Here is a 56,350-nt window from a genome sequence, read left to right as displayed (position 1 = left end):
TGCGCATCATCAAGGGCAACCTCTTCTGGGCCTTTGCCTACAACGTACTGCTCATCCCAGTAGCCGCCTTGGGCCTACTCAACCCGCTTTTCGCCGGCATCGCTATGGCCTTTAGCTCCGTGTTCGTTGTCAGCAACTCACTGCGTCTGCGCAACTTCCAAACTTCCTAGCATTTTCCCAGCACACAGAGCTATACCCGGCTATAGTGCCCTTGTATGCGGACAATCAACCAAGGCCACATTTCACGCGCGGAGCGTCTCGACCGCCTGCCTGTTACTAAGAAACACAAGAAGCTGTTAGCCGGCTCAGGGATCGGCTGGGCACTCGATGCCATGGATGTCGGACTCATCTCTTTCGTCATGGCAGCTTTGGCAACCCACTGGGGCATTAGCCCTACCGAATCCTCCTGGCTGGCTTCAATCGGCTTCGTGGGCATGGCACTCGGCGCGACCTTTGGAGGGTTGCTTGCCGATAAGATTGGGCGCCGCCAAGTATTCGCGCTAACCCTGCTGGTCTACGGTTTGGCCACCGGCGCATCAGCCCTCTCGACCGGATTGACGATGCTCCTTGTCCTGCGCTTTATCGTCGGCCTCGGTTTAGGCGCAGAACTGCCGGTGGCATCAACGCTCATTTCCGAGTTCTCCCCGCTTAAAGTGCGTGGACGCATGGTGGTCATACTTGAGGCTTTCTGGGCAGTGGGCTGGGTGCTCGCAGCGCTCATTGGCACCTTTGTAGTCGGGGCGTCGCCTAGCGGCTGGCGCTGGGCCTTGGCGCTGGGAATGGCACCTGCCATCTACGCCCTGTTCGTGCGCCTCCGTCTGCCCGAATCGGTGCGTTTCTTGGAATCCAAAGGCCGGCACGCGGAGGCAGAAGAGGCGGTGGCCTCCTTCGAAGCAGCGGCCAGATCCGAGGGCAAACCTCAATCTTCTGCCGTTACCCCACCGACCTACGGGGAGGAAGACATCACCTCGACTAGCATTTGGTCGGCATCACTGCGCCGGCGGACCGCCGCGTTCTGGTGCATCTGGTTTTGTGTGAACTTGAGCTACTACGGCGCGTTCATCTGGATTCCTTCACTCCTCGTAGCCGATGGGTTCAGCCTGGTTAAATCCTTCAGCTTCACGTTAATCATCACGCTTGCCCAGCTGCCCGGCTACGCCGCTGCAGCCTGGCTTATTGAATCCTGGGGCCGACGCCCAACGCTCGCCGCGTTCCTAATCGGTTCCGCCTGTGCAGCAGGAATGTATGGTTTTGCATCCACCACGACCTTGATTCTCGTGGCAGGTTGCCTGTTGTCCTTCTTCAACTTGGGAGCCTGGGGTGCGCTTTACGCCATCGGCCCAGAGCTCTATCCCACCCACCTCCGCGGCGCGGGAACGGGTGCCGCCGCGGGCTTCGGCCGGCTTGCTTCCATTCTCGCTCCATTGATGGTGCCAGTGGTAGTCTCGCACGGCGGTAAGCCCTGGCTTTTTGCCATCTTCGCCGCCGCATTCGCCGTGGCAACAATTGCCGCATTCTTACTTCCGGAACAACGGGGAAAGGCACTGGTATAGAGATGAAAGCACGCTTGCGCGCTGCCGTTGCTCTGGGTGGATATTGCACGGTCATTTTGTCACTGACCACCCTGAAAGCCTTCTTCCAGATCGGCTATCTCTGGAATCCGGACAATCAACGCGCCAGGGAGCTGCGTCTGATGCCGCTGGATGATCTGTTCTCCGGCAGCTGGTTCAAGCCCGCGTTTGAATACGGCGGTAACTTCGCATTCTTCGTCCCACTTGGAATACTGCTCTACGTGCAGGTGGGCTCGAAACTCAAGGCAACGATCTGGGGTCTTGTCTTCTCTGCCCTAGTCGAGACCATCCAATACGTCTTTTCGCTAGGGCGCACCGACATCGATGATCTCTTCTTCAACACCCTGGGTGCATTCTTCGGCGCCTGGTTCGCGCAACAGCTCGGAAAAAGATTGCACGCCTTCTGGCAATGGTTGGCCATCGCCACGACCGCAGTATTTATCGTGCTCGTAGTACTCGGCCCGCGCCTAGGTGATCCTGCAAAGGTCAAGGATTTGTCTCTGTATGGATCTGCTGAAGAATCGCTTTCCGCGCAGCTTTCCACTGCGGCCCTTCCGGCTTAGACCACGAATAATGCTCCGCGTCATCGAGGAGCACCGTCTCAATGCTGAGTCCATGCGCACGTGCTCGAGCCATGAAGTATTTGACCTCGTCGGCGTTGACGGTCTTGTCATTTTTACCGTGGAGCACCACGATGCGGGCTTTGTCGTTGACATTGTCCGCAGGTGAAGCTTCGAAATAACGCTGCGGCACCTGGCGCGGCGTACCACCTAGAAGCGTGCGCACAAACTTATCGTGCTGTCTAAAGGCCAGGTGCATGTCATAAACACCGGCAATACCCACGCATTTATCTACGCGGAACTTTGGTGCGGCACCAGGTGCCTTTGCCGGCAGCGCCGGACGCGAACAAGCCCACGTCGAAAGGTTGCCGCCCGCTGAATAACCAGCAACAACGACATTGCTGATGTCGAGGGGGATGCGTGATTCATGCGCGAGCTGCGGAATGAAGTCAATAGCCGCCGCAACGTCGTTGTACGTCATTGGCCACCCACCAGGCGCATCCTTCGCGTTCAAAGTCACGCCACGGTATTCCACGTTCCACACTGCAACTCCGTGTTGGGCTAGGTCGTTGACCACGGGTGCCGCAGAGCGCGCAGTAGACTTTTCTTGCCATCCACCACCATGGAAGAAAACCACTAAAGGGATCTTTTTCGCAGGTGAAAGCTTCTTGGGCGTCACCAAGTATCCATGTTGTCGCGGGTGTTGATGGCCATAAACAAACTTCTGGGCATTTACCTGCGGAGAGGGTTTAGTGGGCATCACGGGCGCCGACGTGGGCTGCCCCGTGCCTCCTTCAGGCGCTGGGGTGCCGGAACAACCAACGCCACTGAGGCTCAATGCCATAACGGCCGCGGCAAAGGCGCCGGAAATCGCTAAGCCGCGGATATGCGACACCGGTTGCCTATTCTGAGGGTGCGGCAGGCTATTAGCCATGTGCCATGTTGACGAACTTGGAGTAGTGCAGCTGGTGCGCAACCTGGATTGTATCGATAGGACCACCACGGTGCTTAGCCAGAATGATGTCAGCCTCGCCGGCTCGTGGGTCATCCCGGTCCTGGGAGTCTGGGCGGTAAAGCAGCATAACCATATCGGCGTCCTGCTCCAGCGAGCCCGACTCACGAAGGTCAGCAAGCTGCGGCTTCTTGTCAGTGCGGGACTCCGGGCCACGGTTCAGCTGGGAAATAGCAATCAGCGGCACCTCGAGCTCCTTGGCCAAAAGCTTAAGCTGTCGGGAGAATTCCGAGACCTCTTGCTGACGGGATTCAACCTTCTTGCCGGAAGACATCAGCTGCATATAGTCAAGCACGATGAGGTCCAAACCATGTTGTTGCTTGAGGCGGCGGGCCTTGGAGCGAATCTCCATCATGGTGAGGTTCGGAGAATCATCGATGAACAGTGCCGCGTCTTGGATGCGGTTGAGCGTCTGGTCGATCTTGGCCCAGTCTTCAGTGGAAACGCGGCCACCGCGCATATCGGATAGCTTTACCTCCGCCTCAGCCGAGAGCAAACGCATCACGATCTCAGAGGCAGACATCTCGAGGGAGAAGATTACGGAAGTCTTGCCATGCTGCAACGAAGCCGAACGCATGAAGTCCATGGCCAGCGTCGACTTACCAACACCAGGACGCGCCGCGACAATGATCATCTGCCCTGCACGCAGACCATTGGTGAGCTTGTCCAAGTCAATGAAGCCAGTTGGTACGCCGGCCTCCAAGCCACCGTTTTGCTGCAGCATCGCGAGCTCGTCAATGGTTGGATCGATAAGCTTTCCCAGAACTTGATAATCCTCGGTTGTCTTCTTCTGCGCCACCGCAAACACTTCTTGCTGGGCACGATCCAAGACAGACTCGATTTCTGCATCTTCGGCGCCTTCAAAACCCAGCTGAACAACGCGCGTACCTGCGTCAACAAGCTTGCGCAGAACTGCCTTTTCCGCAACGATTTCCGCATAGTAGCGAGCATTCGCTGCAGTAGGAACGGTGGCCAAAAGGGTGTGCAAGTAGGGCGCACCACCCACGCGCTCCAGATTGTTATAGCGGTCTAGACGGGAGGCCACGATGACCGCATCAATGTCAGTGCCGGCGGCATAAAGATCGACCATAGCCTGGTAAATCAACGCATGCGCTGGGTAATAAAAGTCATCTGGTTCGAGCTCCTCAATGACTTCCATAACCGTATTCGGGCTAAGGAGCATAGCGCCCAAGACGCCTTGCTCCGCTTCCCTATCTGAAGGCGGCTGGCGGAACTCGCCATAGCGCTTAACGTCATCCCTGCGCTTGCCGCGGTAGGGGCGATCTTCTACTTCCGGCACATCGGGTGCCTCTGGTGGTACGAAGTCAGAGTCATCAAAGCTTGCATTAGTCATAGACAATCCATCCCACGATATTTTTGCGGCCGCTAGGCGGCATATCTCCCCTCGGCTACTCTTTCGAGCTTTAAGTCTAATGCAGCGGATAGACATACAATTTTCGCCCCGATACACGCTTCGCTTGGGTATAAAACGAAAGTTTTCCACAGGCACTTGTGCAATTCCCAGGTGAGTGCGTACTTTTGCCCTAAGACTGCTGTTAGGACCTGTGGATAACTCCTTCAAGCCACTGACCTGCGATTACTATAAGCGCAGGTCAGGTGATGTTTTTGCCAATGTGAAAATGTACACAAAACCAGTGGACAACCGCATCTACCTGCGCATTAACGCTTTTACCCGCGGGTTAACGAGCGGTAAAAACAGCCTCCACTTGACAAAAGTTATCCACAGATTTGGAAAGTTATCCACAGTTGTCCACAGGCGGGTGAAATCGTGCCTAAAACGCGCAAAAGGCCCCTGGGGTTTGCCACCTCACATGGCAGGCCCCAAGGACCAACTGCGTTGCTGTTGTCATTGTGGTTTCCATGCTTCGGGCATGGAAACCGTCGTGCGCCTTAAATCAGTTTTAGGCAGCGACGACCGAGAAGTTCACCTTGCCGAGAACATCAGCGTGCAGCTTGAGCTCGACCTGGTAGTTGCCGGTCTTCTTGACCAGGCCCTTTGGCAGAACGACGATGCGCTTGTCCAGCTTCGGGCCGCCAGCGGCCTCAATAGCGGAAACGATGTCATCTGCAGAAACGGAGCCGAAAAGCTTGCCGTTCTCAGAAGTCTTCATTGCAACCTGAACGCCGGAGAGCTGTTCGAGCTGGTTGCGGACCTCGCGTGCGTGATCCAGGTCGCGGATTGCGCGAGCTTCCTGGGCGCGCTTGATGCCCTCGATCTGCTTCTCAGCACCGCGGGTGGCAACGATTGCCAGGCCGCGAGGAAGCAGGTAGTTACGTCCGTAGCCGTTCTTAACCTCAACAATTTCGCCTGGGGCGCCGAGGTTCTCAACGGCAGCGGTGAGGATCAGCTTCATGATCCCTGCCTTTCAATTGAGTTAGTTAATAATTGCGTTTGACAGTGTTTAGAACGGGGGTTCAGCGTCTGCACCGCCGAAGCTGCCGGCTTGTGGTGCAGAATTCCACGGATCATTAGAAGGAGCTGACTGCTGCGGAGCGCTCTGGTTTCCACCAAAGCCGCCCTGGTTGCCGCCGCCAAAGTTGTTGCCACCCTGGTTCTGCTGCTGGCCGCCGTAGTTGCCACCACCATTGCCACCATTGGCGGACTTGCGGGTGACCTGAGCGGAAGCGTAGCGCAGGGATGGGCCAACTTCATCGACCTCAACCTCAAAGACAGTGCGGTTTTCGCCCTCGCGGTTCTGGTAAGAACGCTGGCGGAGGCGGCCATTAACAATGACACGCATGCCCTTGGTCAAAGTCTCTGCAACGTTTTCTGCGGCTTGGCGCCACACGTTGCAAGTCAGGAACATGGCTTCGCCATCCTCCCACTGATTCGTCTGCGAATTGAAGCGACGAGGGGTGGAAGCAACGCGGAAGTTTGCTACAGCTGCACCCGCTGGGGTGAAGCGAAGCTCCGGGTCAGCAACTACGTTGCCAACAACGGTGATTGGGGTTTCTCCCTGTGCCATGGTCTGTTCTCCTTATCGGTTACGTGGATTCTTAAAACTCTGAAACCAGTATCCGCTATTTGCTGTCGGTGCGCAGAACCTTGGTACGCAGGATGGTGTCGTTCAGGTTCAGGCGGCGGTCAAGCTCGAGTACCGATGCGGACTCGCACTCAAGGGTAACGACGGCGTAGATGCCCTCTTCCTTCTTGTTGATGGCGTAAGCAAGACGACGCTTGCCCCATACATCAACGTTTTCAACCTTGCCGCCGTCCTTACGGACAACTTCCAGGAACTTGTCTAGGGACGGGGATACGGTGCGCTCATCCTGGTTAGGATCCAGAATAATCATGACTTCGTAGTGACGCACGGACCTCATCACCTCCTATGGTCTAGTAATTGTTTTCGGCCATATCACCTTTGCGGATATGGCAGGAGGGTACGTTGCGTCAAGCAACCCCATCACAATAGCGCATTGACCGGCCAAAAAGAAATCCCCAACGGGATATTTCCGCTGAGGACTTACAGTCTGTAACCAAGCACACGAACGACCGTGCGCGTGGCTCGCACCTAGCTCCGCATGGTGGTGGCGAAGAAGATCGCACTGCCGGCTGGAATCACCGTCAGAAACAAAAGCGCCAGTAGGCCAAGCAAGATGGGCCAACGGCGATCTTCGCTGCGCTGATAGAGATAGTAAGCAGCCATGACGCAGAAGAACCCGAGGACGATCGAAACGATTCCCACGATTGTGATTCCCATTTAGGCAAACTCCCCTACTAGCGGATCGCGGCCTGCGTGTGCCGCGCGGACTTTATCAACGCTCTTGCCCAGCATCTGGCGCACGACGAGCACACCAATGACGATGATGAAGCCGTCGCGGGCGATGACCATGATGTCGAGCAGCTCATGCCCGATGCCCTTGTTCTCCTCCCCCAGCATGTGCCACATGAGAACCGGCCACACCAGGGCGTCGACAAGCATCCAGCTCATCAGCAAACGCCAACGCGGCAGGGCCAACAGAGCCGGAACCACCAACCACAGCGAATACTGCGGGGACCAAACCTTGTTCACCAACAAGAAAGCCATCAAAATTAGGTAGATTAGCTCGGCCACGCGCGGCGTACGTGCCACCCGCAGTCCGAAGACTCCAATGACCGCGCATGCGATGAGGAAGGCGGGCAGGGTGAAGGCGTTGAGGAATTCCGGGCTGAACTCGATTCCCGTCACGCGGTTAAGCACAGCATAGATGGTGGTCCACTCCGCGCCACGTTCCTCGTTCAAGCGGAAAAACTCGTGCCAAGCCTCCGGGTACTTTTCTGCCACAGGGACGTTGACCACGAGCCAGGAAATCACCGTGCCGCCGAGCATTGCGCCTAACGGTGCCCACTTCTTGTTTCGCACTGCCAGCACCAAGAACGCGCCCAGGATGAATAGCGGCCACAGCTTGAACGCAGTACCGCAACCAATCAGGATTCCGGCGAGCCAATTCTTGCCACGGGTTACGGCGAGAAGTGCGCCCACCATGAAAGCGATGGAGGGGATGTCCCAGTTGGTAAATCCATGGATGACTACCAGTGGGCTGGCCGCCATCAGTACGGTGTCCCACGCCCGGTTTCCGGTCAGGCGGAAGACCATGTAGACGGTAACGACCCAGATGCACGACATCACCAGTGCGGTGAGCCCGAAGTACCAACCGGATTCGGCGATGCCAAACCAGTGGCCCACCGGGTAGGTAGTGCGCGAGAGCCAACCCATGATTCCCTGAAACATACCGGCCAAGACTGGGTATTCCATGTAGCGGGTGAGATCACCCTCCTGCCACGAAAAGGCATAAGGGAAGCCGCCCTGGTCGAGGCCACGGCCACCGTAGAGCGGGATGATGTCGTTGTAGCAGAACGAGGTGTACTGACGGTTGCCATCCCAGTTCAGCGAAATGAGCCCTTCTGCAGAAGTGCGGCTGCCCGCGCAAGTGGCCTTGCTGAGAAAGCCGAATACCAGAAACATCCAAGCCACCGCGATGAGGGCGCGCAGGGGGCTAAACCATTGCTTCTTGCCCGAATATGCGAAACGACCCTTCGGCCCTCCGAAGAACTCGACGACATCGTGCGCAAAAGGCTCCGACGAAAGCGGAACGAGTCCAGTATTTTCCGCCGCTGCCTTATCGGTGGCGGCGGGTGATACGGGGGCAACGGGTGAAGTGGGGCGAGCTTGCGCCCCCGACTTCACCTTACGAAGGGCCCTATCAGTCACGCTGATCTCCTATTGATTAAGCAGATCGGCCAAATCGCCTTGGCCGTTGATGATGTCCTCAATTGACGGGACATCCTGCGCCGGCTGATTAGGCTGTGCCGGTCGACCCGGTTGCCCCTGGCCAGGTCCCTGGCCCGGCTGGCCTTGCTGCTGTTCCGGCGAAGGCGCCGGCTGCTGGGCCTGTTCCTCTGGTGCCGGAGTAGGTGCCTGAGCGTCCTGTTCCGGAGCGGTGTTGCTGTCGCCGCCAGCGGTACCGGAGTTATAGGAAGAGTCGTAGGAGCCGGTGTAACCCGAACCCCAGCTACCGCTACCGTAACGGACGGGGTAAGCCTGCGGGAAGGACTTGTACTCAGCGTTAGCCAGCGAGGTATCCAGAATCTGCTTCCAAATCTGAGTCGGGGAGTTCGAGCCGTACATGATTCCGCCATAGGAGTTGAAGATGGCAGAGGTGTTGTCAGCGGTACCAACCCACACGGCGGTTGCTAGCTGCGGGGTGGAGCCAACCATCCAAGCGTCCTTGTTGTTGCCGGTATCGCCCAGCTGCGTGGTACCGGTCTTGGAAGCGGACTCACGGCCGCCGGCCAGAGCACCGTTGGACCAACCTGCGACCGGGAGCATTGCCTTCAAGACATTGTTGGCAACGTTCGCGGAAACACGGCGCTCGCCACCCTTGTCATCGAACTCGTAGAGAACCTCGCCGCCGGTGGTCTCCACCTTCTGAACGAAGTGAGGCTGGTGCCAAACGCCACCGTTGGTCAAAGTGGCCATAGCGCTAGCCATATCCAGCGGACGGGACTGGTACTGGCCCAGCACAACACCCTCGAACGGAGTCCCGCCCTTCTCGCTCAGGGTCTTATCGATGCCCGGCAGCGACTTTGCAATACCCAGAGCATGCGCCATGTCTGCGGTGTCCTGCGTACGGTTTTCCAGATCGTCCTGCAGGCGGAGGAAGGAGGTATTGTAGGATTTCTTCAACGCCTCAGCGATGGAGCAGCTGCCGCAGCCACCATCGACGTTGGTAACCACCTGGGAACCAGGCAGCTGATAAGGAGCCGAGGAGTAATAGGTATCCAAGCCAATGCCCTGCTGCAGTGCTGCCGCAAGAGTGAAGATCTTGAAGGTGGAGCCGGTCTGCAGACCCGCATTTGCGTAGTCCCAACCAGTTGCCTCGTTGCCGCCGAAGTAGCCGCGGATACCGCCGGTTGCCGGGTCAATGGTGACGGCAGCAGCACGTGCGTCTTCCTGCAGGGAAGCCAGCTGACCATCCACCGCATCGGTGGAGGCGTTCTGCACGTTCATATCGATGGTGGTGGTGATCTTCAGACCACCGGTTGCCACCTGATCCTCAGTGATGCCGACGCGCTCGAGTTCGGCGATGACCTGATTCTTGATGTGGCCAAAAGCGCCCGGCGCCTCGGTGTATGCGGAGTACTCGGAAGGATCACGAGTCTGCGGGAACTGCATTCCCTTACGCTCGGTGGCGTTGAGATCGCCCATCTCTACCAAACCATCGAGAACATAGTTCCAACGTGCCTTGGAGCTTTCCTCATCAACGCGCGGATCAAGAACGGAAGGAGACTGGATAAGGCCGGCCAACATGGCGCCCTCTTCCACGGTGAGATCCTTTGCGTCCTTGTTGAAGTAGGCGTTCGAAGCAGCCTGGATGCCATAAGCATTACGTCCGAAGTAGACCGTATTCAGGTAGGCCTGCAGGATGTCTTCCTTAGACCATTCGTTGGTCATCTTGATGGAGTAGATGAGCTCACGAATCTTACGGACATAGGAGTACTCGTCACCCACCAGAGTGTTTTTCACATACTGCTGGGTAATGGTGGAGCCACCACCCGCGGTGGAGTCACCGGTGAGCTTTCCCAAGACTGCGCGGCCTAAGCCGGTAAAGGAAAAGCCCGAGTTGGTCCAGAACTCGCGGTCCTCGGCCGAAAGCACGGAATCTTCTACGTAATCAGGGACTTCTTCCAGCTTGACCTGCGTGCGGTTGCCTTCCGGCGGCACCAACTTAGCCAGCTGGGTGTTTCCGTCACCAGCAACGATGGTCGAAACCTGGCTGGCTTGAAGGTCCTTTGGTTCCGGGACCGTGTACTGAGAGTAGGCGTAGCCGAAGAGAGCTGCGGGCACAGCCACGAGCACCAAGGCGACGATCAAAACAATCCAGGGCCAGCGACGACGTTTGCGCTGGTTCGTAGATTTTTTACTATGACGCCCAGCTCTCTTTTGGGCGGATTCCTTTTCGGTCACTGCTTCGTGTCCTCGTCAATCATGGGCAGGTTTTCTTAAATAAGTGCAGCTTACCGGCCACAACGGCCGAGCCAAAAACTAACCTTCATCATAAGCCGTCGCCGCCGCCAATAGGTGATTCCACCGGCACGCCGTACAAACTTCGACTTTATGAACCGTAAATTCGAGGCCTTCGGCGACGAATTCTGCGATTTCTTCATCGCTGCGCGCGCTGCCGGCACGCCGCCCTAGCGCCTCGCCATAAACCCATTTGGTAAGGCGCATCGCCTCCCCGCAGAGAGGACATTTGCGCTCCATGTCGGTGCCATGATGCTTGGCTGCAGCGCGGAGGAGAAAGTCGGCGTCGCAAAGCGCATCCTTTTCTATAAGGCCCGCTCGATATTTGCGCAGGTGCTGCGCACGCTCCCACTCGTGGGAGATCACGTGTTTGAAAGAAACCGCCACAGTAGCCCTATCCTCCTTCCCTAGATCCGGGCCTGAAGTTGACCAGACACCTAATTAAACAACAGCTTAACCACGCCACCTGTTCCCGCGTGCGAATGAGCGGAGAGTATTTTTTAACTCAAAAGCTAAATTTTTCGTGGCCTAACTACCGTTGTGAGTGTACGGGCGCTACTATTACTTTCCATGAGTGAACAAGCTGCTGAGTCCCCCTCCGCCTACGAAGACGCCCTTGACGTAGCCCGCAGCATCCAGCCCGCGCTAAACAAGCTGATGCTCATCTTCCAGCGCACCACCGAAGGTTCCTCCCTGACCACCTCCCAGGTCTCTATCATGAACCAGCTGCGCCTGCGCGGCCCATCCCGCGTGAGCACCATCGCACAGGCAGAACTCATCCGCATGCCCACCGCGTCCAATGCCCTATACCAATTGGAGCGCCACGGCTTTGTGGAGCGCCACCGAGATGACAAAGACCGCCGCGGCGTCCTCGTGGCACTGACCCAACTAGGTGAATCTGAACTGAACATCGTCTCCCGTCAGCGTGCCGCCGCCCTGGCGGAGATCCTGCAGTGGATGGAACCTAAAGACTTGCAAGCGGCTCGTCAGATGAGTTCCCTGATTGCCAAGTTGGCAGACGTCTATCGCCCGACAATGAACTAAAACCCACTTAGCAAAGAAACTGGGCATGAAACCGCATGTAGACCAAAGCAACCAGGGGTAATGCGGAGCAGGCCCGGATTTCTTTTTCGCCCCTCCCGTGACTAATAATGGGCTAAGAATTACGCCCCCGGACAGTTCACGGGATGTATTGCTGAATGGATAAAAATCATCAACACAAGTCTTTTGCTTCTCTCGCTAAAGACCCTGTGCGAATCCTAATTTCGTGGAGTCCTTCCTCCACTGGCACTGAAGCGATCGATTTTGCAGCGTGGCTCGCCCGCTCCACCAACGTTCGCATCAGGGTCGTTTCCACGATCTCCGTCCCGCTGGCCACCACCGCGCTGAACAAGCACGGCAATAAATTTAAAAAGTGGTTCACCAAGGAACAGGCCAAGTGCAAAGAACGAGTTCTGGAAGCACTCGAGGCGGCGGGTATCTCCGATTCCCAGCTGGACGAAGAGCCTTCCGTTCTTTTGGCCGGCCCCTCCCGCCCGCAGCTGCTGACCGAGATGGCAGAAGAATTCGGCGCGGATGCAATCCTGCTTGGCGCTAACCAATCCGCGCCAAAGGGCCGTTTCTTCGCAGGCTCGACTGCCGACGCCCTGCTCCACTTCTCCCCTATTCCGTTGGGCCTTTCCCCGCGCGATATCAAGCTTTCCAAGCATGGCGTGACCCGCATCAACTTCGCTTTCACCGAGCGCGGCGACTCCGAGGACCCCGCCTTGCTGTGCGCCGCCCGCCTGGCGAATACATGGAACGTTCCGCTGCGTATCGTGGCCTTTTCCGCCGACGGGCTTCTCGACGCCCAGGTCAGCGGCAACGTCGACGTCGCCTCCAAGCTAGCCAAAGGCTGGCACGAGCATTCTTTGTCCATGCTGGACCGCGCACACGATGTGGTGGCAGAGCGCTTCCCAGAGCTACCGATTACTACCGAAATCGGCACCGGCCATGGCTGGTCTGGCGCGGTGGACTCGCTGAAGTGGAAGAAAGGCGACTTGATGTGCCTAGGTTCTTCCCCGATGGGCCCCTTCGAACGCGTATTCATTGGCTCCACGGCCACCGAGCTGCTTCCGCATGTGCGCGTCCCGGTTCTGGTGCGCCCTTCGGACTCTGCGCCTTCAGTCGAAACTGCGGACTAATCCACGGCGACTAGACTTTGGCCTATGAATCTCCAGCCTGAGCATCCGGAAAACGATCTGACAACTGATGCCGACTACGCCAACCTGCGGCGCCCGGAGCCAAGCTCTTTCGATGAGCTCGCGGATGAGCCAGATCCCCTAGCGGTAGCTGCAGCCAACCGCCGCTCTTCCCGGCAGGCTATCTGGTTCATGGTCGCTGTGCTGCTGCTTTCCGGCCTCTACGCATTTGTGGTGGCACTAATTACCCGCTCCCAGGGCGGGGCGCTTTGCGACGCCCAGCTTGCCACCTGGCTGTGCACCGAAGGCCAGCGCCGCTTCTTTGCACTGACCACCGTCATCATCCCGTTCCTGGGAATGGTGGGCACCGCCGTCATCATGGTGCGCAAGCTCAAACGCTATCTGCGCTGGCGCTCCTGGATGGCAATTTTCTGGGTAATGGCCTGCAACTTCATGCTGTGGTGCATCACCGACATTCAAATCTTGTTGGTTCCGCTGGGCTAACCGTTCCCCGAGGGAAAGGAGAGGCTGGAACCTTGCAGGTTCCAGCTGGTTACTGAGCTGCGCCTTGCGCCGCGGCTACGGCTACTTCCGCGCAATCTGGACGCCCACAGTGCTGGGTTTCTACCTTCTGGATGCAGTCATCACAGATAAGCACCTGCTTGCGGCAGGTGTCCTCGTTGATACAGTTATGGAAGGTGTTGGTGGCATTGCCGCAATGCACGCAGTGACCAAGCTGGATAAAACCTGGATCTTGCAGGCCCTGCCCAAATTCGTGATGCATGCGCTTGTCAAAGACGTAGAGGGAGCCTTCCCAGAGACCGTCGTTGCCGAATTTCTCGCCATAGCGGACGATGCCGCCGTCTATCTGATAGACCTCTTTGAAACCACGATTCTTCATCAGGGAAGAAAGAATCTCGCAACGAATGCCGCCAGTGCAATAGGAAACGACTGGCTTATCCTTCATCCAGTCATACTTGCCGGACTCGATTTCCTCGATGAAATCATGGGTGGTCTTAACATCTGGGACGACAGCGTTTTTGAACTTGCCGATCTCAGCTTCCATGGCGTTGCGGCCATCGAAGAAGACGACTTCGTCGCCGCGCTCCTTAACCAGCTCGTTGACCTGCTCTGGCTTCAGGTGCACGCCGCCACCGACGACGCCGTTCTCATCCACCTTCAGCTCACCGGGCGCGCCGAATGCCACGATTTCGTCGCGAACCTTCACGGACAGGCGTGGGAAATCATCGGCACTACCCTCGGACCACTTGAATTCCATCTTTTTAAAGCCCGGGTACTCGCGGGTCTCACGGACATAGCGCTTACAAGCATCCATGTCACCACCGACGGTGCCGTTAATTCCGTGCTCGGAGATGAGGATGCGGCCCTTCAGCCCGAGCTTTTCGCACAGGTTACGCTGCCACAACATGATGGCAGTGGGATCGCTGATTGGGGTAAAGCAGTAATAAAGGAGAATCTTGCTGAGGCTCACGCCATCGATTGTAGGCGTGAGCTGTTGCTCTTCCTAAATTTCCCGAAAATCTTTGGGTTTAGCGCTTCTGGTAAAGCGCCTGCTTACGTGCAAAGACCGGATCGGAGGTCACGAGCACGCCCAAATTGCGGAAGATTCCCTCATCCACCGAGCCCAAGATGGTGGTGGTGTGAACGTCACAACCTGCCAGCTGCTTTAGTTCCGCCATTGCGCGGCGAGCGTTCTCGTCCTTCGCAGCGGAGGCGGAAAGAGCGATGAGCACCTCGTCGGTGTGCAGGCGCGGGTTACGCGAACCCAGATACTCGGTCTTGAGCTTCTGGATCGGTTCGATGGCCTCTGGACTCAGCAGGTGGATCTCATCATCGATGCCGGCTAGATGCTTAAGTGCATTGAGCAGCATCGCAGCGGAGCAGCCCAGCAGCTCAGAAGTGCGGCCGGTGATGATGGTGCCGTCGGCAAGCTGCAGCGCAGAGGCCGGCTCGTCAGTTTCCGCGGCACGCTTGCGCGCCGGCACTACTACCGGGCGGTCATCAGACTTAATGCCTGCCTTCGCCATGACGACGGCCGCGCGCTCGGACTGCGTGGAATCCAAGCCGAGGCGCGCCTCTTCCACCAAAGCCTTGAAGTAGCGACGAATAATCTCCTGTTTGGAGGCCTCACGGCAGACTTCGTCATCGGTGATGCAGAAGCCAGCCATGTTGACGCCCATATCCGTTGGGGACTGGTACGGGGTGTTGCCGGTCAGCTTCTCCAGGAGGGTCTTAAGCAGCGGGAAGGCCTCGACATCGCGGTTGTAGTTCACCGTGGACTCGCCGTAGGCGCTTAAGTGGAAGTGGTCGATGACGTTTGCGTCGTTGAGGTCAACGGTTGCGGCCTCGTAAGCCAGGTTCACTGGGTGATCGAGCGGCAGGTTCCAGATAGGGAAGGTCTCAAACTTGGCGTATCCAGCCTGCACACCGCGCTGGTGCTCGTGGTAGACCTGCGATAGGGCGGTCGCCAGCTTGCCTGAGCCTGGACCCGGCGCAGTGACGACAACCAGGTCACGCGTGGTTTCCGCGTACTCGTTCCGGCCAAGGCCTTCCTCAGAAACGATGAGATCTGTATTCGAAGGGTATCCCGGGATAACGCGGTGACGTGCAACGCTCAGGCCAAGGCGCTCCAGGCGGTCAATGAAGGCCTCAGCTTGGCTGTTGCCATCTTCCAGCTGGGTCATAACGATGTTGTTTACTAGGAAGCCACGTCCACGGAAGACGTCGACCAAGCGCAAGACGTCATCTTCGTAGAGGATTCCGAGGTCAGCGCGCATCTTCTGGCGCTCAATGTCCTTGGCGTTGATGCAGATGAGAATCTCGACATCGTCTTTGATGCGCTCAAGCATGGCGATCTTGTTGTCTGGAGTAAAGCCCGGCAGCACGCGGGAGGCGTGCATGTCATCAAAGAGCTTGCCGCCCATCTCCAAGTAGAGTTTGCCACCGATTTCTCCGCGCCGTGCATGAATGTGCTCCGACTGCATCTCGATGTACTTCTCACGGTCAAAACCAAGCAAACGCGTCATTTAAAGGCCTTCCGCCATAGACAATCCCCGCAACCGGGCTGGATCTTTTGGATTGGATTTTACTCGAAAGAACTGTGTTTACTCATACGCCCTGCCACGGCATCACACCGCAAGAAACCGCACTGACGACGCCGGCTAAAACATACGAGTAACGCCTGGGCCCTGGAAAGGATGGGCCCAGGCGTTACCTGTCTCTCTAAGGGTGTGGAACAAGCCCTCACCCTCTATAGCCAGGCAGTCCCACCCACCTGACTATAGCCGCCGCGCACCCCTACATGCGCAGCGGTTGGATCTATCACTCACCAGTAGATACATCCATGCGAAGCATATCAACGGCGGTTTCAAAGTCAACGTTTTCAAAGCCAATCGGACAAAAACCCGATATAGAAATTCATTAACTAATCCTAACTTTATAAAAATTTAGCGCCATGCGCTGGCACTTTCTAGTCCAATCAACCCGGAAGAAAAATAAATGTGAAACGGATCACTATACATTCGGGTCAATCTTTATCAAATATGGTCACGATATAGTCTAAGCAACAAATTAGATAAATGTTTATTATGTTAACTTTCGTCTATTTAACCTAGACCTTTAAAGCAGAAAATGAACGTTTAAGTCTCGTCTTCGCACTTCAATCCCACATTCCAAACGGGAAAGATGTCCAATTTATCCTCACGTTGTCCCCGCGACACATGCAATAAACTTGTCCGCATGCCCGAAGGCCACATCATTCATCACCTTGCACAGCGCCTCAACCTTGATTTCCGGGGTGGGCCGCTGCGCGTCACGAGTCCGCAGGGCCGCTTTGCGGCGGAAGCAGCCATGCTCGATGGGACGCAGCTCGATTTCGCCGAAGCGCGCGGCAAGCACCTCTTTATGCACTTTTCCGCCGATGCGCCAGAGCACATCATCTATATTCACCTCGGGTTGATCGGCAGCTTGCGCTTTGAGCCTTTGGACGATGTCTGGGGCCAGATTCGCCTGCGCGTCGAAAGCGATGACCTAGCTGCCAACCTCCGCGGGCCGCAGTGGTGCCGGCTCATTACGGATGCTGAGTATGACGTCGCGCTCGCCAAGATTGGCCAGGACCCCATCCGCGAGGACGCATCACCGGCCGACCTTTGGCCGCGGGTGCACAGGTCGAGCCGCAGCATCGGCTCCTTGCTGATGGATCAGCATCTCTTTGCCGGAGTCGGCAACATCTATCGCGCCGAGGTTTTATTCCGCCAGAACATCTCGCCTTTTATTGCCGGCAATGAACTGGACCGCCACGAATTCGATGTCATCTGGGAAGACTTAGTAGAACTCATGCGCGCCGGCGTGCCCACCGCCCGTATCGACACAGTCCGCCCGGAGCACACGCCTGAGGCCATGGGTCGCACGCCACGCAAGGATGACCATGGCGGCGAGGTTTATGTCTATCGCCGCGCCGGCATGCCTTGTTATATCTGCGGCGAGCCCATCGCAGAAAAGAAGCTCGAAGGCAGGAACCTGTTCTGGTGCCCTACCTGCCAGAACGCTCCAGCCTAAGCAGGCGGGTATTTTGGGCGGCATGCGATATGCCTTTCACGTCGACGCCGTCCGCGCTGCCGAGGAGCGCCTACTTGCCCAGCAGAGCTATCCAGACCAGCTCATGCAATTGGCCGCCCACGCGGTGGCCGATGCCGCCGCGGTGATGCTCGCCGCGCACCCAGGCCGCATGATGATTCTGGCAGGCAGCGGTGGCAACGGCGGCGACGGCCTTTTCGCCGGTGCACTCCTCGCCCAGCAGGGACACGCCGTCACAGCCCTCGTACCCGAGACCTGCCACACAACCGCTCTTGCTGCGTTCGAGGAAGCCGGCGGCGAGGTTCTAAAAAGTGGGTCCACTCCTAATTCCACCGCTTCCCTGCCCGATGACACGGGCTTGCTTATCGACGCCGTGGCTGGTCTCGGTTCCGGACGCGGGCTCAGCGGCCAAGCGCTGGAGGCCTACGAGCAGGCAGCAGGCATTCCGGTTCTAGCAGTCGATATGCCCACTGGCATTAATGCGGACACTGGCGTAGCCGCCCGCAAAGGCGCCGTGCATGCTGACGTCACCGTAACTTTCGGTTGGACACGCATGGGTCATGTGCTTGCAGCCGAGTGCGGCCAAGTAGTGCTGGCGGACTTAACGCTGCCCGGCGTGACATCGTTTAGCGCGATGCTCGAATCGCTCGCGCAACCGGCCGGGCACATCGCCAACGAGCCCACCCTGGAATCCACATATGCGTGGCGCCCCGGCAACATCGAGACCGCCCACGGCATCGCCACGCACCCGCGCCCGGTTGGCTGTACCGGACCAATCGTTGATCCCACCCCAGGAATTTCCTCCGATAAATATTCCGGTGGCGTGGTCACTATTGCCGCCGGAAGCGACACCTATCCCGGAGCTGGCATCTTGGCAGCCACCGCGGCAGTGCGCACCAGCCCGGCCATGGTGCGCTTTATCGGAGACCGCTCCATCACCTCGCTCCTGCCGGAACTCGTGGTTCACCCAAATCTTGACTCAGCAGGTCACGCCCAGGCCATCGTCGTGGGCCCAGGACGCGGCACTGACGCTGCGGCCCAAGCGGAGCTCGCGGAGGTACTCGATGGGTTCATCTCGGCCGTCATCGATGCCGATGCGCTGCGACTCCTTGCCCGTCACCCCGAGTTGCGCGCCCGCCTGGGAAGCCTGCCCGTCACGGTTCTCACCCCTCACCTGGGCGAGTTCACCGAGCTTTACGAGGCGACCTTCAACAAGGACCTCGACCTGTCATCAGGCAAAGCAGCGCCACTGCAGGAGCTCGCCACGGCACTGGGCTGCATCGTGCTGCTCAAGGGAAGAAATACCCTGGTTACCGCACCCGGCCAACCCATTTATGCCTACAATGCAGGCCATTCCTATGCCGCGACCCCTGGTTCAGGCGACGTGCTCGCGGGCATCCTCGGCACCGTGCTGGCGCAGCTACATCTTGAGGACAGAGCACAGGTAGGCCGCACGACGCTCACCGAGATAATCACAGAAGTCCTCCACGCCGGCGCCATTCAGGCCCACGCTGCGGCAGTAGCTGCCGAAACCCCCGACGGCTATGCCATCTGCTCGGCTTCGCAGATTGCCGGGGCGATCCCGCAGGCCATCGCCAAGCTTTTGCGTATGGCTCGCTAAAGCCTATTTGCCACGGCGCGCACGGAGCGGCGCAGCAGCCCCTTGGCACCGGCAGCCACCGTGTCGCGGCGCAGCCTACGGGTCTCCCACGGCCACGTCATCGCAGCCCAGGCACCTGCCACGGCGCCGATCTCAGCGAGGATGTACCACGGCCATGGACCCAGCAGGTTGATGATGGAGGGGCTGCCCGGCGCGTGGTTTAAGAAACCATAGTTGCCATCTGTGCGGGCGTTGACCGCCATGACGCTGGCCATCCACACCGGGGTTACTCCCACCGCAAAGCGGTAACCCTTCCACGTCGGGCGGTAGCCCAAGCCGAAGGTCAACGCCAGCGGAATGGCCAGTGCGGTGATGTGGAAGAACCAATAGGTGGCAAAGCGCAGCCAGCGCGGATCGAAGTAATAAATAACATCTGGGGTGATAATCGCCTGCGGGTTCAAGATGATGCCCCAGTAATAGGTCAGCGTCAGCGCATGCTCGTTGCCCGTAATCAGACCGAGCGCCAATACTGGGCGCAAAATATCGCACAGGTGCAGCGGCAGAGATTCACGGATGTCGAATTGCGAAGGATCCAGGGAGACGATGGTCCATGCCGTACCGAGCACCAGCATCACCCAGCCAGTCATCTGCCGGTAGAAAGTCTCCTTGGTAGTGCCCCGGATGCGCCGTGCAGCCACGATGAATACACCGCATGCGGCAATGGTCACAGAAAGCATCGTGTAATGCACCCCGGTCCATTGCGCCATGCGGGGATAGGTGGTGGGCGTGACGCGCACTCGCGGATTCTTTTTCGGCATAACGGGAAAACAGAGTACTCCGTTTCCGCCCGCTTGCAGGACTTTAGGTACCGGCCGCCAACTTTCCGTCCTTAACGGTGACCACACTGTCCGCAAAATCCAGCAGGCTGCGGTCATGGGTTACAAACATCGTTGCGGTCTGTTGTTCATCGGTGATGTCACGCAGCAGCTTGGCGACGTCGCGCGAGAGCGCAGAATCCAGCGCCGCCGTCGGCTCATCCGCGAGCAGCACCTCGGGATCATCCATCAAGGCACGCGCGATATTGATGCGCTGGCGCTGACCGCCAGAAAGCTGGGTGATGCGGCGAGCCTCCATCCCGGGCAGGCCTACATACTCAAGCAACTCCCGCGCCTTTTCACGGCGAGGTTTTCGGCCTGCCATATGGTCCACAATGAGAAGTTGATCCAGGGCATTGAGCGAGCTGACCAAGTTGGATTGTTGGAAGATGATGCCGCGCTCACCGCTTACCCGCACGCGACCACTATCGGGCTCGATTAGCCCTGCGGCCACGGAGAGCAAGGTGGACTTGCCGGAGCCGGATTCGCCGACGACGGCCATGAGCTGGCCCGGCTTGATGGCCAGGCTGACGTCATCCAGCGCCACCACGCGCTCGCGGCCATCGGGGAAGGTGACCGTCACGTTTTCAATCTCTAGCATTAGCCTTGTCCTCCCAACGCATCCAAAGGGTTGATTTTGCTGATTCGGCGGGTAGCTAGCACCGCGCCCAGCATGCCGAGTACCCACATGCCGGCGGCTGGGGCAGCAATCGTGCGCGCCGAGAGCACAAAAGGCACCGACGATTGCGCGAGCGCGCCCAGGCCCCAGCCCACTGCGGCACCCACACCAACTCCGAGGGCGAGGATGAGCGCGGATTGTGCCAGGGCGTCGCCAAGCAGGTAGCGCGTCCGCGCCCCCAGCGCACGCAGAATCGAAAGATCGCGGGTGCGCTGCATGGTCCAGATGCTCAAGAAAGCCACCATCACGAGCGCCGAAATTGCATACAGGAAGCCCTGCATGGTCAAAAGCGAGCCGCGCTCCGAGTTGTAGGAGGGCAGGCCGCTTAAGGCCTCGCGCATGCTGACGGACGTGGGAAGCCCGGTGGCAACGCTGTTCGCGTGCAGCAGGGCGGTGCCCACGACGTCGGAAGGCGCGTGGCTCAACTGCGCCCAGGTCTGCGTGGAAACCCACAGCACCGGCGAGTGGGAATAGTACAGATCCGGCACGGTGGCGCGAACGGCATAGGTCTCATCCCCAATCACCACGGAATTTCCCTGTGTAATCGCTTGCGAGGCCACCACTCCCGTGGCCGGCACCTGCTGCTTGGTACCCGGAATAGGCTCGCCCGCCGGCAGGCCCAGTACAGCCACGCCGCCGAAGCCCTCCACCTTGGTCTGCGAGGTACCCAAAGGCGCGCTGCCAGGCACCACGTCGTCCGCGTAAATCTCTGACTCCGTAAAAGTTGGCTTCTGCGTGCTAAAGCTCGCCTGCTCATACTCATGCCCCAAGGCCTCCAAAGCCGAGGTGTTTTGTTTGCTAAGGCCCTCCGTGAGCCCAGAGAGCATGACCAAAAGCAAGGTAATGAGCGCGACCACGGTCCCAATTAGCGCAAAGCGCCCGCGGGCTGCGCGCAATTCTCTAAGTGCAAGAAACATAGTTTCAAGCATCGCCCCCACTCGCAGATTAGTAATCGGGCCGCTAGTTGAACTTCGAGTCAACCAACTGGTTGATTCCCCGTGTCCCACCTGCGGGTTAGGGTAAAAGGCTGTGAATGACGTGAAACAGCGCTCCCTGCAGACCTTCCATAAGCGCCTTAGCCCCTGGCGCGCCGGGCTACACGTGATGTTCGCGTTTTTGTTGCTATTCGGCCTGCTGCGCGCCGGGCTCGACGGGCGCCTCGATGCCCGCGCCCTTGGTCTGGCAGTCGCATTGGCCGTGGTCTACGCACTGCGGCGCGCACTCCCCCGCGCCCTGTGGCTGGTGGGCTTGTGCGTGCTGTGGTGCGGGCTCATGGTGCATGCCCAGGACTTCATGTGGCTGGAATTCCCGCTGGTCTTTGCTTTTCTAAGCTCGCTTCCCCGCTGGCCGGGCATCGCCTGCAGCGGATTGTTATGGGCGCTGGCCGCCTTCCTGCCCGCCTGGCAGCATCCGGCGGAATGGACCATCGCGGCGGCCATCGGCCCCTTCATCGGCACGGCCTTTGCCATCGGCACCTTCCATGCCGGGCGCATGGTGCAGGCTGAGGCGGCGCACCATGCAGAGGTTGCCCGGCAGCTGCGCGCCACCCAGGCCGAACTTGCCGCGAGCGAGCACCAAGCAGGCCGCCTGGAAGAGCGCGAACGGCTCTCCCGGGAAATCCACGACACCGTGGCCCAGGGCCTTTCCTCCATCGTTCTGCTCTCGCGCGCGGCTCAAAAAGATCCTTCCCCAGAGACACTGGCGCTGATTGAAAAAGTGGCTAGCGAGAACTTAAGCGAGGCACGCCGCTTCGTCAGCGAGCTAGCATCTCCCGCCGCATCCTTGGAGGAGGCCCTCCAGCAGGTGGTGGATTCAGCTACCGCGCAAGCCGCTGCGCTGGGGAAGGACACCGACATCGAGCTAGTTGTTTCCGGCGAAAGCACCGTTCCCGAGGCCCACCGCCAGGACCTGTTGCGTGCTGCGCAAGAGGGGCTCAACAACATGCTCAAGCATTCTGGCGCCCGGCGCGCGGTGGTGACTTTAGGCTGTTTTGAAGGCGAGACCACGCTCGACATCGTCGACGACGGAGAAGGCATGGATCCTACTTCACCTTCGCAGGGTGGCTTCGGGCTGCGGGGCCTGCGCCAGCGCGTGGAAAGCCACGGCGGTACGCTCACGGTGGAATCTTCCCCAGGCGAGGGAACCGCCCTTGCTATCCGTATGCCGCAAAAAGTGGAGGACCAGGATGCTTAACGTCATGCTCATCGATGATCATCCCGTGGTGCGCGCAGGCCTGCGAGCCATTTTGAACGCTTTCCCTGACATCGATGTGGTCCTAGAAGGTGCGGATGGGGCGGACGTCGCCAAGCTGGAGGCTCCCGATGCTCCGCATGTTGACGTGGTCATTTGCGATATCCAGATGCCCGGCACCGATGGCATTGCGGCAACTTCCCAGCTCGCCCAGGCTGGCGGCCCGCCGGTGCTCATCCTCACCACCTATGACACCCAATCCGACATTGTTTCCGCCGTGGAGGCAGGCGCCCTGGGCTATCTCCTAAAGGATGCGCCGGAGCAAGCGCTTCACGACGCCGTCCTGGCCACGGCCGCCGGCAAACGCACCCTGGCGCCCGAGGTGGCAGCGCTTTTGGCCGAGCGCATCACCCGCCCCGAGGTGGCGCTTTCCGGCCGCGAGCTGGAAATCCTAGAAGCCCTGGCCACGGGCAAATCAAATAAGGAGCTTGCCCAGCGACTGTTCATCTCGGAAGCTACAGTGAAGACGCACTTGATTCACATCTATCAGAAGCTGGGCGTGGATACCCGCACAGCGGCTGTCACTGTGGCCCGGGAAAGGAAGCTCATTTAAGTGTCCGCGCAGGTTTATGATTGCCTCGTTTTAGGCGGCGGCCAAGCAGGGCTGGCCACGGGCTATTACCTGCGCAGAAAGGGCTTGAACTTCGCCATCTTGGATGCGGAATCGCGTCCCGGTGGTGCATGGCTGCACGCCTGGCCCTCGCTGACTTTATTTAGCACCACGAGCGCCTCCAACCTACCGGGCTGGCCCATGCCCTATTACGAAGGTTTCCCGCCGGCGAGCCACGTGGTGGATTATCTAACTCGCTACGAAGAGCGCTACGAGCTGCCGGTGCGACGCCCCTTCATGGTTGAGTCCGTGGAGCACGATGGGGAGTTCTTCCACGTCTATTCGGGCACGGAACGCTTGATGGCCCGCACCGTGGTGGCGGCCACGGGTACCTGGCGTGCGCCCTTCATTCCGTACTACCCCGGTAAGTTCGCGGGGACACAATGGCATTCGGCCATTTATCCCGGCGTCGCGAAGTTCAGCGGCTCTCGCGTGGCAGTGGTGGGCGCGGCCAATTCCGGCGCACAGATTGCAGCGGATCTGTTGCTTGAAGGCATTTCCACGACCTGGCTAACGAGGGGCGAGCCGCGCTGGATGCCTGACGACGTCGACGGACGTGTGCTCTTCCGGCGCAACCGCGAGCGCCTCAACGCCATCAATCGTGGCGAGCCTGACCCCGGCGCGGATACGAACCTGGGCGATATCGTCATGGTCCCGCCGGTGCTCAAGGCGCGTGATGAAGGGCTCCTGCGCGCCACCCCGATGCCGGATTCCCTCGACGACATCGACGCGGATCACCTGATTTGGGCCACCGGCTTCCGGCCCGCACTTCGCCCCATCTCCCGCCTACTGGTAGACCGCCAGCCCACCGTGCCGGGGCTCTTCCTCGTGGGATACGGCACGTGGACTGGCCCGGGCTCAGCCACCATCACGGGTGTTAGCCCCTTTGCCAAGCAGGCGGCTACCGATGTCGCGGAGTTCGTGAAAAACCTCAAGCCTTAGCCTTGGTTAGATAGGAGCGTCTCGATAGCGGGATACATGTCCTCCACTATGTCGTCGATGCTCTTCTCCGTCATCAGCGGAACCTCCACGACGTAGCGAGCAATCGCCGTTCCAATGAGAATAGGACCCAAATACGCGATCTTGCCCAGGAGATTACCTTCACTAATCGTACTTTGGGCGAACTCTGTTTCTAAAAGGGCCGTTACGAAGCTGTCCATGATCGATTCACGGAGGATAGCTGATGCATGTGAAGAGCCAATGCCGCCGCGAACCACAGCACGCAAACGCGGACCCATGTCCTCGCTTTCCCACAGGCGCAGATAGTTCGCGATGAATCCTCGAAGGTCAGTAGACGCCCCCAACTGAGCCGGAAGCATTTTTAGGTCCGCGATTACCGCATCGAACAAGCCGTCCTTGTTCTTGAAGTAATGCATGACGAGAGCGGGATCGACGTCGGCTTCTTTGGCGACCGCGCGGATGGTGGTGGCTTCGAAGCCCACCTCGCTAAACCTCATGCAGGCGGCTTCCAGAATTTTCTCGCGCGCTTCTGGGGCGCCTGGACGACGTCCAGCTTTCTTGCGCTCTGCCTTTTTATGCTCAGCCCCTGGCTGAGCACCGTCACCGGATTCTTCGACCTTGCCTTTAGCTGCCATGGCTTCAACCTTACTTCCTCGAACCCTCGAAGAATTCATCACGTGTTGACTTTCAACAACTGTTGAAATATCTTATTCAACAAGCGTTGAAAATCAAGCAAAGGAACGACATGAAAGACTGGACCAAGGCAATCGCCGTTGGATTCTTGGCACCTCTCGCAGTGTGCCTCTTCGTACCTGCCTTCTTGTGGCCCATGGCCACGATGACCCCCAAAGACCTCCCACTCGCAGTAGTTGGAACCCAAGAACAAGTGAGCAAGGTTTCTGAAGCCTTTGAGCAGAAGCAACCCAGACTCTTCGAGATAACACCTGTAGAAGACCGCGCAGCCGCGGTATCCCTCATCGAAGAACACGAGGCTTACGGCGCCATCGTGCTGGGCCAAGAACCAGAGGTCCTCACCGCAAGCGCTGCCGGCGCCGCACAAGGCAACATCGTGAAGAACCTCGCGCAACCAGTAGAGGCAATGGCAAACCAGCAAGCTCAGGCGATGGCTGCCGCGAAGGGCATCCCGGCTGACGCACTCCCTAACGTCACCGTCAAGACCACCGACGTTGTGCCCACCAGCAGCGAAGACCCGCAGGGCCTCGCCATGAATATGGCTATTATCCCCGTTGCCATCGGCGGCATGCTCGGTGCAGCGATTCCTTCCTTCCTCCTGAAGCGAAACTCGCAGCGTCTCCTCGCCCTAGCAATCTTTGCCCCCATTGCCGGACTGCTCACCACCGCAGTAATCGGCGGAGTATTCGGATTACTGCCAGATAGTTTCTGGGCATCGACCGGCGTATTCACACTAGGCATCGCCGCAGTCTCCAGCTTCATCCTAGGCCTAAGGGCGCTGCTTGGCGCCCCCGGCTTTGGTCTCGGCGCACTGACCATCATGCTGGTGGGCAACCCACTGGCCGGTACCATGGCCCCCAAGGAATTCGTGTCCGGCAGCTGGGGATACTTCGGCCAGTTCCTGCCTAACGGCGCCACAGCTACGCTGCTGCGCCTGGTTAACTACTTCCCTGCAGCAAGTATCGCCACCCAGGTATGGACTCTGCTCGCATGGGTAGCCTTCGGACTAGTCCTTCTCGGCAGTGGAATTGTGCGAGAGTCGCGCTCCGCAAAGAAGGCCGCGTAGAAAACTCAGAGCAGAAGATTAAGCAACAAACCCCGTGACTAGCGCGCAGCCCAAAACGGTTAGCGCGGTCGCTGCAATGAATCCCATACGGTGTAGGACTTTGGACTGCAGCTCTTTGCTTATCCGGGCCAAAAAGAATGCGCCCACGGCGGTGCCCAAGGTGTTGAACACAAGGTCATCAACGTCGCTGAAGCCGAGGGCGAAGAGGTACTGGAGGGTTTCGATGCTCAAGCTCAGCGCCAAGCCGGCCAGGATGGTTCCGCCGAGGCCAAAGCGCACGCGGCGCAGATTCTGGCCCATCACGATAAGGCTTGCGCCGAGTGGCATAAACAACAAGAAATTGCCGATGGTGTTGGTCCAAGGCCCGTACCAGATGGTCGGATGATCAAAACCGTTGAACATTTGCAGATCTAAGCTTCGCACCGCATGCGCGGAGGCATTGACCACGCCGGGGATCTCAATGAAGGATTTACCCAACGTCGCCACACCAACAACGAGCAGCACGAGCGCCGTGACTAGAAGTGAGTCACGGCGCAGCGTTTGGTGGCGGCGCGGGGCCGCCGGAATACGGCTGCGCGAATGAGTGGTTTGTTCGGTAACGAGCATGTCCGAGAATCTAACAACAAAAGCTGTACTTTTGCCGTGTACTTCGCTGGCAAAACACTGATTCATAATGGGCGTACCATCGTGGGCATGAGCACACTCAAAGTCACGCGAAACGAAGACGGTTCCATCTCTCACGCTTTCGAGGATGAGCCGATTCTGGCCGAGGGCGACGTACTGGTTAACGTTTCCCATTCTTCGTTGAACTACAAGGATGCAATGGCACTCGACGGTAACAAGGGCGTCATGCGCATCAACCCGCTGGTGCCGGGCATCGACGTCGTGGGCAACGTTGCGGAGTCAAACGATGAACGTCTACCTGAGGGCGCCCTGGTGGCCGCTTTCGGCGACGGCTTGGGAGAATTCCGCCACGGCGGCTACACCACTAAGCAGCGCGTGAATGCCAACGCCACCCTCGTGGTTCCAGAGCGCTTCACTGCTGCCGACGCCGCCGCAATCGGCACCGCGGGCTACACCGCCGCCATCTGCGTCAACCAGCTGCTCACCCACGGCACGCGCGAGGGCCATGTGCTGGTCACTGGCGCCACGGGCGGCGTGGGCTCCATCGCCGTCCAATTGCTCAAGTCCCTGGGCTTCGAGGTCACCGCCGTTACCGGCCGCGTTGATAGCGAAAGCGAGTACTTGCAGGCCCTGGGCGCAGACCACATCATTGATCGTTCCGAGCTCTCGGAGACCGGCCGTCCGCTGCAGAAGGCGCTTTACGACGGCGCGGTAGACACCGCTGGCTCCACCGTCCTGGCCAACGTCTTGGCGCAGATCAAGTGGGGCGGCGTCGTAGCAGCAACCGGCATGGCCGCTGGTCCTGACCTCCCGGCTTCGGTACTGCCATTCATCCTGCGCGGCATCGTCCTGGCAGGCGGCAACTCCGTTGACGCACCGCTCAAGGTCCGCGAGGACGCCTGGAAGCTGCTGGACGAGCATCTCGATCTTGAGATGCTGCATTCTATTTCCAGCACCGTTGCGCTCGACGATGTCGCAGACGCCGCCAAGGAGCTGCTCGCCGGCACCCACCATGGCCGCACGATCGTAGAAATCTAGACAAACTATTTAGCAGCGCTGGGGACGATTAGTTTTCCCAGCGCTGTTACTATTTTCCTATGCGTTCCCGTCTCTCTATCTCTGCTGCCGCGCTGGTTGGCACCCTCGCCGCCGGCCTCGTCACGCCCGTTGCCCAGGCTGGCATCACCATCGACCCTAACGCTGTGCCCGGGCGTACTCAGGTCACGCTGCGCTACAGCAATGGCGCAGTAGTCTCTACTGCTAATTCCCACGAATCTCGCCCGGCGCTTTCCTTGGTCAAGCTCTACTTGGCCTATTGGGTGCTGCAGCACGGTGCTCCGGCGGACAAAGCCCGCGTGGAGAACATGATTCGTTTGAGCGAGGACGGCACGGCCACAGACTTGGACCGCCGCTACCCGCAGGCAATCCCTGAGGTCATCGGCCAGTTTGGCCTGCATGAGACCCACTACCCTGGATTCTGGGGCAACACCACTACCTCTACTGAGGACCTTGCGCGCTTTACCTCCGCGATTGTGGGCGACCCACTAGCCACGCCAATTATCAATGGCATGCGCACCGCTTCCCCCGTTGCCGCTGACGGCTATAAGCAAGACTTTGGCACCTCACGCGTGCCGGGTGTTGTGGGCACGAAGTTCGGCTGGGACGATAACCGCAACGTCCATGCCACCGCCTCCTTTGGCAATGGTTTTACCATCGCCGCGAATACTTATGGCGCGGCCTCCCAGCTCACCGGCGACATCTTGGGTGCCGTTCGCATCACCGCTGACGGCATCCGCAATTCGGGCCGCCAGCCTTCCCCGCTGGAGCAGCAAATCCTCAACTTCGTGCCGGTGCAGTTCCACGACCCAGCCCGCCAGGCAATCCGCGGAGCCGAAGATTCAGTGGCCAACGCCCAGCTACAGTTCTGCGCCTTGGCCGCCCAGGCAGGCTCTTCGCACTTATGCGCCTAGTTTAGAAGTCAGATACTTCTAAACGTGCAGGTCGCGGTCCTGAATGCCCTTTGGCACCATGAGAACGCCGATGAGAGAGATGGCGGAGATGACAATCGCGTAGGTAGCGATAGCCATGGAGGTCTTGAACTCAGTGAAGAGCATCTCCGCGATCATCGGGGCGAAAGCACCACCGATGATGGAGCCAAACGCGTAGCCGATTGAAACACCCGAGAGGCGCACCTTCACTGGGAACATCTCCGCGTAGAGCGCGGACTGGGGACCATAGGTGGCACCCAGCATGGTCGCCAGGATGAGAACCGCACCACCGAAGAGGGCAAGATTGCCGGAGTCAACAGCCATCCAGGACGGAATGGACCACGCAGCCAACGCAATGTAGCCCACGATAAAGGTGCGTTTGCGGCCCACCTTGTCCGACAGGTGGCCGAAGTAGAGGGTGCCAGCGAACCAGCCGATGGATGCAATAAGCGCGACCAGCAGGGCGTCGGTACGCGAGTAGCCCACCACCTTGGTGCCATAAGAGGTGAAGTAGGCGATGACAAAGTAGCCTACAGCGTTGTTAGCGGCGAAGATGAGCGCGCACTTAATGACGGTACCGGTGTGGCTCTTGAACAGGACCGCCAAGGGGGCAGATTCCTTCTTCTGAAGATCCTGCAACTCAGCGAATGCTGGAGACTCTTCCACCGCGCGGCGGATGAAGTAGCCCAGAAGAATCAGGACAACGGAGGACAGGAAGGGGATACGCCAGCCCCATGCCAGGAACTGCTCCTGCGTCAAGACCGCGGAAAGCAAAAGCATGAAGATGGTGGCCAGGAACATTCCGAGCGGAACTCCCACCTGCGGGAAGGCGCCGAAGAGGCCGCGGCGTCCGCGTGGCGCGTGTTCCACGGCGAGCATCGCCGCACCGCCCCACTCGCCGCCAGCAGAAAGCCCCTGCAGCACGCGCAGCGCCACCAATAGGATTGGGGCGGCCATGCCGATTGCAGAATAGTTGGGCAAGACGCCCATGAGCATGGTGGCCAAGCCCATGCCCACCAGGGTGACGACGAGGACTGGCTTGCGGCCCAGCCGGTCACCCAAGTGACCTGCAATGATCGCACCCAGCGGGCGGAACAGGAATGAGATACCCAATGAAGCCCAGGAAATGATCTGCGCGAGCGAGGCGTTTTCATTCGAGACTGGGTCAAAGTACTGCGTGGCGAAAATAAGACCCGCAGCTTGGGCGTAGATAAAGAAGTCGAACCATTCGATGGTGGTTCCGACCATGGAGCCGGCGAGCACGCGCTTGTGCTCGCGAGTGATTCCAGTTGCCGGTTGGCTACGTTCAATTACAGGTGCAGACATAGGGTGACTCTCTCTATGGGTGCAAAAGCAGATAGATAAGGGCGATTACTTATCGCGGTTATCGACGATGCGCTTTGCCTTGCCCTCACCAGAGTCAACGTGGTCAACCACATCGACGCCGACGGAGATACCGATGCGGTTCTTGATCTGCTTCTGGAGCCAATCACCCGATGCTTCGATATCAGACTGGGCAACGTCTGGTGCATGTTCAACAACCAGCGTCAGGTGATCCATGCGCCCCTTCTTCGACAGGATGCATTGGTAGCGCGGGCGCAGGTTGGAATCCTCAGTAATGATTTCCTCAAACTGGGATGGGAAACAGTTCACGCCGCGCAGAATGATCATGTCGTCGTTTCGAGCCGAAATTCGGTCGATGCGGCGCATGGAACGCGCTGTACCCGGCAGCAGGCGAGTGATATCGTGCGTACGGTAACGGATGATCGGGAATGCTTCCTTGGTCAAGGAAGAAATCACGAGCTCGCCGTATTCTCCATCAGGCACCGGCTGCAGGGTTTCTGGGTCGATGATCTCTGGGTAGAAATGATCCTCCCAGACGGTCAGACCGTCCTTGGTCTCCACGCATTCTTGCGCAACACCAGGACCCATGACCTCAGAGAGGCCATAAATATCGGTGGCCGTGATGCCAAAGCCTTCTTCGAGCTCGCGACGCATGCCCTCAGTCCACGGCTCGGCGCCGAAGACGCCAGCTCGAAGCGAGGTTTCACGCGGGTCGATGCCGTCTTTACGCATACGATCCAAAAGGTTAAGCATGTAGGACGGGGTGCCAAGGATGGCATCCGGCTGGAAGTCCTGCATGATCTGAATCTGGCGCTCGGTTTGACCACCAGAGGTTGGGATTGCGGTCGCGCCCAGCTCCTCGACGCCGTAGTGAGCGCCAAGACCACCGGTGAATAGGCCGTAGCCGAAGGTGATCTGCACCTTATCGCTTGGGCGCAGGCCACCGGCACGCAGGGAACGAGCCACGAGTTCAGCCCAGATCCTCACGTCATTTTGGGTATACCCCACCACGGTTGGGCGGCCGGTAGTGCCGGAGGACGCGTGGATACGGGAGATCTGGCTCTGGTTTACAGCAAACATTCCGAACGGATACTCGGAGCGCAGCGTCTCTTTATCAGTGAACGGGAACTTGGCAAAGTCTGCCAGCTCCTTGAAGTCATCGGGGTGGACGCCCAATTCATCAAACGCACGGCGGTAATGAGGGACGTTGTAGTACGCGTGGCGCAGCTCGTTCTTTGCGCGCTGCGTCTGTAACGCGATGATTTCGTCGCGGGAAGCATACTCAATGCCCATCTGCGGGCCGTGGTGATCGGAAAAGATGTCAAACGTTGCGGTCACGTTGTTGCCTTTCGACTCGGGAGAATTGAGGTCCACACCCGCATTCCCTCGAAAGCGCTGCTCGAGATATTTAACTGTCTTGCTTGGGTTTAGCCGAGGAATATTAACCTCGACGAATTCATGACCTACCGTTCGTTCAGGTAAATCATGTGACGTACAATACAAGGCCTGTACGTGAGTTACAACACAATTAAAAAAGTTTCATGACCCAGGGCACATTTCCCGTTGGGAAAACGCAGCTAAGGCCTAGAATTTTTCTCTCACAGATTCTCTCCAGTCGGACTACCCCCGCGGCACCCCAAAACTTCTAGCCGTTCAGGCCACCAAACAACAAGCCCACCACAGCATCGGCGACTTCCTCCGCCTCCAGCTTGCCGCCCGGGTTGTACCACTCCGCCACTGAGTTGACCATGCCAAAGACCATGCGAGTCAAGATCGCAGCGTCCAGGTCAGACCTGATTGCGCCATCCTCCTGGGCATCGCGCACGAGCGGGATAACTGAGCGAGTTAGCTTACGGCGTCGCTCCAAAGCGCGGGACTCAACCTCCGAGTTGCCACGCAGCCGCAGCAGCAAAGACACCGACTGCGGGTCTACACACAGCACATGGATGGACCCCTCCACCAGGCAGCGCACACGCTCCCCGGAAGCCAAGTCCGAGTCTTTAACCTCGGCAACCACGGCCTCAAGCTCGCTGAGCGCGCGGGCAACCGTCAGCTCCAAGATCTCCTCTTTTGAAGAGATGTGGTGATAGAGCGCCGACTTTGTAATTCCCAGCTCGTGCGCAACATGCCCCATCGATGTCGCGTCATATCCACGGGCATTAAAAGCGCGCACAGCCGCGCTAATTACATCATCACGGGAATAGCCCGGGCGACCCCGCCCGGCACCAACATTTGCTTCAACCACGGTCCCCATTCAAGCAGAACGGCCAAAAATGGTTAGACTCTCCAATCACCACACCCCCATTTCTCATCGAGTGCTTGCTCTAGGTCTCCAGCCAACTAGGAGCATCCATGAGCCAGATCCTGCGCCCCGGCGTGGCCGAAACTGAAGAATTCGCCCACGTCCGCGCCATGTTTGAAAGCGATAAAGCCACCGCGCACATCGGCGCGGAGATTACCAAGCTCGAACTTGGACACTGCGAAGGCCAATTCACCATCCGCCCAGAGATGTGCAACGGCCACGGCACAGCACAGGGCGGTTTTCTCTACACCTTCGCCGATTCGCTTTTCGCCGGCGCGTGCAACTCACCCGGCGAAGTCGCCGTCGCTGCCCACAACTCCATTCACTACATCGCCCCCGCTTTCGAGGGCGACGTCGTCAGTGGCGTAGCCATTACGCGCGAGACTTGGGGACGCAACGGAATCGTCGACGTTTCGCTGAGCATCCACGGCAAACCCATCGCGGAGTTCCGCGGAACCTTCCGCGTCCTACCGGCCAAGAAGTAACGAAGTCCCCCCAAGAAACTAGAGACACATCACAAAATGTGTTGACGTAGGTCACAGATCTCCCATATACTGACCAACCATTCAGTAAGTAATACACCGCTTACTACTCCATCTGGATAGAAGGATTTCCTCCATGACTACCACTGACTCCGCAATCGCCAGCGCAGAGGCAGAAGCACGCTTCGACGAGCTCATTGCGGAAGATTCCCGCATTGAGCCCACCGACTGGATGCCGGCTGCCTACCGCAAGACGCTGACCCGCCAGATCTCCCAGCACGCGCACTCCGAGATCATCGGCATGCAGCCAGAAGCCAACTGGATCACCCGCGCACCATCACTTAAGCGCAAGGCAATCCTCATGGCCAAGGTGCAGGACGAGGCAGGCCACGGCCTTTACCTCTACTCCGCCGCCGAGACCCTCGGCACCTCCCGCGATGAGCTGGTACAACAGCTTCTTGATGGCACGGCGAAGTACTCCTCCATCTTCAACTACCCGGCGCGCACCTGGGCTGACATCGGTGCCATCGGCTGGCTGGTCGACGGCGCGGCAATCTGCAACCAGGTCCCGCTCTGCCGCGCTTCCTATGCCCCATACGGCCGCGCCATGGTGCGCATCTGCAAGGAAGAATCCTTCCACCAGCGCCAAGGCTGGGAGATCCTCTACGAACTCGCCAACGGCACCGAGGAGCAAAAGCAGATGGCACAAGAGGCCATCAACCGCTTCTACGGCCCAGCCCTGCAAATGTTCGGCCCACCAGATGATGATTCCCCGAACTCCAAGCAGTCCATGGAGTGGAAGATCAAGCGTTTTTCCAACGATGAGCTGCGCCAGCGCTTCGTCGACATGATTGTCCCGCAGGCTGAGGCCCTAGGCCTGCACTTCGAAGACCCGGACCTTAAGTGGAACGAGGAGCGCGGCCACTACGACTTCGGCGAGCTGGACTGGGCCGAATTCAAGTCCGTCATCAAGGGCGAGGGTCCGTGCAACGTGCAGCGTATGCAGCGGCGTCGCCAAGCGCATGACGACGGCGCCTGGGTCCGCGAGGCAGCAGCTGCTTATGCCGAGAAGTACCACAACGTCGACTCCGCCCTGTCGGCCTAATCCGCTCCACATCAACCAAAGGAAACCCCATGTCTGAAAATCAATGGCCAATGTGGGAGGTCTTCGTCCGCTCTTCCCGCGGCCTTTCCCACGTGCACGCTGGTTCTTTGCACGCGCCCGACGCAACCATGGCGCTGCGTAACGCGCGCGATCTATACACCCGCCGCAACGAAGGCACCTCCGTGTGGGTAGTTCCCACCGAAGCAATTTCTTCTTCCGATCCTGACTCCAAGGGCGGCTTCTTCGAGTCCCCGCAGGGCAAGAGCTACCGCCACGCCACCTACTACGACAAGTCCGAGGGGGTGCCGCACCTGTGAGTGGATTCGCAACCGCCGATTCTGCGACCAAGCAGTCGCAGGGTAACGGCATTACCGCAGAAGACATCGCCGCTTCCGGCGCGGTGGCCTCGGAAGACGTTGCTGCTTACGCACTAACGCTTGGCGACGACGCCCTTATCCTCGCCCAGCGCCTGGGCTGGTGGATCTCCCGCGCCCCAGAGATGGAAGAGGACATCGCGCTCGGAAATATCGCACTCGACCTCATCGGCCATGCCCGCTTCCTTCTGACCTATGCGGGTACTGCTTATGGCAAAACCGAGGACGATCTCGCCTACTTCCGCAACGAAGAACAATTCCGTTCCTGCCGCCTCGTGGAGCAGGAAAACGGCGACTTTGGCCAGACCATCGCACGCCAGCTGCTCTTTTCCTACTACCAGTACGGTCTCTACACCGCCCTGCTGGCATCCAAGGATGAGACGCTAGCGGCCATCGCGGCAAAAGCCATCAAGGAAGTCGAGTACCACGTCGACCACGCCAATCAGTGGATCCTCCGCCTTGGCCTGGGCACCGAGGAATCCAAGCGCCGCGTGCAGGCAGGCCTGAATTACATGTGGCCTTACCTCGACGAACTCTTCGAGGATCTGCCGGTGCACGAGAAACTCGCCGCCGAAGAGATTGCCGTTCTGCCTTCCTCCCTGCGCGCTGAGTTCGACGAGCGCATCGCGCACGTCCTTGGCAAGGCCGAACTGGATATCCCGCAGGTAAAGCAGGCTCGTTCCGGCCAGCGCGGCGGCGGTTTTTCCGAGTACCGCGGCTACATCCTCGCCGAGATGCAATCGCTCGCCCGCCAGCATCCGGGCGCTACCTGGTAAGGAGTTTGACCACTGTGACCATCACCGATACCTCTCATCCCCTGCGCCCGGCAGCGCCTGCCGACGCCCAGGTATGGGACGTCGCCGCGCAAGTCCCCGACCCCGAGATTCCCGTCATCTCGATTGCGGACCTGGGGATTCTGCGCGCAGCGAAGCTAGAAGACGACGTCGCAGTGGTAACCATTACTCCGACCTACTCGGGCTGCCCCGCCATGGAGCACATCACCGCGGATATCACCGCGGCGCTGGGGCAGGCAGGCTACAGCGCTGCCCGCGTGGACCTAGTGCTGCAGCCGGCGTGGACCACCGACTGGATCACCGAGTTGGGCCGCAAGAACCTCAAGGATTATGGCATCGCGCCGCCAACCGGCAAGTCCCGCGCGGCAAACTCTGGACCCATCCCGCTGACCCTTGGTCCCCCACCTGCCATCGAATGCCCACACTGCGGCTCCCGCCGCACCCGCAAGCTCGCCCAATTTGGCTCTACTTCCTGCAAGGCACTGTATAACTGCCTGGACTGCCTAGAGCCTTTCGACTACTTCAAGGTGCACTAATGACCACCACAATCCCCGCTAAGAAGAAGGCTACGTTCAACACCCTGACCGTGACCGGCGTACGTAAGCTCACCGAAGACTCCGTCGAGGTTTCCTTCGCAGTCCCCGCTGAACTCCAGGAAGACTACAACTACATCCCTGGCCAGTACGTGGCACTGCGTGCCGAGATCAACGGCCAGGAAGTGCGTCGCTCCTATTCCATCTGCGATGTGCCGCGCGACGGCGTCATCCGCGTGGCCATCAAGCGCGACCGCGGCGGCATCTTTTCTACCTGGGCCAACGAGGAGCTAGAGCCCGGTACCCAGATGGACGTGATGAACCCGCAGGGCGCGTTTACCTCAAAGACCCACCTGACCGGCCTTAATAACCCAGAGGCCGTGCGCGAGGAGCTGGAAAAGCTTGACCATCCGCACCTCGTCGCCGTTGCCGCGGGTTCGGGCATCACCCCAATCATGGCGATTGCTCAGACCGTGCTGGCGGAGTCCCCGGACACCACCTTCGAGCTCATCTTCGCCAACAAGGGCGGCGGAGATGTCATGTTTGCCGAGGAGATCGGTGACTTGAAGGATAAGTACCCGAACCGCTTCGCCGTCCATCACGTGCTTTCCCGAGAGCAGCGCGTCAACCCGCTGTTTTCCGGCCGCATCGACGCCGAGAAGCTGCAGACATTGCTCGATAACGTGGTGCGCACCGAGAACGTGGACGAGTGGTTCCTGTGCGGCCCCTTCGAACTGGTCCAGCTAGTCCGCGACGAGCTCTCCGGCCGCGCTGTCGACGAGAAGAACGTGCGCTACGAGCTCTTTACCACCGGCAAGCCCACGGGCAATCAGAACCAGTCTGGCCGCCGGGTAGAAGCCGATCCAGAAGGCAACAACGTCGAAATCACCTTCCAGCTCGATGGCCTCTCCGGCTCGGTTACCTCCCCGGTTTCCGCCCACGAATCACTCCTGAACGCCGCTCTGCGCGTGCGCTCCGATGTCCCATTCGCCTGCGCCGGCGGCGTGTGCGGCACCTGCCGCGCCAAGGTCACAGAAGGCGAAGTGGAGATGGATGAAAACTACGCCCTCGAGGCCGACGAAGTGGCAGCCGGCTATGTGCTGACCTGCCAATCCCACGCCACCACGCCGAACGTCTCCCTCAATTTCGACGCTTAAAACCCACTACTTATTTTATAAAGGCACAGCATGATTGAACTACAGGTGGACGCTGAAAGCGGCGTCGCAGAACTCATCTTCAACAAGCCTAAGGCCATGAACTCGCTAGGCATTACGGATTTAGCAGAGCTTTCCGATGCCCTCGATGCCGCAGCCAAGGCACAGCCCAAAGCACTCATCGTCCGCGGCGAGGGCAAGGGCTTTAGCGCCGGCCGCAACATCAAAGGGCTAAACCCGCGCGAAGATGACGCAACCGACTTCCTAGCCAACAAGGTCACCCCCGTCCTGCGCCAGCTCGACGAGTTCCCCGCCCCAACCTTCGCCGCAGTCCACGGCCCTTGCCTCGGCGTAGGCCTGGGCATCGCGCTGGCCTGCGACGTCGTCTACGTCGCCGAAGATGCCAAGTTCGGCTCTCCCTTCGCCAACCTGGGCGCGACCCTTGACTCCGGTGGCCACCACCTCTTCGTCGAGCGCCTCGGCCCGCACCGCGCGATGGACCTCATCATCACCGGTGAGCTCATCAGCGGCGCGGAGGCAGTCCAAGCCGGGCTCTTCTCCCGCGCACTCCCGGCAGAGGAGCTGCTGGACTTTACCCGGGGCGTCGCCAAGCGCGCGGCTCAAGGGGCCACCTTGGCATTCATGGCCAGCCGCAAGCTTGTCCAAGACATCCGCGACAACGGCACCGGGCTGTGGGCCTCCGTGGATGCGGAGAACATCGCACAAGGAAAGCTGTGCGAGACCGAAGACTATTACGAAGGTTTTGATGCCTTCAACGAAAAGCGCAAGCCGCAGTTCAAAGGAGCATAAATGACTACCCCTAACGCATACCTCGTCTCCGGTTTCCGCACGCCAGTGGGCCGCTACGGCGGCGCGCTTTCTTCCGTGCGCCCCGACGATCTCATCGCCACCACCATCCGTCAGACCGTCGAAACCGCAGGCATCGACCCATCCCTGGTGGATGAAGTCATCATCGGAAACGCCAACGGCGCCGGCGAGGAAAACCGCAACGTCGCCCGCATGGCGTGGCTACTGGCTGGCTTCCCCGACACCGTCCCCGGTATCACCGTCAACCGCCTGTGCGCTTCGGGCATGTCCTCGATTGCGCTGGCTACCGCCCTCGTAGAGTCGGGCCAGGCGGACATCATCGTCGCAGGTGGCGTGGAGTCCATGTCGCGCGCGCCGTGGGTTATGGAAAAGCCCACCAAGGCCTTTGCCAAGCCAGGCGAGGTCTATGACACCTCCATCGGCTGGCGCTTCCCCAACTCCAAGTTCCTGGCGCAGGAAAAGATGACCTACTCCATGCCGGAGACCGCCGAAGAGGTAGCTAACGTCTACGGCATCACCCGCGAGGACGCGGACGCATTCGCCCTGCGCTCCCACCAGCGCGCACTTCAGGCTATCGCCGACGGCAAGTTCGCCTCCGAGATCGTCGCCATCGAGGTCACCGACCGCAAGGGCAACGTCACCGTCGTCGATACCGACGAGGGGCCGCGCCCCGAGACCTCCCTGGAAAAGCTCGCCAAGCTACGCCCGGTAACCAGCCTCGGCGATGTCACCACCGCCGGCAACGCATCTTCGCTTAACGACGGCGCTTCCTGCGTCATCGTCGCCTCCTCTGCGGCGATTGAAAAGTACGGCCTTAAGGCTCGCGCCCGCGTGGTCGCGAACTCCGCCCGCGGCGTCAAGCCCGAGATCATGGGAACCGGCCCGGTGCCCGCTACCCGCCAGGTGCTTGAACGCGCTGGCTGGAGCATTGAGGGCCTCGACGCGGTTGAGCTCAACGAGGCCTTCGCCTCCCAGTCCCTCGCATGCATCCGCGAGCTCGGGCTCGACGAGGAGAAGGTCAACGCGTGGGGCGGCGCCATCGCTCTGGGCCACCCGCTGGGTTCCTCGGGTTCGCGCATCACGCTGACCCTGCTCAACCGCTTGGAGACCGAAGGCTTGCAGCGCGGCGTCGCCACCATGTGCGTCGGCGTAGGCCAGGGCACCGCGATCGCGATCGAGAGGGTCTAAATGAGTACCGCTATCGAAGTAACCCAAGAAGAAGGCTTTGTTCTAGCCCGCCTGAACCGCCCAACAGTGCGCAATGCCATCGACGAACAGATGGTGGCTGAGCTGCACGAACTCTGTGCGCAGTTGGAACAAGAACCGCAGATTCTCATCATCACCGGCTGCACCGTGGAAACCTCCAAGGACCCGCGCGGCATCTTCGCCTCGGGCGCGGACATCGCCCAGCTGCGGGAGCGCCGCCGCGACGACGCCCTGCGCGGCATCAACTCCGGCATCTTTCACCGCATCGCCCAGCTGCCGATGCCCGTCATCGCTGCCGTCGACGGCTATGCCCTAGGCGGCGGCCTGGAACTGGCACTCGCTGCGGATTTCCGGGTAGCCACCCCGTTTGCCAAGTTCGGCCAGCCGGAGGCCAACCTGGGAATCATCGCCGCGGCCGGCGCGCTGTGGCGGCTCAAGAACACGGTCGGTGTGCCGCTCGCCAAGGAGATTCTGCTGGCAGGACGCATCTTAAGCGGCGAAGAGGCGCTGGAGGCACACCTTATTAACGAGGTTCACTCCCCCGCTGAGCTCCTCGACGGCGCAAAGGCCCTAGCCGAGCGCATCGCCGCGCTCGACCCGCTGGCCGTGCGCATTACTAAACAGCTAATGGACATGCCGGATTCCGCGCACCCCTCAGTAGACAACATCGCTCAGGCCGTGCTCTTCGAGTCTCAGGCCAAGTTCGACCGCATGCAAGCATTCCTCGACCGCAAGAAGGAAAATAAAGATGAAAACCCCGAATAAAGTTGGAGTACTAGGCGGCGGCCGCATGGGTGCCGGCATCGCGCATGCCTTCCTGGCAGCGGGTGCGCAGGTCCACGTCGTCGATATCAACGACGATGCCGTCGCAGCCGCCCGCCAGCGCGTGGAGAAGGCCATTCAGGGTTCCCTGGATCGCGGCGCTTCCGGCACCTTCGAATCGTGGGCTCAGCGCCTGACGCTGTCCACCGAGGCTGCCGACTTCGCGGGATTCCCGCTGGTAGTCGAGGCAGTCCCGGAGTCCATGGAGCTCAAGACGCAGGCATTCGCCAACGTTTCGGCGGCAGCTCCGGAGGCAGTCATTGCCACCAATACCTCTTCCCTGTCCGTATCCGAGCTGGCAGGAAGCGTAAACAACGACGTGATCGGCCTACACTTTTTCAACCCGGTTCCGGCATCCAAGCTGGTGGAGGTCGTTATTGCCGATTCCACGCCTGAGCAGCTCGTCGAGGACGCCAAGGGCTGGGTTGAGGCTTTGGGCAAGACGGCCGTGGTAGTCAAGGATGCCCCAGGCTTTGCATCCTCCCGCCTGGGCGTGGCCATTGCACTCGAGGCCATCCGCATGGTGGAAGAAGGCGTGGCCTCCCCGCGCGATATCGACAACGCGATGGTGCTGGGCTACAAGTTCCCCATCGGCCCGCTCGAGCTCACCGACATCGTGGGCCTCGACGTGCGTCTCGGCATCGCCGAGTACTTGGAGTCCCAGCTTGGCGAGCGCTTTGCGCCTCCGCAGCTGATGCGCGACATGGTTGCTCGCGGGGAGTTGGGGCGGAAAACGGGTAAGGGGTTTTACGACTACAGCTAGCGCCTTTAAGTTCCGCCGCCCTAGATGCCAAATCGGAGCGAAATCGCGACGTCGTAAAGCGCAGATTTGGCATTTAGGGCGATATTTCGTGTACCCACTCCGGCTCTGGCGGCAGCGCGTATTCCTCCCATGGTTTAGGCAGCAGCGCCTTGTGCCAGAGGTGAACGAAGGAATAGAAACGCCGCGACCAATTGGGCGGCTGCGCTACCTGCTCCACGATGTAATCTAGGTGATGCGCCACGCAATGACCGGTGTAGCGCAAAGTCCGCCAACCTCTTAATACGGCTTCGTTGTTCTTCCAGTGATCGCGAATCCACACGCCCAACTCGGAATGGAACTGCAGCCCGTTAATCTCGATGGCTATCTTGCGTGAGGGAATCACGATGTCCCAGCGATGCACGCCGATGAACACGTTGCATTCAATTTTCAACCCTGCCTGCTGGAGTGCGCGTGCAACCGCAATCTCCGCGCTGGAGTCGGTGAACAATACGGCGGACCTCAACAGCTCCTGCGCTCGGGCGGGCAGGCTGGATATTTCAGCCCGGTCTGCCTCGAGCTTCTCGCGCCCGCGATGTCCGGCATAAAGCGCCTCACAGAGCTCGATGCCGCAGCCCCAGTCAATCTGTTCGAGGGCCAACAGCGGATTCTGCACGGAGCAGCCCAGCACGTCGCGCGTCTGCTCCCGCACGCTTCGCCGCGCGGAATAGTACGTAGATGCTGGCAGACGCTTCGGTGCGGCGAGTTCTAATGGCAGTGTCACCTCGCGCTTCAGATACAACTGCGCAGCTGTCCGCCCAGTGGCGACGGCCTGCGGGTATCGCTGTTGGACCGCCCAGAGCACTTCCAGCGGCGTGGGCCTGCCCCAGACGTTGAGTCCCCGCGCAATCTTGGTGACGCGCCCGTGTTTGATGTGCGTGGCCAGTTGGCTCTTCGTCAGCCCCGACACTAAGCCCTTGTGCATGATTATCTCCCCCAATTGGAAGCTAGCACCGGCGGGCGGGGTGTGCAGCTTGAAGCGGTGGAGGCGCTCACGCCTGCCTAGATGCCAAATCGTGGCCCATTCAGGCAGCCAACATGCGTCGATTTGGCATCTGGGGCGGCTAACCTAGCTTCTTTCCACCAATGCGTTCGTGATTCGCGCGGTGCACAGGCGCTTGCCGGCTTCGTCGGTAATCACGACCTCGTGGCTACACAGCGTGCGCCCCAACTTAATGGCCGTCGCAGTAGCGGTAACCAACCCGGCGCGCCCGGAAGAGTGATGCGTGGCGTTGATGTCCACGCCCACAGCTACCTTGCCCTGCGTCGAAGCATGGATGACGGCCGCCCAGCTGCCCACGGCCTCGGCTAGGCACACCATCGCACCGCCGTGCAAGATGCCGAAGGACTGCGTATTCCCCTCCACCGGCATGGTGGCCACAACTTTCTCCGGCGACTGTTCGAGCACCTCAACGCCCATTTTCTTGTCTAGCTCACCGAGCACAATTTGCCATTGCTGCATGGTTCTCCCTCCTCGCGATGTGATGTGGATTATACTAACTTAAATTACTGACCGAACGATCAGTTACTCGCGAAAGGAACGATTCCCGCAATGACAAACGAGAACACCGCGCAGCTTGTCCCCAGCTTCCTCGCCGGGCAGTGGGTCACGCCTGACAACCCCAGCAAGATCACCGATGTTCACGATGCATCCACCGGCGAGCTGGTCGCTCGCGTGAGCGCAGAGGGCCTCAATATTGCCGCGGCCGTCGATTATGCCCGCACCACCGGCCGTATGGGCCTGCAGGCGCTTACCTTCCACGAGCGCGCCATCAAGCTCAAGGAACTGGCGCTTTACCTGCAGGAGCACCGTGATGAGCTCAACGAGCTCGCGCACAAAACCGGTGCCAACAAGCGCGATAACTTCGTCGACGTCGACGGCGGCATCTCCACCATGTTCACCTTCTCTTCGAAGGGACGTCGCGAGCTGCCTAACTCCACCGTCATCCCCGACGGCGAGGCTGAGGTCTTCTCCAAGGACGGATCGTTCATTGGCCAGCACATCTACACCTCGATTCCGGGCGTGGCCGTGCAGATCAACGCCTTCAACTTCCCGGTCTGGGGCATGCTCGAGAAGTTCGCGCCGGCTTTCATCGCGGGCGTACCCTCCATCGTGAAGCCAGCCACCCCTACCGGTTACGTCACCGAGGCCTGCGTCCGCCTCATGCTGGATTCCGGCATCCTCCCCGAGGGATCCCTGCAGCTCATCTCCGGTTCCGCGCGCGATTTGCTGGATCACCTCGATTACCGCGATCACGTGGCCTTCACCGGTTCCGCAGCCACCACACACGCGTTGCGCAGCCACCGCAACGTCGTGGAGGGCGGCATCCAGTTCAGCGCCGAGGCCGATTCCCTGAACGCGGCCATCCTAGGCACCGACGTCACCGAGGACTCCCCCGAGTTCGAAGCCTACGTCAAGGCCGTCTTCGGCGAGATGACCGCCAAGGCTGGGCAGAAATGTACCGCCATCCGCCGCGCTATCGTGCCGCAGAACCTCGTCGATCCCGTCATCGCAGCGCTGAAGGCACGCCTCGAGGCGAAGGTCGTACCAGGCGATCCGCGCGACACTAACGCCACCATGGGTCCGCTGGTCTCCGTTGAGCAGCGCGAGGACGTCGCCACTGCAGTGCGCACGCTTGTCGACGCCGGCGGCGAGCTCATCTGCGGCGGCCCCGACGAGCTCGAAGGCGCATTCTTCGCACCGACGATTCTGCGCTTTGCAGATTCTCGCACCCCAGCCGTGCATAACACCGAGGCCTTCGGCCCGGTGGTCTCCTTCATCGGCTACGAGACCCCTGAGGAGGCCATCGAATTGGCGGCCCTGGGTGCAGGCTCACTGGTCGCATCCGTCGTAACCCACGACCCAGAGCTAACTGCCCAGCTCGGACGCGGTATCGCCGCTCACCACGGCCGCCTGCATTTCCTCGACCGCGACGACGCCAAGACCTCAACCGGCCACGGCTCTCCCCTGCCGCACCTAGTCCACGGCGGCCCGGGCCGCGCCGGCGGCGGCGAGGAGCTCGGCGGCGTGCGCGGCATCAAGCACTTCATGCAGCGCACCGCCATCCAGGGCACCCCAGACCACCTCACGGCAATTACCGGCCAGTGGCACCGTGGCGCGGCCGTTAACCGCGTGACCCGCGCCGATGTGGAGGCAGGCACCGGCACACATCCTTTCCGCAAGGATCTGGCAACGCTCAAGGTCGGCGACCAATTCGCTTCCGATCTGCGCAAGGTCACCTTGGAAGACATCACGGCCTTCGCCAACGAAACCGGCGATACTTTTTACGCCCACACCGACGAAGAGGCCGCCACCGCGAACCCCTTCTTCCCACGCCGCGTCGCACACGGCTACCTCCTGGTCTCCTGGGCCGCAGGCCTTTTCGTGGAGCCGGCGCCGGGTCCCGTTCTGGCAAACTACGGGCTAGAGAACCTGCGTTTTATCAACCCTGTCACCTACGACGATTCCATCCGCATCGAGCTCACCGCCAAGCGCATCACCCCGCGCGTGACCGACGATTATGGCGAGGTCTGCTGGGATGCTGCCCTCTACAACCAGCACGACGAGCTAGTTGCGTCCTACGACGTCCTGACCCTGGTGGAGAAAGTCGACACCATCTACGCGCAGCAGTAATACGAATAGGCGTCATTGCCGCCACAATTAAAGAGACTGCGTCACAGGTCACATTCCTGCCGTATGCTTTTGTGTATGAAAGAGAACTCAGTCATTATCGTCGGCGCTGGGCTGGCAGGAATGGTCGCAGGTTACGAGGCCATCAAAGGCGGCAAGCACGTCATCTTCCTCGAGCAGGAAAACCGCAATAACCTCGGTGGACAGGCCTTTTGGTCACTTGGCGGCCTGTTTTACGTCGGCTCCCCTGAGCAAAAGCTCATGCGCGTGAAAGACTCCGAGGAGCTGGCCTGGCGCGACTGGGCCAACTCCGCCGACTACGACGAAGTCACCACCGAAGACTCCCACGACTACTGGCCACGTAAGTGGGGCCGCGAGTACGTTCGCTTCGCTGCAAATGAAAAGCGCTCTTACCTCAAGAAGCTGGGACTTAACGTGCTGCCCACCATTGGCTGGGCAGAGCGCGGCTCGGGCGACGCCTCCGGGCACGGCAATTCAGTCCCCCGCTTCCATCTCACCTGGGGCACCGGCCCTGAGGTAGTCCGTGTATTCCGCGAACCTCTTGAGAAGGCCGAGAAGGAAGGCAAGGTGGAATTCCATTTCCGCCACCGCGTGGACGAGCTCATCACCGAGGGGCACGGGAGCGCACGGCGCGTCGTCGGTGTGAAGGGCTCGGTCCTGGCGCCCACCGACCAGGTACGTGGTGAGGCGAGCGGAAGGGACGTCGTCAAGCAATTTGAGCTCCGTGGCCAGGCCGTGGTGATTGCCACCGGCGGCATCGGCGGAAACCTTGAGAAAGTGCGCACCATGTGGCCCACTGAGCGCTGGGGTAAATGCCCAGAGGAGCTGGTCAGAGGTGTTCCCGCGCATGTCGACGGCCGCGGAATCGACATCGCCAGCAAAGCCGGCGCCAACCTCGTCAACCAAGACCGCATGTGGGCCTACCCCGAGGGCATGAGCAACTGGGATTCCATCTGGCCAGAGCACGGCATCCGCATCATCCCAGGCCCATCCAGCCTATGGCTCGACGCGGAAGGCAATCGCCTGCCCACCAACCTCTTCCCTGGTTCGGATAACCTCGCCGCACTATCGCACATCACCAACACCGGGCATGGCTACTCCTGGTTCGTGCTCAACCAGGAGATTGCGGACAAAGAGTTCATCTTCTCCGGCTCCGAGCAGAACCCCGATCTCACGGACAAGGAGTTCAAGAAGCTGGCCGGCAAGCTCGGCCCAGGCACCCATGTGGCCATCAAGGCTTTCATGGACAACGGCATCGACTGGGTTGTCGAAGACAACCTAGAAGACCTGGTCAAAGGCATGAATTCCATCAGTCCAGAGGGTTCACCCAAGATTGATGTGGACCAACTACGCAAGATCATTGAGGATCGCGACGCGCAGCTCGACAACCCGTTCTCCAAGGACGCTCAGGTCAACTACATCCGCATCGCTCGCGGTTTCTTGGGTGACAAGTTGATTCGCTGCGCGGCCCCGCATCGCTTGCTCGACAAGGGCCCACTCATCGCGGTGCGCCTCAAGGTACTCACCCGCAAGACGCTGGGCGGCATCGAAACCAACCTCGACGGCGCCTGCCTCAATCCCGACGGAACGGTCCTGACCGGCCTGTATGCCTGTGGCGAGGCGTCCGGCTTCGGCGGCGGTGGCATGCATGGCAAGAACGCGCTCGAGGGCACGTTCCTGGGCGGCTGCATCCATTCTGGCAAGCGCGTAGGCGAGGCTCTCGCGCGCAGCTAAGATGGCCCATCATGGACATCTTTTTGGAAACCGTCGACGAGCTCCACGAGGTCGCGCGCTCCCATGAGGACCCCGCGTTTGACGAGGTCCTCTATCACCGCGATCCTTCAGGCATCTGCATCACTGCGATGACCTACGAAGATGAGCAGACCGCCGTGGTCACCTACCGCGGCCCGGCCCAGCAGGGCACCATCTACAGGGCCACGCCTTTCATCGGGGTGGTAGAAACTGCAGGTAAGCGCTTCGCAGCGCTTGTCGACGCCCCCTTTTCCCTCCCCGCCGGCAACCCTGCCGGTGGCGAGGCTTTGCAGGACACGCTGTACCCCGCACTCTTGGCCACGCACGTGGAATCCGCAGGTCACCACGCTATCGAGGACTTCGAGGCCCCCGACACGGAACGCTTCTACAGCAATTACAAGCCCAGCATGCTCACGCCGCGGGTGCGGGTGACGGGTGAGGTAAAGGACGTCGCGAAGCACGTGCATGAGCTCACCGAAAATGAATTCTGGGTGGGCCAAGTGGCCGGGTTTGCGGTGGTCTTCGAGGAGGAACCGCCCGCGCACGCAGCAATCGACGCCGTGGCGGTCTGCGCTACTCCTTTCTGGGACGAGGCCTAGGCCTGTTCGCGGCGCGGCTTATCGACGCCGCGCCGACGCACTGCGATGGTCAGCAAGATAATGCCGCTGAGCAGGAATGCGAGCGCGCGGAAGATACCGCTTGTGGCCGCGAGATCGAAGAAGGTCAGCTTGGCCACCGCCACAATGGCAAGCAGCACGCCGATTGCGGTAAATCGCTGGTCCGCGGCAAGGAGCAGGCGGGCAGCAAGGACCATCCACGCCACAGAAACCAGAGCGTGCGAAGCCAGGTAGGCAGTCTTGAGGCCCTCGGCTCCCGCCACGATGGCGGCTGCCGAGGCGATTGTGCCTACCGCGGCAAGAAGACTGAGCAGGAGTACAAAGAGTAGCAGTGCGGCTGCGACTTCGCGGCGCTCGTAGTGGGGGATACGCTGGCGTAACATGTAGCCCGCGATGAGAGCCACGGTGAGGACGATGCCCTCGGCAAGTGGCTCCATACCAGCGAGGGTAGGCGGATCAAAGAGCACACCGCCGAGAAGCGGGGAGAGCACTATGAGCGAACCCAGGAACCAGGCGGCCAGGACGAAAGCATTGCGCATCGCTTGGAAGAGCAGCACGAATGCTGCAAAGAAGAGCCCGCTTAGGACAAACGTCAGGACTACAGCCATGGTCCCTGTGGGAGTTGTGCCGGTCCAGCCCGTCATGGTGTCCAGCATGACCAGGGCATAGACCACGGGGATAGCCCCAAGTGCGCAATCCCTGATGACGGAGTTGCCAAGCCAGGCGATACCCACGATGACAGCCAGGGCAGCAACGGCCATCCACTGGGCGAGGATGGTGTCCGCGCGAAAGAGGGCAGTGAACAGCAGGAAGCCCGGGGCGAACAGCCCCAAGAACGCGAATCCAAATTCCGCCTTGGCGGTGGGGAAGTAGACCACTAAGGCCACAGCCGCGATGGCGAGCAGGCTGCATGCGATGGCGATCCACAACGAGGGCAGACTGAAGGGGGTGCTGCGGACGGCGACTTCCATCATGCCCACGGCAAGCCCGATGCCAGCGATAGCGCGCAGCACCTCGGCCATGCGCTCACTGCGGCACAAGACGCTGTAGGTGGCGGTAACCAACGGGATCACGACAACGAGCATGGCACCGCCGACGTGCGCGGGTGCCACTGCGCTGGGGTAGGAGAGTGCGGCGATGCCTGCGCCTGCGGCCATCCACTCTTGTGTGAATGAGCCCTGACGGAAACGGTGGGCATAACCCACGAATCCGCCGTAAATGAGCGCCATGAGCACCGCGCCCAGCCACACCGGCCACCACCCGAGCCACGTGACCACCAGGAACGTCGTGGCCAGCGCCGCAAATAGGGAAGTGGCCACCAAGGCGGTCGCACCGGCCGGTGCTGCCTTGTCACGGAACCACCAGCCCGCGCCGAGCAGCGCAGCAGCAACGATATAGGCCAGAACGACGCGGCCCACTGGCCCCAGCAGGCCCGCCTGAATGGCAAGTCCCACAAGGAAGGCCACGCCCGCCAGGGTGATGACGGTGCCACCAATAGCAACCGCACTGATGAGCGTCTTCTCGCGGTCCCGCGGGGTACGCGGCCGCGGGGCCTGCCGCGGGTAGGGAGGCGGTGCCGCGTGCGGCTGGGGCTGCGCCGCCGGTTGCGCTTGCTGCTGCACTGGAGGTGGCGCAGGGGCCTGCTGGGGTGGGGTGGAAATTGGCTGCACCTCGGGCACGCCGGCCGTCTGACGTTCGAAATCGCGGAGGCTGGCGCGGGCGTCGCTAAGTGCTTGCTCGGCAATGTCGAGCCGGCGCAAAGCGTCCCTGAGCAGCTCTTGGTTTGGATTCATGCTTTATGATTTACCGCGAAACCCCCGTGTCTACTAGCGCACGTAGTATTTCGTTATGCCTTTGAAACCTTTCATCGGCTGGGATATCACCCAATGGCGCGAACATGCCCTGCGGCATGGCCCCGAAACTGGAAAGGACCACCTGTGAGCGTGCAGCTCGTGGCCTCGACAAGCAGCACAAATAGGGGAGAGGGCCTGCTCCTAGACGTGGCGCAGGCCCTCTGTTTGTGATGATTTAGCGCTTACTTAACCACCAGGTTGACCATGCGGCCAGGGACGTAGATCTTCTTGACCACGTTCTTGCCCTCGGTCAGCTCGACGATGCGGGCGTCGCCAAGCGCGGCGGAAACCACGGTGTCCTCGTCGGCGTCGGCAGGCACGTTAACGCGAGCCTTAACCTTGCCGTTAATCTGGACCGGAATCTCAATCTCGTCATCTACCAGGTACTTCTCCTCGAAGGTGGGGAAGGAGGAGTAGGTGATGGTCTCGGTGTGGCCGAAGCGCTTCCACAGCTCCTCCGCGATGTGCGGAGCAATCGGGGAGACCAGCTGCGCAATCGGCTCGACCGCAGCACGCGGAGCGCCTTCGGCGGAGTTGCCGTAGGTGCGCGTCAGGTAGTTGACGTACTCGATGAGCTTAGCCACCACGGTGTTCAGACGCAGGTTCTCGTAATCATCACGCACACCGGCGATGGAGCGGTGCAGGGCCTTGAGATCATCCTCGGTGAGCGCGGCGTCGCTAGTAGCAAGCTCTCCTGTCGTCTCGTCTACAGCCAGACGCCACAGACGCTGCAGGAAGCGCTGGGAGCCGACGACGTCCTTGGTTGCCCACGGGCGGGAGGTATCCAGCGGACCCATGGACATCTCATAAACGCGCAGGGTATCGGCACCGTAGTCGCGGCAGATGTCATCCGGAGCCACGGCATTCTTCAGGGACTTGCCCATCTTGCCGTACTCCTGGTTGACCTCTTCACCGTTGTAGTAGAACTTGCCGTCCTTTTCCTCCACCTCGGCAGCCGGGACGTAAACGCCACGGGAATCGGTGTAGGCATAGGCCTGGATGTAGCCCTGGTTGAACAGGCGGCGGTACGGCTCCTTGGAGGAAACGTGGCCGAGGTCGAAGAGGACCTTGTGCCAGAAACGGGCGTAGAGCAGGTGCAACACCGCGTGCTCGACGCCGCCGACGTAGAGGTCCACGCCGCCTGGATCGCCAGCGCCGTGCTCCTCAGGACGAGGGCCGGTCCAGTAACGCTCGTTCTCCAAGCTGCAGAATTCTTCCGAATTCTGCGGGTCAATGTAGCGCAGCTGGTACCAGGAAGAACCTGCCCACTGTGGCATGACGTTGGTGTCACGATAATACGTCTGGGTGCCCTGGCCGAGGTCGAGTTCCACCTCCACCCATTCGCGGGCCTTGGCCAGCGGCGGCTGCGGGGAGGAATCGGAATCGTCTGGGTCGAAGGAGACCGGCTTGTAGTCTTCTACCTCCGGCAGCTCGACCGGCAACATGGACTCTGGCAGCGGGTGAGCCTGGCCTTCAGCGTCATAGACGATGGGGAAGGGCTCGCCCCAGTAACGCTGGCGTGCAAACAGCCAGTCGCGTAGCTTGTACTGGATCTTTTCGCGGCCGATGCCCTGCTCCTCCAGCCACGGGATGATGGCCGCGATTGCCTCTTCCTTGGACTTGCCGTTCAGGTCGATGGATTCGTTAGCGGAGTTAACGGCCTTGCCGGACTCAGTAAACGCTTCCTTGCTGATGTCACCACCAGAGACAACCTCCGTAATTGGCAGGCCAAATTCGGTGGCGAACTCGTAGTCACGCGTATCGTGCGCCGGCACCGCCATGATGGCGCCGGTGCCGTAGCCGGTCAGAACATAGTCAGCAATAAAGATCGGAACCTGCTTGCCGTTGACCGGGTTAACGGCATAGGTGCCCAGGAAGACGCCGGTCTTTTCCTTGTTCTCCTGGCGCTCTAGGTCAGACTTTGCGGCGATGGACTCACGGTAGGCCTCCACGGCCTCCTTCGGATCATCGTGGCCAAAGGTCCAGCGGCTGTCGACGTCGTCGTCATACGGGACGGGGGAGAGCAGGGCGTCGACAAGCTCGTGCTCTGGAGCCAGCACCACGTACTCAGCGCCGAACAGGGTGTCAGGGCGAGTGGTGAAGACGGTGATCTTGTGGCCCTCAGCGGTGAAGTCCACCTCGGCGCCGCGGGAGCGACCAATCCAATTGCGCTGCATGGACTTGACCTTCTCCGGCCAATCCAGAAGCTCCAGATCGTCCAGCAGACGATCGGAGTAAGCGGTAATGCGCATCATCCACTGGGACAGGTTCTTGCGGAAGACCGGGAAGTTGCCGCGTTCGGACTTACCCTCTGCCGTGACCTCCTCGTTTGCCAGCACGGTACCCAGGCCAGGGCACCAGTTGACGGTGGAGTTGGACAGGTAGACCAGGCGGAACTCGTCCAGGGCTGCGGCCTGTTCGGCTGCAGTCAGATCGGAGTAGTAACGGCCATCCTTGGTCTTGCGCTTGCCTACCTCGAGCTCCTTTACCAGCTCAGCGATTGGGCGCGCCTTCTGCTGCTCCTCGTCGAACCAGGAGTTGTAAATCTGCAGGAAGATCCACTGAGTCCACTTATAAAACTCTGGGTCCGTCGACGCCACGGAGCGGCGCGGATCGTGACCCAAGCCCAGCAGGCCCAGCTGGCGGCGCATGTTCTCGATGTTGGCCATCGTGGTGGTGCGCGGGTGGGTACCCGTTTGGATGGCGTACTGCTCGGCCGGCAAGCCGAAGGCGTCATAACCCAGGGTGTGCAGGACGTTCTTGCCCAGCATGCGGTTGTAGCGGGCATAGGTATCGGTGGCGATATAGCCCAGCGGGTGGCCCACATGCAGGCCCGCGCCGGATGGGTAGGGGAACATATCCTGTACGTTCAGTTTCTCCGCGGGAAGTTCCTTACCGTCCTCCGCGAGCGGCCCAACTGGGTTCGGCGCGTTGAACGTACCGCTATCCTTCCAGTACTGCTGCCAGGCGCTTTCGATCTGCGCGGCGAGCTCCGGCGTGTAGCGGTGGGTGGTGTTATCGCTCGGGTTAGTCATGGTTAGACAGTGTAGTCACCGCACGGACATCTCCCCAGTTAGACCCAGCTAGACCGCATTTCGGTTCCGAAGCACAGTAGTACCTAGGTGGCCTGTGCCGTCGCTTCAATCCGTTCAAGGCGCTTGCGTAAATCCACGATAACGTCGGTCTTGTTGTGAAAGATGTCGACGACAGAGCCCTCTTCATCAAAGGGCGGCTGGAAAATTTCCTCGTAGGCCACGCCACCGTTGTGAACCAGCACATCTACCAGCATCTTGATAAAGCGTATTTGGGCAGCATTGAAAGACGTATTACTGAGAAGGTCTGCAAACTGTTCCCGGACTGCCGCCTCATCAAGGCCCACCAAGCGGCGGATGAAGGCAGGAATGCTGTCCCCACCCATGCGTTCGCGCAGCATATCAATGCTTTCCGTGGAGCCCGCGCTTCCCCTGCCGGCCTGTGCCCCCACCGCCTCCAACGCAGCAACATCCTCTGCGTTTAGCGTGCGTGCACTGCGCAACTTGATCATCGCCAAGTCGTTGGCGTGTTCCTGCAGCACTTCACGCAGCTGTTGTTCCAGCTGGGAGGGGTAGGAACCGGTGCCGGGCAACTGAGACGGCATCTCGTCATCGATCGTGAGCTCACCCATCTCATCCTGGATGTCGAGGGTCACGGCATTGCGCTTTGCCTTGGGGACGAACTGAATGAGCGAACGCATGCCGATGCGGATGGTCTCGAGGTCCTCCACCGTAACGTTGGTCCACCACTCCGGATCCAGCGCGCGCTCGAGGAAGGACCGCCGCTCGGCCACCATGGGGATGGTGGAGCTTACGGCCATGAGGTCATTGGCCATCCTCTCCACTCGTTGGCGCAGTGCCGCAAACTCGGGGCTGTGATCGAGCAAGCCCACTTGGAGCTTCAGGATCACAAGGTCAAAGCGCTTTGCTGTCTCGGGCTCCTTCATCGTGTTCAGCGGCAGGTGCCCGAGATGGCGGCTCAGCTGCTCAGCTTTCTCCTCATCCACATCGTTCCAAGCGGAGCGCTCGCGGTAGCGCACGAGGGTTTCCTTGTCACCGGGCCGGACCATGATGTGGCCTAGCGGCACAGACGCCGCCGAGGCGTGGAGGGAGTCCGCAAGCCCGGCGCGCATCTCTGGGGCCTTAGCGTGCTTGTCCAGCTGCGCGAGCAATCCCACGCGGGCATCAAAGAGTTTCTCTGACAGCGACCGTGGGCGCCCCGTGGCCGAATCACGGGCTTCACCCTTGTAGAACTCGTCCACGTTGCCGCAGAAGTCGAAGATGAGGAAGTACGTCTTGTCCATCCCCGGGCCGAAGAGATCCGGGCGCAATCGCGTCCCTCGGCCCACCATCTGCCAGAACTTGGTGGGGGAGTAGACGGGTTTGAAGAAGACAAGGTTGACCACCTCGGGTACGTCGACGCCGGTGTCGAGCATGTCCACGGAAATCGCGATGTTGACGTCCCCGTCTGGGTCTGCGAATTCGTCCAGCGCAGACTGCGCATACTTCGTGTGAGTGGTGATCACGGAGGCACCCGTGCGCGAATACTCCGGGAACGTCGCGTCAAAGACCTGCTTGATGAGTTCCGCGTGACGTTGGGTTCGGGCGAAGATGATAGTCTTTCCCAATTGATCTCCGCCCACGCGAATCCCGTTCTCCACCACGGTTTTCAGCACCTTGCGTATGGTGTCCTTGTTGAACAGGTAACGGTTAATTTCCGCCGAAGAAACCTGACCAGGCGGATCCAAGCGCCCGCCGTCCTCGTCGGTACCCCAATCGGACGTGTCCCACGCCAGCTGCTCCTCGGGGGAAAGCTCGTCATAAGCCATGCCCCGCCGCAGGAAGAGCGAGTCCTGCCGAGCCGTCTTGAAGGGGACAAGGTTTCCGTCTGCCACGGCTTCATCGAGGCTGTACTCGAAGGACGGGGTCTTATCCTCCATCTCAAAGAGTGCATAGGTGTCATGGTCAATCTCGCTCTTCGGCGTCGCCGTCAGCCCCACTACGTAGGCATCGAAGTATTCCAAGATCCGTTTGAAGCGGTTGTACACGGAGCGGTGAGCCTCGTCCACGATGATGAGGTCAAAGTCGAAAGGCCCGAACCTTGCCGGCTTGTCACCGTCATCCCCGATGAGATTCATCATCGTGTTGTAGGTGGTGACATACACATCACCCACCTGCTCAGGATTCTTGATGAGGTTCACGGGCGTGGACTCGGCGTACATGCTCACAAAGGCTTTGTGTGCCTGATTGACCAAGGCAGTGCGGTCTGCCAAGAACAGCACCTTGCCTACCCAGCCGGCCTGACGCAACAGCTTGGCAGTGGCCACGGCCACACGCGTCTTACCAGTTCCTGTTGCCATGACCAACAATGCTTGGCGACGCCTCCGCGCCTCCAACGTCTCCGTCACCGCACGGATGGCCTCAAGCTGATACGTGCGGGCGCCACCACCCGCAATCTCCGTATCAACCGGCGTCTCGCTCAACAGAGCGCGCGTGGTGCGCCGCCCAATCATGCGACGCAATTGCTGCGCGGTGGGGAAGCCCTCGACCTCACGGGCGGGATAGCCCACACCGGATCCAGGAAGGTTAGCGGCATCATCGATCAGGTCAATGTGATAGCCGTTGGTGCACAACATGACCGGCCGCGTTCCGTATTCGCGCTCGATGCAGTCCGCGTACAGCTTCACCTGTTGGGAGCCCACGCTCATGGACTCCATGGACTTCTTCGCTTCGATGACGGCCAGCGGTGTGCGGTCATCATCCCACAAAACATAATCTGCGTAACCAAGGCCGGAGGGATTGGGCATGCCGCGCAGCTCGAGCTCTCGAGTGACTGAATCATCACTAAACCCTGCTACTTCGAGCATCGGGTCAATGAGCTGTCGGCGCGTCTCGGTCTCGCTGATTGCCAAAGGCACAGCCGACGGTGCTGCCACCCCGGCGCGCTCTGCGGCGGCTGCTTGCTGCTCAGCCAACTGCTCCTCGAGGGCCTCAATCTTGGCGGCAAGCTCCTCTTCCACCTGCCGTGCAGCCGCGCGCTCTGCTTCGGCTTCTTCCTGCGCATCAGCCAGATCCGCCTTCGCCCGAAGCTCCGCGCTCCGCCGCTTAAGCTCAAACTGGGCTGCCTCACGAAGACGCTTCTCCTCCGCTTCACGTGCGGCTTCCTTGGCCTCATCGAGCAGCAGCCGGTTCTTCTTTAGCTCCTCATCCTGCTGCGCCAGCTTCTTGAGGTACGCGGCGGTCTGCGCTTGGGAGCGCCCAGCAACGTGGATGCCTGAGGAATCAGCTGTGGCCTGGCCCAGCAGGTTAGTATCAAAAGCCGCCTGCGGACCCGGCGCGGCCTGAGGGTTGGCCGAGTGGTACCGCACCGCCCAGGCCATGAGGTCATAGAGGTGCGCCGCCGCCTTCCGCGCCCTCTGCGAGGACGTCGGCGCTTGCTTGCCTTCCATGTCGTCGGCGTGTGCGGCGTCGTTGCCGCTCTTGCGCAAGAGAGTCATCTTGCGCAGCATGGTCTCGTTCTTCACGCAGTTAGTGAAGGCGCGATCTCGGGTCATCTCCGCCAAGCTGCGGTACTGAGTATCACCCAAATTCCGGAGCACCCAGATATGGCTGACCACTCGCTCCAGCACCTTGCGCGCATAGAAGCAGGAAATAACCGGGTCCGCATCGACGAACCGCTCTACCTTCAGGCATTCCTCATAGGCCGTGGGCCAGACGTAACGTACAAAGCTGAAGTTGCTGCGTGCAGGCCCACCTGGCACACCGTTGCGCCCAGCAGTCGGTGGAGTAGGGGGAGTCGGGGTCACCATAGAGTTCTCCAGGGACAAGATTTCACATCGGATACGTCTTGATTCCAGTAATTCTAAGTTACGACTCTTAACCTATCTACCACCATCACTCCGACTCCCCCTTGTCGCTTCTTAGCTGCTCCACTACAATCAGCATTGTTCTACTGTTCTACATTTGACCGTTGCAATGTTTATCAGTCAATAACCAAGGGCACAGGACACACAGCCAAAACGATTAGACAGGGTAGTTATAACAATGACCAATATTTCTTTGCGCGAGCTCAATCAGCGTTCTGGCCACATAGTGCGCACAGTGGCTTCTACGGGTCAGAGTGTGGTCATCACTGATCGCAATCGCCCCATTGCTCGGGTTGTTCCCATTTCATCCCTGGATAGCCCCGTGGAACAACTAGTGGCTGCCGGAATCTTGAGTCACACTCCAGCGCCTTACGCACAGCCAAGCAACACTGACTATCTACCTTCTAAGACCGACGTTGTCTCGCTGCTGGACAGGGATGACCGCGTGTGATGATTTATGTAGACACTTCAGCACTAGCGAAATTGACCTTACCCGAGCGCGAAAGCGCTGAAGCCGCCGCGCTCCTTCACGGCCAGCAACTTTTTTCTTCTGCGCTCATTGACATCGAGATATCCAAAGTGTGGCAGCGCAGTGGCCTCACCGGTACTGGCTACGTGAAATTCACGGAGGCCGTCTCCAAGGTTGCCATCAATGATGAGGTGATCCGCCGGGCGTGCTCTCTGACCGGCGTTCGTTCCCTCGATGCCATCCACCTTGCAAGCGCCTGCCTTCTCCGCGACGCCGGCCTCACACTGTCCTTCTTCACCTATGACAAGCAGCTGCACACCGCCGCCCAATCTGAGGGTTTTACTGTCCTTCCTTCTGAGCAACCATAAGGGCTTGCACAAGGCCATCTACATCAACCGTATCCACGTCATAAGCACCAGCCGCTTGGGCCTCCGACGCCAGCTCTCGCAGCGCTTTACGGCGTTCAGACCTCTGCCCATCCTGGTACCGCAGCCTCCTCGATGAGCACGCTTCGCTTAAATACCTCTCCACTTGATGCCAATATGTCAGATGCGAGTTTTTGGTACCGGTGTTCTG

At 59.9% G+C, this 56,350-nt stretch carries 53 protein-coding genes (1 of these 53 cut by a window edge); 29 read left to right on the top strand and 24 right to left on the bottom strand.

Translation table 11 applies throughout. The features are described 5' to 3' along the window. The 3 genes in view from HMPREF3155_RS05030 to HMPREF3155_RS05020 are tightly spaced (at most 45 nt apart) and all read left to right on the top strand, a layout consistent with a single transcriptional unit that may run on beyond the window. Positions 1 to 170: the final stretch of a heavy metal translocating P-type ATPase gene (locus HMPREF3155_RS05030; protein ID WP_070432731.1), read on the top strand. 2,095 nt of this gene lie to the left of the window's left edge; the window shows 170 of its 2,265 coding nt (coding positions 2,096-2,265); its start codon lies beyond the left edge, outside the window; its stop codon occupies positions 168 to 170. A gap of 45 nt (positions 171 to 215) precedes the next feature. Next, a complete protein-coding gene (locus HMPREF3155_RS05025) occupies positions 216 to 1,553 on the top strand; it encodes an MFS transporter (RefSeq protein WP_070432730.1) in 1,338 nt (445 codons plus the stop codon). Positions 1,554 to 1,555: 2 nt separating this feature from the next. Continuing rightward, positions 1,556 to 2,134, top strand: a complete 579-nt coding sequence (locus HMPREF3155_RS05020) for a VanZ family protein (RefSeq protein WP_061925209.1) — start codon at positions 1,556 to 1,558, stop codon at positions 2,132 to 2,134. On the opposite strand, the gene HMPREF3155_RS13025 is transcribed toward HMPREF3155_RS05020, so the two are convergent. The 9 genes from HMPREF3155_RS13025 to HMPREF3155_RS04975 all read right to left on the bottom strand — a co-directional run bounded on the left by HMPREF3155_RS13025 (position 2,058) and on the right by HMPREF3155_RS04975 (position 11,056). Next, positions 2,058 to 2,891, bottom strand: coding sequence for an alpha/beta hydrolase family protein (locus tag HMPREF3155_RS13025; RefSeq protein ID WP_371441325.1), 834 nt, complete (start codon positions 2,889 to 2,891; stop codon positions 2,058 to 2,060). The genes HMPREF3155_RS05020 and HMPREF3155_RS13025 overlap by 77 nt on opposite strands. 166 nt (positions 2,892 to 3,057) lie before the next feature. Next, positions 3,058 to 4,497 carry a replicative DNA helicase gene (gene dnaB, locus HMPREF3155_RS05010; protein ID WP_070432728.1) on the bottom strand — a complete coding sequence of 480 codons (1,440 nt, stop codon included), beginning with the start codon at positions 4,495 to 4,497 and terminating at the stop codon, positions 3,058 to 3,060. Between the two features lie 568 nt (positions 4,498 to 5,065). Beyond that, positions 5,066 to 5,518: a 50S ribosomal protein L9 gene (gene rplI / locus HMPREF3155_RS05005; RefSeq protein ID WP_062036695.1), complete on the bottom strand. Its 453-nt coding sequence runs from the start codon at positions 5,516 to 5,518 to the stop codon at positions 5,066 to 5,068. 48 nt (positions 5,519 to 5,566) lie between these two features. Continuing rightward, on the bottom strand, positions 5,567 to 6,130 hold the full coding sequence (locus HMPREF3155_RS05000; RefSeq protein ID WP_062036694.1) for a single-stranded DNA-binding protein: 564 nt from the start codon (positions 6,128 to 6,130) through the stop codon (positions 5,567 to 5,569). Between the two features lie 55 nt (positions 6,131 to 6,185). Next, positions 6,186 to 6,476, bottom strand: coding sequence for a 30S ribosomal protein S6 (rpsF, locus tag HMPREF3155_RS04995; protein WP_179294269.1), 291 nt, complete (start codon positions 6,474 to 6,476; stop codon positions 6,186 to 6,188). A gap of 200 nt (positions 6,477 to 6,676) precedes the next feature. Then, the gene (locus HMPREF3155_RS04990) at positions 6,677 to 6,865 is read right to left on the bottom strand and encodes a hypothetical protein (protein ID WP_062036693.1); all 189 of its coding nucleotides are present in this window, start codon (positions 6,863 to 6,865) and stop codon (positions 6,677 to 6,679) included. Beyond that, positions 6,866 to 8,356, bottom strand: coding sequence for a glycosyltransferase family 87 protein (locus HMPREF3155_RS04985; protein ID WP_070432727.1), 1,491 nt, complete (start codon positions 8,354 to 8,356; stop codon positions 6,866 to 6,868). It abuts the gene before it with no gap. 9 nt (positions 8,357 to 8,365) lie between these two features. Further along, positions 8,366 to 10,612, bottom strand: a complete 2,247-nt coding sequence (locus HMPREF3155_RS04980; protein ID WP_070432726.1) for a transglycosylase domain-containing protein — start codon at positions 10,610 to 10,612, stop codon at positions 8,366 to 8,368. Positions 10,613 to 10,690: 78 nt separating this feature from the next. After that, on the bottom strand, positions 10,691 to 11,056 hold the full coding sequence (locus HMPREF3155_RS04975; protein ID WP_062036688.1) for a DUF5318 family protein: 366 nt from the start codon (positions 11,054 to 11,056) through the stop codon (positions 10,691 to 10,693). A gap of 183 nt (positions 11,057 to 11,239) precedes the next feature. Between HMPREF3155_RS04975 and HMPREF3155_RS04970 the strand changes: the two genes are divergently transcribed. The 3 genes from HMPREF3155_RS04970 to HMPREF3155_RS04960 all read left to right on the top strand — a co-directional run bounded on the left by HMPREF3155_RS04970 (position 11,240) and on the right by HMPREF3155_RS04960 (position 13,353). After that, positions 11,240 to 11,713: a MarR family winged helix-turn-helix transcriptional regulator gene (locus HMPREF3155_RS04970; RefSeq protein WP_062036686.1), complete on the top strand. Its 474-nt coding sequence runs from the start codon at positions 11,240 to 11,242 to the stop codon at positions 11,711 to 11,713. 155 nt (positions 11,714 to 11,868) lie between these two features. Further along, entirely contained in the window at positions 11,869 to 12,852 is a 984-nt protein-coding gene (locus HMPREF3155_RS04965) for a universal stress protein (protein ID WP_070432725.1), read from the top strand. Positions 12,853 to 12,876: 24 nt separating this feature from the next. Further along, a complete protein-coding gene (locus HMPREF3155_RS04960; RefSeq protein ID WP_061925241.1) occupies positions 12,877 to 13,353 on the top strand; it encodes a hypothetical protein in 477 nt (158 codons plus the stop codon). A gap of 49 nt (positions 13,354 to 13,402) precedes the next feature. On the opposite strand, the gene HMPREF3155_RS04955 is transcribed toward HMPREF3155_RS04960, so the two are convergent. Together HMPREF3155_RS04955 and HMPREF3155_RS04950 are read right to left on the bottom strand one after the other, a co-directional pair. Next, entirely contained in the window at positions 13,403 to 14,341 is a 939-nt protein-coding gene (locus HMPREF3155_RS04955; protein ID WP_062036682.1) for an oxygen-dependent tRNA uridine(34) hydroxylase TrhO, read from the bottom strand. 58 nt (positions 14,342 to 14,399) lie between these two features. Continuing rightward, positions 14,400 to 15,896 (bottom strand): DUF1846 domain-containing protein, encoded by a 1,497-nt coding sequence (locus HMPREF3155_RS04950; protein ID WP_062036680.1) that lies wholly within the window; start codon positions 15,894 to 15,896, stop codon positions 14,400 to 14,402. 712 nt (positions 15,897 to 16,608) lie between these two features. Between HMPREF3155_RS04950 and HMPREF3155_RS04945 the strand changes: the two genes are divergently transcribed. After that, positions 16,609 to 17,427, top strand: coding sequence for an Fpg/Nei family DNA glycosylase (locus HMPREF3155_RS04945; RefSeq protein WP_070432724.1), 819 nt, complete (start codon positions 16,609 to 16,611; stop codon positions 17,425 to 17,427). Between the two features lie 22 nt (positions 17,428 to 17,449). Then, entirely contained in the window at positions 17,450 to 19,066 is a 1,617-nt protein-coding gene (locus HMPREF3155_RS04940; protein ID WP_070432738.1) for a bifunctional ADP-dependent NAD(P)H-hydrate dehydratase/NAD(P)H-hydrate epimerase, read from the top strand. On the opposite strand, the gene HMPREF3155_RS04935 is transcribed toward HMPREF3155_RS04940, so the two are convergent. Genes HMPREF3155_RS04935 through HMPREF3155_RS04925 form a run of 3 tightly spaced genes read right to left on the bottom strand, consistent with a single transcriptional unit; the run spans position 19,063 to position 21,516 of the window. Then, a complete protein-coding gene (locus HMPREF3155_RS04935; RefSeq protein WP_246817680.1) occupies positions 19,063 to 19,863 on the bottom strand; it encodes a YwaF family protein in 801 nt (266 codons plus the stop codon). The two genes, HMPREF3155_RS04940 and HMPREF3155_RS04935, sit on opposite strands and share 4 nt — an antisense overlap. Before the next feature lie 43 nt (positions 19,864 to 19,906). Then, entirely contained in the window at positions 19,907 to 20,521 is a 615-nt protein-coding gene (locus tag HMPREF3155_RS04930) for an ABC transporter ATP-binding protein (RefSeq protein WP_070432723.1), read from the bottom strand. Then, positions 20,521 to 21,516, bottom strand: coding sequence for an ABC transporter permease (locus HMPREF3155_RS04925; RefSeq protein ID WP_070432722.1), 996 nt, complete (start codon positions 21,514 to 21,516; stop codon positions 20,521 to 20,523). The genes HMPREF3155_RS04930 and HMPREF3155_RS04925 overlap by 1 nt, the downstream gene beginning before the upstream one ends. A 121-nt stretch (positions 21,517 to 21,637) precedes the next feature. On the opposite strand from HMPREF3155_RS04925, the gene HMPREF3155_RS04920 reads away from it, so the two are divergent. The 3 genes from HMPREF3155_RS04920 to HMPREF3155_RS04910 are packed head-to-tail and all read left to right on the top strand — an operon-like array spanning position 21,638 to position 24,401. Next, positions 21,638 to 22,792: a sensor histidine kinase gene (locus HMPREF3155_RS04920; protein ID WP_235591347.1), complete on the top strand. Its 1,155-nt coding sequence runs from the start codon at positions 21,638 to 21,640 to the stop codon at positions 22,790 to 22,792. Continuing rightward, positions 22,785 to 23,402: a response regulator gene (locus tag HMPREF3155_RS04915; protein WP_070432721.1), complete on the top strand. Its 618-nt coding sequence runs from the start codon at positions 22,785 to 22,787 to the stop codon at positions 23,400 to 23,402. The genes HMPREF3155_RS04920 and HMPREF3155_RS04915 overlap by 8 nt, the downstream gene beginning before the upstream one ends. Continuing rightward, the gene (locus HMPREF3155_RS04910) at positions 23,403 to 24,401 is read left to right on the top strand and encodes an NAD(P)-binding domain-containing protein (protein ID WP_070432720.1); all 999 of its coding nucleotides are present in this window, start codon (positions 23,403 to 23,405) and stop codon (positions 24,399 to 24,401) included. Here the strand turns inward: HMPREF3155_RS04910 and HMPREF3155_RS04905 are convergent. Further along, on the bottom strand, positions 24,398 to 25,054 hold the full coding sequence (locus HMPREF3155_RS04905; RefSeq protein ID WP_070432719.1) for a TetR/AcrR family transcriptional regulator: 657 nt from the start codon (positions 25,052 to 25,054) through the stop codon (positions 24,398 to 24,400). The genes HMPREF3155_RS04910 and HMPREF3155_RS04905 overlap by 4 nt on opposite strands. A 110-nt stretch (positions 25,055 to 25,164) precedes the next feature. On the opposite strand from HMPREF3155_RS04905, the gene HMPREF3155_RS04900 reads away from it, so the two are divergent. Further along, entirely contained in the window at positions 25,165 to 26,178 is a 1,014-nt protein-coding gene (locus HMPREF3155_RS04900) for an ABC transporter permease (protein WP_061925253.1), read from the top strand. Positions 26,179 to 26,196: 18 nt separating this feature from the next. On the opposite strand, the gene HMPREF3155_RS04895 is transcribed toward HMPREF3155_RS04900, so the two are convergent. Continuing rightward, positions 26,197 to 26,784, bottom strand: coding sequence for a VanZ family protein (locus HMPREF3155_RS04895; RefSeq protein WP_049146716.1), 588 nt, complete (start codon positions 26,782 to 26,784; stop codon positions 26,197 to 26,199). Positions 26,785 to 26,871: 87 nt separating this feature from the next. Here HMPREF3155_RS04895 and HMPREF3155_RS04890 point away from each other — a divergent pair, with 87 nt between their 5' ends. After that, positions 26,872 to 27,840, top strand: coding sequence for an acrylyl-CoA reductase family protein (locus tag HMPREF3155_RS04890; RefSeq protein ID WP_070420202.1), 969 nt, complete (start codon positions 26,872 to 26,874; stop codon positions 27,838 to 27,840). 59 nt (positions 27,841 to 27,899) lie between these two features. Then, positions 27,900 to 28,772, top strand: coding sequence for a hypothetical protein (locus tag HMPREF3155_RS04885; RefSeq protein ID WP_070420194.1), 873 nt, complete (start codon positions 27,900 to 27,902; stop codon positions 28,770 to 28,772). 18 nt (positions 28,773 to 28,790) lie between these two features. Here HMPREF3155_RS04885 and HMPREF3155_RS04880 read toward each other — a convergent pair whose 3' ends face one another. The 3 genes from HMPREF3155_RS04880 to HMPREF3155_RS04870 form a co-directional block, all read right to left on the bottom strand. Continuing rightward, entirely contained in the window at positions 28,791 to 30,116 is a 1,326-nt protein-coding gene (locus HMPREF3155_RS04880) for an MFS transporter (RefSeq protein ID WP_070432718.1), read from the bottom strand. A gap of 45 nt (positions 30,117 to 30,161) precedes the next feature. After that, positions 30,162 to 31,427 (bottom strand): AMP-binding protein, encoded by a 1,266-nt coding sequence (locus HMPREF3155_RS04875; RefSeq protein WP_371441324.1) that lies wholly within the window; start codon positions 31,425 to 31,427, stop codon positions 30,162 to 30,164. Between the two features lie 352 nt (positions 31,428 to 31,779). Continuing rightward, positions 31,780 to 32,388: a TetR/AcrR family transcriptional regulator gene (locus HMPREF3155_RS04870; protein WP_062042950.1), complete on the bottom strand. Its 609-nt coding sequence runs from the start codon at positions 32,386 to 32,388 to the stop codon at positions 31,780 to 31,782. A gap of 98 nt (positions 32,389 to 32,486) precedes the next feature. Between HMPREF3155_RS04870 and HMPREF3155_RS04865 the strand changes: the two genes are divergently transcribed. The 10 genes from HMPREF3155_RS04865 (at position 32,487) to HMPREF3155_RS04820 (ending at position 40,497) form a co-directional block, all read left to right on the top strand. Then, positions 32,487 to 32,921, top strand: coding sequence for a hotdog fold thioesterase (locus HMPREF3155_RS04865; RefSeq protein WP_070432717.1), 435 nt, complete (start codon positions 32,487 to 32,489; stop codon positions 32,919 to 32,921). Between the two features lie 133 nt (positions 32,922 to 33,054). Then, the gene (gene paaA, locus HMPREF3155_RS04860) at positions 33,055 to 34,023 is read left to right on the top strand and encodes a 1,2-phenylacetyl-CoA epoxidase subunit PaaA (protein WP_070432716.1); all 969 of its coding nucleotides are present in this window, start codon (positions 33,055 to 33,057) and stop codon (positions 34,021 to 34,023) included. A gap of 29 nt (positions 34,024 to 34,052) precedes the next feature. Further along, positions 34,053 to 34,340: a 1,2-phenylacetyl-CoA epoxidase subunit PaaB gene (gene paaB, locus HMPREF3155_RS04855; protein ID WP_005530876.1), complete on the top strand. Its 288-nt coding sequence runs from the start codon at positions 34,053 to 34,055 to the stop codon at positions 34,338 to 34,340. Next, on the top strand, positions 34,337 to 35,173 hold the full coding sequence (paaC, locus tag HMPREF3155_RS04850) for a 1,2-phenylacetyl-CoA epoxidase subunit PaaC (protein ID WP_061925270.1): 837 nt from the start codon (positions 34,337 to 34,339) through the stop codon (positions 35,171 to 35,173). Before paaB ends, paaC begins: the two co-directional genes overlap by 4 nt. 14 nt (positions 35,174 to 35,187) lie before the next feature. Next, a complete protein-coding gene (gene paaD, locus HMPREF3155_RS04845; protein WP_062036657.1) occupies positions 35,188 to 35,727 on the top strand; it encodes a 1,2-phenylacetyl-CoA epoxidase subunit PaaD in 540 nt (179 codons plus the stop codon). After that, a complete protein-coding gene (paaE, locus tag HMPREF3155_RS04840; RefSeq protein WP_070432715.1) occupies positions 35,727 to 36,881 on the top strand; it encodes a 1,2-phenylacetyl-CoA epoxidase subunit PaaE in 1,155 nt (384 codons plus the stop codon). The genes paaD and paaE overlap by 1 nt, the downstream gene beginning before the upstream one ends. A gap of 30 nt (positions 36,882 to 36,911) precedes the next feature. Then, positions 36,912 to 37,688, top strand: coding sequence for an enoyl-CoA hydratase/isomerase family protein (locus tag HMPREF3155_RS04835; protein WP_070432714.1), 777 nt, complete (start codon positions 36,912 to 36,914; stop codon positions 37,686 to 37,688). Next, entirely contained in the window at positions 37,689 to 38,894 is a 1,206-nt protein-coding gene (locus HMPREF3155_RS04830) for a thiolase family protein (RefSeq protein ID WP_070432713.1), read from the top strand. Further along, a complete protein-coding gene (locus tag HMPREF3155_RS04825; protein WP_070432712.1) occupies positions 38,895 to 39,677 on the top strand; it encodes an enoyl-CoA hydratase/isomerase family protein in 783 nt (260 codons plus the stop codon). Then, positions 39,661 to 40,497: a 3-hydroxyacyl-CoA dehydrogenase family protein gene (locus HMPREF3155_RS04820; RefSeq protein ID WP_061925289.1), complete on the top strand. Its 837-nt coding sequence runs from the start codon at positions 39,661 to 39,663 to the stop codon at positions 40,495 to 40,497. The genes HMPREF3155_RS04825 and HMPREF3155_RS04820 overlap by 17 nt, the downstream gene beginning before the upstream one ends. 73 nt (positions 40,498 to 40,570) lie before the next feature. Here the strand turns inward: HMPREF3155_RS04820 and HMPREF3155_RS04815 are convergent, their stop codons facing one another. Both HMPREF3155_RS04815 and HMPREF3155_RS04810 read right to left on the bottom strand, forming a co-directional pair. Further along, positions 40,571 to 41,458, bottom strand: coding sequence for an endonuclease domain-containing protein (locus HMPREF3155_RS04815; RefSeq protein ID WP_061925292.1), 888 nt, complete (start codon positions 41,456 to 41,458; stop codon positions 40,571 to 40,573). Positions 41,459 to 41,602: 144 nt separating this feature from the next. Next, the gene (locus tag HMPREF3155_RS04810) at positions 41,603 to 41,995 is read right to left on the bottom strand and encodes a PaaI family thioesterase (RefSeq protein WP_061925297.1); all 393 of its coding nucleotides are present in this window, start codon (positions 41,993 to 41,995) and stop codon (positions 41,603 to 41,605) included. 90 nt (positions 41,996 to 42,085) lie between these two features. Here HMPREF3155_RS04810 and paaZ point away from each other — a divergent pair, with 90 nt between their 5' ends. From paaZ to HMPREF3155_RS04795, 3 genes are all read left to right on the top strand, one after another. After that, positions 42,086 to 44,167 (top strand): phenylacetic acid degradation bifunctional protein PaaZ, encoded by a 2,082-nt coding sequence (paaZ, locus tag HMPREF3155_RS04805; protein WP_070432711.1) that lies wholly within the window; start codon positions 42,086 to 42,088, stop codon positions 44,165 to 44,167. 75 nt (positions 44,168 to 44,242) lie between these two features. Next, positions 44,243 to 45,919 (top strand): FAD-binding dehydrogenase, encoded by a 1,677-nt coding sequence (locus tag HMPREF3155_RS04800; RefSeq protein ID WP_070432736.1) that lies wholly within the window; start codon positions 44,243 to 44,245, stop codon positions 45,917 to 45,919. Between the two features lie 11 nt (positions 45,920 to 45,930). After that, positions 45,931 to 46,536, top strand: a complete 606-nt coding sequence (locus HMPREF3155_RS04795; protein ID WP_070432710.1) for a hypothetical protein — start codon at positions 45,931 to 45,933, stop codon at positions 46,534 to 46,536. Here the strand turns inward: HMPREF3155_RS04795 and HMPREF3155_RS04790 are convergent. The 3 genes from HMPREF3155_RS04790 to HMPREF3155_RS04780 form a co-directional block, all read right to left on the bottom strand. Then, positions 46,533 to 48,347 carry a DUF2339 domain-containing protein gene (locus HMPREF3155_RS04790; protein ID WP_070432709.1) on the bottom strand — a complete coding sequence of 605 codons (1,815 nt, stop codon included), beginning with the start codon at positions 48,345 to 48,347 and terminating at the stop codon, positions 46,533 to 46,535. The genes HMPREF3155_RS04795 and HMPREF3155_RS04790 overlap by 4 nt on opposite strands. A gap of 242 nt (positions 48,348 to 48,589) precedes the next feature. Continuing rightward, positions 48,590 to 51,442, bottom strand: a complete 2,853-nt coding sequence (leuS, locus tag HMPREF3155_RS04785) for a leucine--tRNA ligase (protein WP_070432708.1) — start codon at positions 51,440 to 51,442, stop codon at positions 48,590 to 48,592. Positions 51,443 to 51,525: 83 nt separating this feature from the next. After that, positions 51,526 to 55,248 carry a DEAD/DEAH box helicase family protein gene (locus tag HMPREF3155_RS04780; RefSeq protein ID WP_083281251.1) on the bottom strand — a complete coding sequence of 1,241 codons (3,723 nt, stop codon included), beginning with the start codon at positions 55,246 to 55,248 and terminating at the stop codon, positions 51,526 to 51,528. 235 nt (positions 55,249 to 55,483) lie between these two features. Here HMPREF3155_RS04780 and HMPREF3155_RS12625 point away from each other — a divergent pair, with 235 nt between their 5' ends. Together HMPREF3155_RS12625 and HMPREF3155_RS04775 are read left to right on the top strand one after the other, a co-directional pair. Next, positions 55,484 to 55,756 carry a type II toxin-antitoxin system Phd/YefM family antitoxin gene (locus HMPREF3155_RS12625; protein WP_083281250.1) on the top strand — a complete coding sequence of 91 codons (273 nt, stop codon included), beginning with the start codon at positions 55,484 to 55,486 and terminating at the stop codon, positions 55,754 to 55,756. Next, positions 55,756 to 56,142: a type II toxin-antitoxin system VapC family toxin gene (locus tag HMPREF3155_RS04775; RefSeq protein ID WP_070432707.1), complete on the top strand. Its 387-nt coding sequence runs from the start codon at positions 55,756 to 55,758 to the stop codon at positions 56,140 to 56,142. The genes HMPREF3155_RS12625 and HMPREF3155_RS04775 overlap by 1 nt, the downstream gene beginning before the upstream one ends. Positions 56,143 to 56,350 lie beyond the last annotated feature (208 nt).

The organism is Corynebacterium sp. HMSC06D04 (assembly GCF_001807315.1).
Taxonomy (GTDB): Bacteria; Actinomycetota; Actinomycetes; order Mycobacteriales; family Mycobacteriaceae; genus Corynebacterium; species Corynebacterium simulans.
The sequence above is the reverse complement of the archived record's forward strand: the minus strand, read 5'-3'. Positions and strand labels throughout refer to the sequence as shown.

Excerpts from the sequence above, each read along its gene's own strand:
- HMPREF3155_RS04870 (WP_062042950.1), bottom strand. The coding sequence starts at position 32,388 with ATGGGGACCGTGGTTGAAGCAAATGTTGGTGCCGGGCGGGGTCGCCCG.
- HMPREF3155_RS05020 (WP_061925209.1), top strand. The coding sequence starts at position 1,556 with ATGAAAGCACGCTTGCGCGCTGCCGTTGCTCTGGGTGGATATTGCACG.
- HMPREF3155_RS04885 (WP_070420194.1), top strand. The coding sequence starts at position 27,900 with ATGCGTTCCCGTCTCTCTATCTCTGCTGCCGCGCTGGTTGGCACCCTC.
- HMPREF3155_RS04990 (WP_062036693.1), bottom strand. The coding sequence starts at position 6,865 with ATGGGAATCACAATCGTGGGAATCGTTTCGATCGTCCTCGGGTTCTTC.
- HMPREF3155_RS04790 (WP_070432709.1), bottom strand. The coding sequence starts at position 48,347 with ATGAATCCAAACCAAGAGCTGCTCAGGGACGCTTTGCGCCGGCTCGAC.
- paaB (WP_005530876.1), top strand. The coding sequence starts at position 34,053 with ATGTCTGAAAATCAATGGCCAATGTGGGAGGTCTTCGTCCGCTCTTCC.
- HMPREF3155_RS04935 (WP_246817680.1), bottom strand. The coding sequence starts at position 19,863 with ATGCCGAAAAAGAATCCGCGAGTGCGCGTCACGCCCACCACCTATCCC.
- HMPREF3155_RS05000 (WP_062036694.1), bottom strand. The coding sequence starts at position 6,130 with ATGGCACAGGGAGAAACCCCAATCACCGTTGTTGGCAACGTAGTTGCT.
- HMPREF3155_RS04810 (WP_061925297.1), bottom strand. The coding sequence starts at position 41,995 with ATGCAGCAATGGCAAATTGTGCTCGGTGAGCTAGACAAGAAAATGGGC.
- HMPREF3155_RS04780 (WP_083281251.1), bottom strand. The coding sequence starts at position 55,248 with ATGGTGACCCCGACTCCCCCTACTCCACCGACTGCTGGGCGCAACGGT.
- leuS (WP_070432708.1), bottom strand. The coding sequence starts at position 51,442 with ATGACTAACCCGAGCGATAACACCACCCACCGCTACACGCCGGAGCTC.
- paaA (WP_070432716.1), top strand. The coding sequence starts at position 33,055 with ATGACTACCACTGACTCCGCAATCGCCAGCGCAGAGGCAGAAGCACGC.
- HMPREF3155_RS05025 (WP_070432730.1), top strand. The coding sequence starts at position 216 with ATGCGGACAATCAACCAAGGCCACATTTCACGCGCGGAGCGTCTCGAC.
- rplI (WP_062036695.1), bottom strand. The coding sequence starts at position 5,518 with ATGAAGCTGATCCTCACCGCTGCCGTTGAGAACCTCGGCGCCCCAGGC.
- HMPREF3155_RS04830 (WP_070432713.1), top strand. The coding sequence starts at position 37,689 with ATGACTACCCCTAACGCATACCTCGTCTCCGGTTTCCGCACGCCAGTG.
- HMPREF3155_RS04905 (WP_070432719.1), bottom strand. The coding sequence starts at position 25,054 with ATGGCAGCTAAAGGCAAGGTCGAAGAATCCGGTGACGGTGCTCAGCCA.
- HMPREF3155_RS04940 (WP_070432738.1), top strand. The coding sequence starts at position 17,450 with ATGCGATATGCCTTTCACGTCGACGCCGTCCGCGCTGCCGAGGAGCGC.
- paaZ (WP_070432711.1), top strand. The coding sequence starts at position 42,086 with ATGACAAACGAGAACACCGCGCAGCTTGTCCCCAGCTTCCTCGCCGGG.
- HMPREF3155_RS04925 (WP_070432722.1), bottom strand. The coding sequence starts at position 21,516 with ATGTTTCTTGCACTTAGAGAATTGCGCGCAGCCCGCGGGCGCTTTGCG.
- HMPREF3155_RS04895 (WP_049146716.1), bottom strand. The coding sequence starts at position 26,784 with ATGCTCGTTACCGAACAAACCACTCATTCGCGCAGCCGTATTCCGGCG.
- HMPREF3155_RS04900 (WP_061925253.1), top strand. The coding sequence starts at position 25,165 with ATGAAAGACTGGACCAAGGCAATCGCCGTTGGATTCTTGGCACCTCTC.
- HMPREF3155_RS04880 (WP_070432718.1), bottom strand. The coding sequence starts at position 30,116 with ATGTCTGCACCTGTAATTGAACGTAGCCAACCGGCAACTGGAATCACT.
- HMPREF3155_RS04930 (WP_070432723.1), bottom strand. The coding sequence starts at position 20,521 with ATGCTAGAGATTGAAAACGTGACGGTCACCTTCCCCGATGGCCGCGAG.
- dnaB (WP_070432728.1), bottom strand. The coding sequence starts at position 4,497 with ATGACTAATGCAAGCTTTGATGACTCTGACTTCGTACCACCAGAGGCA.
- HMPREF3155_RS04890 (WP_070420202.1), top strand. The coding sequence starts at position 26,872 with ATGAGCACACTCAAAGTCACGCGAAACGAAGACGGTTCCATCTCTCAC.
- HMPREF3155_RS04825 (WP_070432712.1), top strand. The coding sequence starts at position 38,895 with ATGAGTACCGCTATCGAAGTAACCCAAGAAGAAGGCTTTGTTCTAGCC.
- HMPREF3155_RS04960 (WP_061925241.1), top strand. The coding sequence starts at position 12,877 with ATGAATCTCCAGCCTGAGCATCCGGAAAACGATCTGACAACTGATGCC.
- HMPREF3155_RS12625 (WP_083281250.1), top strand. The coding sequence starts at position 55,484 with ATGACCAATATTTCTTTGCGCGAGCTCAATCAGCGTTCTGGCCACATA.
- HMPREF3155_RS13025 (WP_371441325.1), bottom strand. The coding sequence starts at position 2,891 with ATGCCCACTAAACCCTCTCCGCAGGTAAATGCCCAGAAGTTTGTTTAT.
- HMPREF3155_RS04950 (WP_062036680.1), bottom strand. The coding sequence starts at position 15,896 with ATGACGCGTTTGCTTGGTTTTGACCGTGAGAAGTACATCGAGATGCAG.
- HMPREF3155_RS04815 (WP_061925292.1), bottom strand. The coding sequence starts at position 41,458 with ATGCACAAGGGCTTAGTGTCGGGGCTGACGAAGAGCCAACTGGCCACG.
- HMPREF3155_RS04970 (WP_062036686.1), top strand. The coding sequence starts at position 11,240 with ATGAGTGAACAAGCTGCTGAGTCCCCCTCCGCCTACGAAGACGCCCTT.
- HMPREF3155_RS04835 (WP_070432714.1), top strand. The coding sequence starts at position 36,912 with ATGATTGAACTACAGGTGGACGCTGAAAGCGGCGTCGCAGAACTCATC.
- paaE (WP_070432715.1), top strand. The coding sequence starts at position 35,727 with ATGACCACCACAATCCCCGCTAAGAAGAAGGCTACGTTCAACACCCTG.
- HMPREF3155_RS04795 (WP_070432710.1), top strand. The coding sequence starts at position 45,931 with ATGGACATCTTTTTGGAAACCGTCGACGAGCTCCACGAGGTCGCGCGC.
- HMPREF3155_RS04820 (WP_061925289.1), top strand. The coding sequence starts at position 39,661 with ATGAAAACCCCGAATAAAGTTGGAGTACTAGGCGGCGGCCGCATGGGT.
- HMPREF3155_RS04800 (WP_070432736.1), top strand. The coding sequence starts at position 44,243 with ATGAAAGAGAACTCAGTCATTATCGTCGGCGCTGGGCTGGCAGGAATG.
- HMPREF3155_RS04945 (WP_070432724.1), top strand. The coding sequence starts at position 16,609 with ATGCCCGAAGGCCACATCATTCATCACCTTGCACAGCGCCTCAACCTT.
- HMPREF3155_RS04875 (WP_371441324.1), bottom strand. The coding sequence starts at position 31,427 with ATGGGCATTGAGTATGCTTCCCGCGACGAAATCATCGCGTTACAGACG.
- HMPREF3155_RS04915 (WP_070432721.1), top strand. The coding sequence starts at position 22,785 with ATGCTTAACGTCATGCTCATCGATGATCATCCCGTGGTGCGCGCAGGC.
- HMPREF3155_RS04965 (WP_070432725.1), top strand. The coding sequence starts at position 11,869 with ATGGATAAAAATCATCAACACAAGTCTTTTGCTTCTCTCGCTAAAGAC.
- HMPREF3155_RS04775 (WP_070432707.1), top strand. The coding sequence starts at position 55,756 with ATGATTTATGTAGACACTTCAGCACTAGCGAAATTGACCTTACCCGAG.
- HMPREF3155_RS04865 (WP_070432717.1), top strand. The coding sequence starts at position 32,487 with ATGAGCCAGATCCTGCGCCCCGGCGTGGCCGAAACTGAAGAATTCGCC.